The organism is Arachnia propionica (genome assembly GCF_003932785.1).
Taxonomy (GTDB): Bacteria; Actinomycetota; Actinomycetes; order Propionibacteriales; family Propionibacteriaceae; genus Arachnia; species Arachnia propionica_B.
In genome coordinates this window covers 1-57,671 of sequence record NZ_RQYT01000009.1, presented here as the reverse complement: position 1 = coordinate 57,671, position 57,671 = coordinate 1, and the positions used below count along the sequence as shown (strand labels likewise).

At 69.2% G+C, this 57,671-nt stretch carries 51 protein-coding genes and 1 tRNA gene (1 of these 52 running past the window's edge); 33 read left to right on the top strand and 19 right to left on the bottom strand.

The window, feature by feature from the left end:
• Both EII35_RS05965 and EII35_RS05960 read right to left on the bottom strand, forming a co-directional pair.
• On the bottom strand, nt 1–155 hold the 5' end (the start) of the coding sequence (locus EII35_RS05965) for an exodeoxyribonuclease V subunit gamma (RefSeq protein WP_125227547.1). Its footprint begins 2,740 nt before the window's first position; 155 of the gene's 2,895 nt are visible here — the first part of the coding sequence; its start codon is at nt 153–155; its stop codon lies beyond the left edge, outside the window.
• Between the two features lies 1 nt (nt 156).
• Complete coding sequence (locus EII35_RS05960; RefSeq protein ID WP_125227546.1) at nt 157–1,155, bottom strand: GNAT family N-acetyltransferase; 999 nt, start codon at nt 1,153–1,155, stop codon at nt 157–159.
• A 215-nt stretch (nt 1,156–1,370) separates the two neighbouring features.
• On the opposite strand from EII35_RS05960, the gene EII35_RS05955 reads away from it, so the two are divergent.
• The 3 genes from EII35_RS05955 to EII35_RS05945 are packed head-to-tail and all read left to right on the top strand — an operon-like array spanning nt 1,371 to nt 5,316.
• Nucleotides 1,371–1,829: a PH domain-containing protein gene (locus EII35_RS05955; protein WP_125227545.1), complete on the top strand. Its 459-nt coding sequence runs from the start codon at nt 1,371–1,373 to the stop codon at nt 1,827–1,829.
• Complete coding sequence (locus EII35_RS05950) at nt 1,826–3,280, top strand: PH domain-containing protein (protein WP_125227544.1); 1,455 nt, start codon at nt 1,826–1,828, stop codon at nt 3,278–3,280. The genes EII35_RS05955 and EII35_RS05950 overlap by 4 nt, the downstream gene beginning before the upstream one ends.
• Nucleotides 3,277–5,316 (top strand): ATP-dependent DNA helicase UvrD2, encoded by a 2,040-nt coding sequence (locus EII35_RS05945; protein WP_125227543.1) that lies wholly within the window; start codon nt 3,277–3,279, stop codon nt 5,314–5,316. The genes EII35_RS05950 and EII35_RS05945 overlap by 4 nt, the downstream gene beginning before the upstream one ends.
• 101 nt (nt 5,317–5,417) lie before the next feature.
• Here the strand turns inward: EII35_RS05945 and EII35_RS05940 are convergent, their stop codons facing one another.
• The gene (locus EII35_RS05940; protein ID WP_185744200.1) at nt 5,418–6,716 is read right to left on the bottom strand and encodes a zinc-dependent metalloprotease; all 1,299 of its coding nucleotides are present in this window, start codon (nt 6,714–6,716) and stop codon (nt 5,418–5,420) included.
• 127 nt (nt 6,717–6,843) lie between these two features.
• Between EII35_RS05940 and EII35_RS05935 the strand changes: the two genes are divergently transcribed.
• The 3 genes from EII35_RS05935 to EII35_RS05925 are packed head-to-tail and all read left to right on the top strand — an operon-like array spanning nt 6,844 to nt 11,262.
• Nucleotides 6,844–7,884 (top strand): YlbL family protein, encoded by a 1,041-nt coding sequence (locus EII35_RS05935; protein ID WP_260465029.1) that lies wholly within the window; start codon nt 6,844–6,846, stop codon nt 7,882–7,884.
• A complete protein-coding gene (locus tag EII35_RS05930) occupies nt 7,877–8,398 on the top strand; it encodes a PPA1309 family protein (RefSeq protein WP_125227540.1) in 522 nt (173 codons plus the stop codon). The genes EII35_RS05935 and EII35_RS05930 overlap by 8 nt, the downstream gene beginning before the upstream one ends.
• A complete protein-coding gene (locus EII35_RS05925; protein ID WP_125227539.1) occupies nt 8,395–11,262 on the top strand; it encodes a UPF0182 family membrane protein in 2,868 nt (955 codons plus the stop codon). Before EII35_RS05930 ends, EII35_RS05925 begins: the two co-directional genes overlap by 4 nt.
• A 7-nt stretch (nt 11,263–11,269) precedes the next feature.
• On the opposite strand, the gene EII35_RS05920 is transcribed toward EII35_RS05925, so the two are convergent.
• From EII35_RS05920 to EII35_RS05895, 6 genes are all read right to left on the bottom strand, one after another.
• On the bottom strand, nt 11,270–12,592 hold the full coding sequence (locus EII35_RS05920; protein ID WP_185744199.1) for a M16 family metallopeptidase: 1,323 nt from the start codon (nt 12,590–12,592) through the stop codon (nt 11,270–11,272).
• Nucleotides 12,589–13,839, bottom strand: a complete 1,251-nt coding sequence (locus EII35_RS05915) for a M16 family metallopeptidase (protein WP_125227537.1) — start codon at nt 13,837–13,839, stop codon at nt 12,589–12,591. The genes EII35_RS05920 and EII35_RS05915 overlap by 4 nt, the downstream gene beginning before the upstream one ends.
• 54 nt (nt 13,840–13,893) lie before the next feature.
• Nucleotides 13,894–14,283, bottom strand: coding sequence for a DUF3040 domain-containing protein (locus EII35_RS05910; RefSeq protein ID WP_125227536.1), 390 nt, complete (start codon nt 14,281–14,283; stop codon nt 13,894–13,896).
• 71 nt (nt 14,284–14,354) lie between these two features.
• On the bottom strand, nt 14,355–16,520 hold the full coding sequence (locus EII35_RS05905) for a transglutaminase TgpA family protein (RefSeq protein WP_125227535.1): 2,166 nt from the start codon (nt 16,518–16,520) through the stop codon (nt 14,355–14,357).
• Complete coding sequence (locus EII35_RS05900) at nt 16,517–17,716, bottom strand: DUF58 domain-containing protein (RefSeq protein WP_185744198.1); 1,200 nt, start codon at nt 17,714–17,716, stop codon at nt 16,517–16,519. Before EII35_RS05900 ends, EII35_RS05905 begins: the two co-directional genes overlap by 4 nt.
• Nucleotides 17,717–17,765: 49 nt before the next feature.
• Nucleotides 17,766–18,665 (bottom strand): AAA family ATPase, encoded by a 900-nt coding sequence (locus EII35_RS05895; RefSeq protein WP_260465033.1) that lies wholly within the window; start codon nt 18,663–18,665, stop codon nt 17,766–17,768.
• Nucleotides 18,666–18,948: 283 nt separating this feature from the next.
• Here EII35_RS05895 and mraZ point away from each other — a divergent pair, with 283 nt between their 5' ends.
• The 21 genes from mraZ to EII35_RS05790 all read left to right on the top strand — a co-directional run bounded on the left by mraZ (nt 18,949) and on the right by EII35_RS05790 (nt 40,330).
• Nucleotides 18,949–19,383 (top strand): division/cell wall cluster transcriptional repressor MraZ, encoded by a 435-nt coding sequence (gene mraZ / locus EII35_RS05890; protein WP_125227532.1) that lies wholly within the window; start codon nt 18,949–18,951, stop codon nt 19,381–19,383.
• Nucleotides 19,384–19,518: 135 nt separating this feature from the next.
• Entirely contained in the window at nt 19,519–20,472 is a 954-nt protein-coding gene (gene rsmH, locus EII35_RS05885; protein ID WP_125227531.1) for a 16S rRNA (cytosine(1402)-N(4))-methyltransferase RsmH, read from the top strand.
• Nucleotides 20,469–20,948: a cell division protein FtsL gene (gene ftsL / locus EII35_RS05880; protein WP_125227530.1), complete on the top strand. Its 480-nt coding sequence runs from the start codon at nt 20,469–20,471 to the stop codon at nt 20,946–20,948. The genes rsmH and ftsL overlap by 4 nt, the downstream gene beginning before the upstream one ends.
• 185 nt (nt 20,949–21,133) lie before the next feature.
• Nucleotides 21,134–22,930, top strand: a complete 1,797-nt coding sequence (locus EII35_RS05875; protein WP_395858229.1) for a peptidoglycan D,D-transpeptidase FtsI family protein — start codon at nt 21,134–21,136, stop codon at nt 22,928–22,930.
• Entirely contained in the window at nt 22,927–24,444 is a 1,518-nt protein-coding gene (locus EII35_RS05870; protein ID WP_125227528.1) for a UDP-N-acetylmuramoyl-L-alanyl-D-glutamate--2,6-diaminopimelate ligase, read from the top strand. Before EII35_RS05875 ends, EII35_RS05870 begins: the two co-directional genes overlap by 4 nt.
• Nucleotides 24,441–25,874, top strand: coding sequence for a UDP-N-acetylmuramoyl-tripeptide--D-alanyl-D-alanine ligase (locus EII35_RS05865; protein WP_125227527.1), 1,434 nt, complete (start codon nt 24,441–24,443; stop codon nt 25,872–25,874). The genes EII35_RS05870 and EII35_RS05865 overlap by 4 nt, the downstream gene beginning before the upstream one ends.
• Nucleotides 25,871–26,941 carry a phospho-N-acetylmuramoyl-pentapeptide-transferase gene (gene mraY / locus EII35_RS05860; protein WP_125227526.1) on the top strand — a complete coding sequence of 357 codons (1,071 nt, stop codon included), beginning with the start codon at nt 25,871–25,873 and terminating at the stop codon, nt 26,939–26,941. Before EII35_RS05865 ends, mraY begins: the two co-directional genes overlap by 4 nt.
• Nucleotides 26,938–27,864: a Mur ligase family protein gene (locus EII35_RS05855; protein ID WP_125227525.1), complete on the top strand. Its 927-nt coding sequence runs from the start codon at nt 26,938–26,940 to the stop codon at nt 27,862–27,864. The genes mraY and EII35_RS05855 overlap by 4 nt, the downstream gene beginning before the upstream one ends.
• A gap of 111 nt (nt 27,865–27,975) precedes the next feature.
• Complete coding sequence (ftsW, locus tag EII35_RS05850; protein WP_125227524.1) at nt 27,976–29,205, top strand: putative lipid II flippase FtsW; 1,230 nt, start codon at nt 27,976–27,978, stop codon at nt 29,203–29,205.
• Nucleotides 29,202–30,299 carry an undecaprenyldiphospho-muramoylpentapeptide beta-N-acetylglucosaminyltransferase gene (gene murG, locus EII35_RS05845; RefSeq protein WP_125227523.1) on the top strand — a complete coding sequence of 366 codons (1,098 nt, stop codon included), beginning with the start codon at nt 29,202–29,204 and terminating at the stop codon, nt 30,297–30,299. Before ftsW ends, murG begins: the two co-directional genes overlap by 4 nt.
• A complete protein-coding gene (gene murC / locus EII35_RS05840) occupies nt 30,296–31,747 on the top strand; it encodes a UDP-N-acetylmuramate--L-alanine ligase (RefSeq protein WP_125227522.1) in 1,452 nt (483 codons plus the stop codon). Before murG ends, murC begins: the two co-directional genes overlap by 4 nt.
• On the top strand, nt 31,744–32,466 hold the full coding sequence (locus EII35_RS05835) for a cell division protein FtsQ/DivIB (protein WP_125227521.1): 723 nt from the start codon (nt 31,744–31,746) through the stop codon (nt 32,464–32,466). Before murC ends, EII35_RS05835 begins: the two co-directional genes overlap by 4 nt.
• Nucleotides 32,467–32,594: 128 nt before the next feature.
• A complete protein-coding gene (gene ftsZ / locus EII35_RS05830; protein ID WP_125227520.1) occupies nt 32,595–33,734 on the top strand; it encodes a cell division protein FtsZ in 1,140 nt (379 codons plus the stop codon).
• A 106-nt stretch (nt 33,735–33,840) separates the two neighbouring features.
• On the top strand, nt 33,841–34,296 hold the full coding sequence (locus EII35_RS05825) for a cell division protein SepF (protein WP_125227572.1): 456 nt from the start codon (nt 33,841–33,843) through the stop codon (nt 34,294–34,296).
• 4 nt (nt 34,297–34,300) lie between these two features.
• Nucleotides 34,301–34,585 carry a YggT family protein gene (locus EII35_RS05820; protein ID WP_125227519.1) on the top strand — a complete coding sequence of 95 codons (285 nt, stop codon included), beginning with the start codon at nt 34,301–34,303 and terminating at the stop codon, nt 34,583–34,585.
• A 119-nt stretch (nt 34,586–34,704) separates the two neighbouring features.
• On the top strand, nt 34,705–35,652 hold the full coding sequence (locus EII35_RS05815; RefSeq protein WP_185744197.1) for a DivIVA domain-containing protein: 948 nt from the start codon (nt 34,705–34,707) through the stop codon (nt 35,650–35,652).
• Between the two features lie 73 nt (nt 35,653–35,725).
• The gene (locus tag EII35_RS05810) at nt 35,726–36,154 is read left to right on the top strand and encodes a TraR/DksA family transcriptional regulator (protein ID WP_125227517.1); all 429 of its coding nucleotides are present in this window, start codon (nt 35,726–35,728) and stop codon (nt 36,152–36,154) included.
• Nucleotides 36,118–36,651 carry a signal peptidase II gene (gene lspA, locus EII35_RS05805; protein WP_185744196.1) on the top strand — a complete coding sequence of 178 codons (534 nt, stop codon included), beginning with the start codon at nt 36,118–36,120 and terminating at the stop codon, nt 36,649–36,651. Before EII35_RS05810 ends, lspA begins: the two co-directional genes overlap by 37 nt.
• Nucleotides 36,648–37,568: an RluA family pseudouridine synthase gene (locus tag EII35_RS05800; RefSeq protein ID WP_125227515.1), complete on the top strand. Its 921-nt coding sequence runs from the start codon at nt 36,648–36,650 to the stop codon at nt 37,566–37,568. The genes lspA and EII35_RS05800 overlap by 4 nt, the downstream gene beginning before the upstream one ends.
• Nucleotides 37,569–37,602: 34 nt before the next feature.
• On the top strand, nt 37,603–39,033 hold the full coding sequence (gene pyk / locus EII35_RS05795; protein WP_125227514.1) for a pyruvate kinase: 1,431 nt from the start codon (nt 37,603–37,605) through the stop codon (nt 39,031–39,033).
• Nucleotides 38,966–40,330: an MFS transporter gene (locus tag EII35_RS05790; RefSeq protein ID WP_125227513.1), complete on the top strand. Its 1,365-nt coding sequence runs from the start codon at nt 38,966–38,968 to the stop codon at nt 40,328–40,330. Before pyk ends, EII35_RS05790 begins: the two co-directional genes overlap by 68 nt.
• Here the strand turns inward: EII35_RS05790 and pdxY are convergent.
• Together pdxY and EII35_RS05780 are read right to left on the bottom strand one after the other, a co-directional pair.
• Nucleotides 40,308–41,159, bottom strand: coding sequence for a pyridoxal kinase PdxY (pdxY, locus tag EII35_RS05785; protein WP_125227512.1), 852 nt, complete (start codon nt 41,157–41,159; stop codon nt 40,308–40,310). The genes EII35_RS05790 and pdxY overlap by 23 nt on opposite strands.
• Before the next feature lie 46 nt (nt 41,160–41,205).
• A tRNA-Leu gene (locus tag EII35_RS05780) sits at nt 41,206–41,288 on the bottom strand.
• Between the two features lie 170 nt (nt 41,289–41,458).
• Here EII35_RS05780 and EII35_RS05775 point away from each other — a divergent pair.
• Entirely contained in the window at nt 41,459–42,046 is a 588-nt protein-coding gene (locus EII35_RS05775; RefSeq protein WP_125227511.1) for an ANTAR domain-containing response regulator, read from the top strand.
• Here EII35_RS05775 and EII35_RS05770 read toward each other — a convergent pair.
• Nucleotides 42,021–42,437: a PaaI family thioesterase gene (locus tag EII35_RS05770; protein WP_260465028.1), complete on the bottom strand. Its 417-nt coding sequence runs from the start codon at nt 42,435–42,437 to the stop codon at nt 42,021–42,023. The genes EII35_RS05775 and EII35_RS05770 overlap by 26 nt on opposite strands.
• Before the next feature lie 32 nt (nt 42,438–42,469).
• Here EII35_RS05770 and polA point away from each other — a divergent pair, with 32 nt between their 5' ends.
• Complete coding sequence (gene polA / locus EII35_RS05765; RefSeq protein ID WP_125227510.1) at nt 42,470–45,142, top strand: DNA polymerase I; 2,673 nt, start codon at nt 42,470–42,472, stop codon at nt 45,140–45,142.
• Between the two features lie 27 nt (nt 45,143–45,169).
• Here the strand turns inward: polA and EII35_RS05760 are convergent, their stop codons facing one another.
• A complete protein-coding gene (locus tag EII35_RS05760; protein WP_125227509.1) occupies nt 45,170–45,886 on the bottom strand; it encodes a class F sortase in 717 nt (238 codons plus the stop codon).
• 212 nt (nt 45,887–46,098) lie between these two features.
• On the opposite strand from EII35_RS05760, the gene rpsA reads away from it, so the two are divergent.
• From rpsA to EII35_RS05745, 3 genes are all read left to right on the top strand, one after another.
• A complete protein-coding gene (gene rpsA, locus EII35_RS05755; protein ID WP_125227508.1) occupies nt 46,099–47,550 on the top strand; it encodes a 30S ribosomal protein S1 in 1,452 nt (483 codons plus the stop codon).
• A gap of 430 nt (nt 47,551–47,980) precedes the next feature.
• On the top strand, nt 47,981–48,448 hold the full coding sequence (locus EII35_RS05750; protein WP_125227507.1) for a hypothetical protein: 468 nt from the start codon (nt 47,981–47,983) through the stop codon (nt 48,446–48,448).
• A 32-nt stretch (nt 48,449–48,480) separates the two neighbouring features.
• Nucleotides 48,481–48,735, top strand: a complete 255-nt coding sequence (locus EII35_RS05745; protein ID WP_125227506.1) for a hypothetical protein — start codon at nt 48,481–48,483, stop codon at nt 48,733–48,735.
• Between the two features lie 47 nt (nt 48,736–48,782).
• Here EII35_RS05745 and gcvP read toward each other — a convergent pair whose 3' ends face one another.
• From gcvP to gcvT, 3 genes are read right to left on the bottom strand one after another with little or no spacing between them, the layout of a single operon-like run.
• On the bottom strand, nt 48,783–51,611 hold the full coding sequence (gene gcvP / locus EII35_RS05740) for an aminomethyl-transferring glycine dehydrogenase (RefSeq protein ID WP_125227505.1): 2,829 nt from the start codon (nt 51,609–51,611) through the stop codon (nt 48,783–48,785).
• The gene (locus EII35_RS05735; RefSeq protein WP_125227504.1) at nt 51,611–51,970 is read right to left on the bottom strand and encodes a glycine cleavage system protein H; all 360 of its coding nucleotides are present in this window, start codon (nt 51,968–51,970) and stop codon (nt 51,611–51,613) included. The genes gcvP and EII35_RS05735 overlap by 1 nt, the downstream gene beginning before the upstream one ends.
• Nucleotides 51,971–51,980: 10 nt before the next feature.
• Complete coding sequence (gene gcvT / locus EII35_RS05730; protein WP_125227503.1) at nt 51,981–53,096, bottom strand: glycine cleavage system aminomethyltransferase GcvT; 1,116 nt, start codon at nt 53,094–53,096, stop codon at nt 51,981–51,983.
• Nucleotides 53,097–53,152: 56 nt separating this feature from the next.
• Between gcvT and coaE the strand changes: the two genes are divergently transcribed.
• On the top strand, nt 53,153–53,782 hold the full coding sequence (gene coaE, locus EII35_RS05725) for a dephospho-CoA kinase (RefSeq protein ID WP_125227502.1): 630 nt from the start codon (nt 53,153–53,155) through the stop codon (nt 53,780–53,782).
• Here the strand turns inward: coaE and EII35_RS05720 are convergent.
• The 3 genes from EII35_RS05720 to EII35_RS05710 form a co-directional block, all read right to left on the bottom strand.
• On the bottom strand, nt 53,727–54,278 hold the full coding sequence (locus EII35_RS05720; RefSeq protein WP_125227501.1) for a TIGR00645 family protein: 552 nt from the start codon (nt 54,276–54,278) through the stop codon (nt 53,727–53,729). The two genes, coaE and EII35_RS05720, sit on opposite strands and share 56 nt — an antisense overlap.
• Before the next feature lie 62 nt (nt 54,279–54,340).
• The gene (gene uvrB / locus EII35_RS05715; protein ID WP_125227500.1) at nt 54,341–56,380 is read right to left on the bottom strand and encodes an excinuclease ABC subunit UvrB; all 2,040 of its coding nucleotides are present in this window, start codon (nt 56,378–56,380) and stop codon (nt 54,341–54,343) included.
• Nucleotides 56,381–56,455: 75 nt separating this feature from the next.
• Nucleotides 56,456–57,187 carry an LppU/SCO3897 family protein gene (locus EII35_RS05710; protein WP_125227499.1) on the bottom strand — a complete coding sequence of 244 codons (732 nt, stop codon included), beginning with the start codon at nt 57,185–57,187 and terminating at the stop codon, nt 56,456–56,458.
• Nucleotides 57,188–57,671 lie beyond the last annotated feature (484 nt).

Below are 57,671 nucleotides of genomic sequence, written 5' to 3'. Positions count from 1 at the left end.
GCCAACGCCTGACCTGCGAGCCGTCCGACGGCCGGGGAGGGCACGATGACCCGGGCCCGGTCGAGGACCCCCAGCCCCAGATCCCGCGCCCAGGCCGCGAGGCCGTCGATCAGGTCGTCCCATCGGGCCGCGGTGTGCCGTCGCAGCGTCGCCATCTCATCGGCCGCCGAGGCTGTCCGGACGGGCCCAGCGACTCCACAACGGCCGAAAACCCTGCCGGTGCCAGAACGGCGAGGACAGCGGCGACAAGGAGGCGTGGTCGAGCACGACGGCGGCGCACCCGGCCCCGGCGGCCCGGGACATGGCGTGGGCGACGAGCGCCCGTCCCACCCCGGAGCCCCGGGTGGCCGCGGTCACCGCGGCGAAACCGAGGTACGCCACCGGCCGGATCGACACGAGGGGCGCCGCCCACTCCGAGTCCTGCGGGGGATTGAGCGTGAGCAGCCCGACCGGCCGGTCGTCGCTCAGGGCCAGCCAGCTCCAGCCGGGACGCGACAGGGCCTCGTCGACGTAGACCCCGAGGAGGTCGCGGGGGTCGGGACGCCCCATCGTCGCCCCGAACGGCAGCTCCGCGACGTGCATCTCCTCCAGCAGGTCCAGCATCGTGTCACGATCACCCGGGCGGGCGTCGCGGACCCGGACGTGCGGGTCCGGCACGGGGATCGGCTCATCCTTGACGGTCCGCACCGCGGCGCTGGTCGTGGGGTGGAACCCGTGGGCGAGCAGCGCGGGGATGAGGGTCGTCGCCATGGCGGGGACGTTGACCCCGAGGCGGGCCTCGAGGGGCTCCCTGGCGCTCAGCCACGCCGCGAGGAGCTCGGCGAAGGCCTCGGTGGTGGGCAGGGAGGAGGAGCGGAAGGTGAGGTTCTCCACCACATCGGGGGCCCAGAGGGCGTAGGGGGCGCGCGGATCGGTGTGGCTGACCTGCCAGGAGCCGACGAGTTCTGGTCCGACGGAGACCCAGCGGTCGCCGGCGGGTACCTCGACCGGCCCGGCCAGCGGGTCCAGCTCGTGCAGCCAACGATTGTGTTCCTCGGTCAGCCGCTGCAGCTGCTCCATCCCCGGCGCGTCCATCGTGCCACCACCCTTCCAGGTCCACCGACGCGCCCAGCTTAGAGGGTACGCGGATGGGGGGATCGTGACGAGGATCGTCACGGTGGCCTCATGGCAAGGCGGACGACGAGGAGCGCACTGGATTGTGCGTTCGAGGAGGACAACGAAGTCAGGGGGTCACCGGGGCGACCGCAGTGGATTCGCCTATCCGCGCGCCCTCTCAGAGGTTGTCACAACCGCCGGTTGTCGGTGGGAGGGCATAGTGTTGAGGCGATGACCGCGCCCCAGCCACACGCTGCGTTCGGAGAGGACACAGGATGACCCAAGGTGATCTGACGAGACTTCCCGCCCCCACCCGAGCCTACTGGTTGGTGTCGAACCTCCTCTGGGGGGTCGTGACGACGGTGGCGGGCGTCGCGGCCGTCCTGTGGTTCGGTTGGTCGACGTGGTGGCTCCTCGTCCCGGCGGGCATCGTGGTCCTCACCGTCGTCCAGCTCATCCTGATCCCGCTCAGGTTCCGCAACCACGGGTACCGGGTGAACGACCGGGAGGTGTTCATCACCCAGGGCCGCCTCCTGCTCAGGACCGTCACCATCGCCACCCCGAAGATCCTCAACGCCGTGGTGACGGAGGGGCCGATCCAGCGCCGGTTCAACCTCGCCACGGTCACCGTCCACCAGGTGGTGGGCGAGCACGAGATCGGGTCCGTCCACCCCGACGAGGCGGAACGGCTGCGGGTCCTCATCCTCGAGGCGGCAGAACGGGAGGAGCGGTGAACTCCTTCCGCTGCCCAGCGCGCAGCATCCTGGCGAGTCTGTTCAAGGACGCGGGGCAGACCTTGGCTCTCGTCATCCTGCTGGCTGTCGGATCGCAGACCCCCGACAGCCTCGTCTCGAGGTTCTCCTGGGTCCTGCTCGCGCTCCTTGCCCTCCAGCTGGTCTCCCACCCCTTCAGCTGGTACTTCACCCGGTTCCGGTTCCTGCCCAACGGGGTGGAACGACGCTCCGGGGTGTTCACCCGTTCGGTGCGGACCATGGCGTGGGACGCCATGACCGCTGTCGACGTCACCCAGCACTGGGGTCAGCGACTCCTGGGGCTCCACGAGGTCCACCTCACCCAGGAGGGAGGCTCCACCGGCGGGATCACCTTCGCCGGGGTGGATGCCGCCCTCCTCGCCGAGATCCAGCAGCGGGCCGGGGGAGTCGCTGTCGAGCAGCCCGCCACCCCGGTGGCGGTCGAGGAGCCCTCCCCGGATGTTCCGGGTGGCGCAGCGCCGACAGAGCCACGCGAGGAGATCGTCCCCATCTATCGGGCGAGCGTCGCCGACCTGGTCGTCATGGCCCTGGTGCGGGGCCAGATCCTGCTCCTGGGAGCCGGCGGCCTGATCTCGCTGTGGGAGTTCGTCGACGACCTTCCCGTCCTCGACGGCTACCTCTCCGTGTTCGACGGCGTGCCGGTCTGGGGCAAAGTGACTGCGGTCCTCGTCGCGGCCCTGGCCGTCGGGCTCGTCTCCACCGTCGTGAAGTTCAACGACTTCCACGTCCGCATCGTGGGCGGGCGGTTGGTGACCACCTACGGACTCATCGAACGCAAGGACCGTCGGTTCGACCCGGCGGCCGTGCGTGGCCTCGTCGTGCACCGGAACCTCGTGGAACGGATCCTCGGTCGCGCCCGGCTCGGGGTGCTCACCCGCGATCAGGACCTCGAGACGGAGACCAACACCGTGCTGCCGACCCTGCCGATAGCCACGGTCGAGGCCATCGCCCACGAACACTTCGCCGACATCACCCCCTCGGGTTCCCTGGTGGAGCCGCGTTCCCGCGTCCTCGCCTCGCTCGGGAAGCTGCTCCTCGTCTCGCTGCCCCTCGTCGTCACGGGTGTCGTGATGTGGCTCGTCCGCCCGTCCGGATGGGGGATCGCGCTCGCCCTGGCCCTGGCCTGGGCGGTTCCCCTGCTGATCCTCGGCCGTTTCTTCACGCGCTTCCACATCGACAAGGCGAAGGACATCGTCGTGGTGCGGCGCGATCTCGTGGGGGAGAAGACCACCACGGTGCGCCTCGGATCCGTCCACGCGGTCGGGGCGAGCCACGTGGCGGGCCGCCTCGTCGGCGCCTGGTTCAGCACCTACACCGGAAGTCCCGAACGTCACTGGACTCTCCGGGCCACGGCCGAGGACGTCGAGCGGGTCCGGCGACGGCTCCTGGCCGCGGAGAGGCCGACGGCATGAACGATCCGATCCTCGACGCGCTCGACCCGGAACAGCGCCAGGTCGCGACACTGCTGGACGCCCCCCTCGCCGTGCTGGCCGGGGCCGGGACGGGAAAGACCCGGGCCATCACCCATCGCGTCGCCCACGCCGTCCGGGAGGGTCGCTATGCCGCCAACGCCACCCTCGCCGTGACCTTCACCACCCGGGCCGCGGGGGAACTCAAGACCCGACTCGCGGGGCTCGGGGTGCGTCGGGTGACCGCACGCACCATCCATGCGGCCGCCCTCAGCCAGTGCCGATACTTCTGGCCGAGGGCCTACGGCTCGGAGTTCCCCGCCGTCGCCGACAACGCCTTCGCGCTCGTGGCCAGGGCCACCAACCAGGTGCTCGGGAACTCCGAGACCGCGCTCGTGCGCGACCTCGCCGCCGAGATCGGGTGGGCGAAGTCGAGCAACGTCCCGCCCGCCCGGTACCCGGAGCTGGCGCGGGGGCGCGAGGTGGCGGGGGTGGAACCCGAGCGCGTCGCCCAGGTGATGATGGGCTACGAGAACGTGAAATCGGCGGCGGGCGTGGTGGACTTCGACGACATCCTGCTCTGCGCCGCGTCCATGATCGCGGAGCACCCGGCCGTCGCGGAGCAGATCCGCACCACCTACCGCCACTTCGTGGTCGACGAGTACCAGGACGTCTCGGCCATCCAGCACCGCCTCATCTCCCAGTGGGTCGACGGCCGCCCCGACATCTGCGTCGTCGGCGACCCCCAGCAGGCCATCCACGGTTTCGCGGGGGCGCGGGCCGATTTCCTGCTCGGCTTCGCCCGGGAGCACGACGGCGCCAGGACCGTGCGCCTCGTCCGCAACTACCGCTCCAGCGGGACCATCGTCGACCTGGCGAACCGGGTCGTTCGTCGCCACCGGGGATCGGCGGACCTGCGTGCGACGCACGGGCCCGGGACTCCACCCGAGTTCGTGGCCGAGGGGACGGAGGAGGACGAGGCGCAGGCGGTGGTCGCGTGGTTGCGGGAGCGTCGAGAGGAGGGGGTGCCGTGGGGGGAGTGCGCCGTCCTCTACCGCATCAACGCGCAGTCGCCCGTGCTCGAGGCGGCGCTCGACGCGGAACGGATCCCCTACCAGGTCAAGGGCACCGATCGGTTCTGGGAGCGTCCCGAGGTTCGCGACGTCGTCACGCGGCTGCAACGACTCGTCACCGAACGCCCCACCGCGACGCCCCGGCAACTCCTCGACCTCGTGCTCGCCGCGATCCGCTGGCAGGAGGAGGCGCCCACGGGCATGGGGGCGCAGCGGGAGCGCTGGGAATCGGTCTCGGCGCTGGTGCACATGATCCGCGACCAGGAGACCGCCGATCCCGACTGGAGCGGCCCCGAGTTCGGTGCCTGGCTCGCCGAGCACATGAGCCTCGAGACACCGCCGACGACGAGCGTGGTCACGCTCGCCACCATGCACGCCGCGAAGGGCCTGGAATGGGACGCCGTCGCCGTCGTCGGGGTGCGGGAGGGCATGGTGCCCTTCGCCCTGAGCCAGGAGGAGCCGGCGCTGTCGGAGGAGCGGCGGCTCCTGCACGTCGCCGTCACCCGGGCCCGCAAGCGGCTGCGCTTGTCCTGGCCCACCTCCCCGGCCAGGGGGCGTGGCACCCGGTCGAGGTTCCTCACCAATCTGGTGCCGGGCGCGGCCACACCCGCGACCCGGGAGGACCCGAAGCCGAGGAGAAGTCTGCGTTCGCGCACCTGCTCGGTGTGTGAGGGGCAGCTCCACGACGCGGCGGAACGCAAGCTGGGACGCCACCACGACTGTGAGGCCCCCTACGACGAGGAGCTCCTGGCGGTGCTGAAGCAGTGGCGGCTGGAGACGGCGAAGGCGGCCTCACAGCCCGCCTTCGTGGTGTTCACGGACGCCACCCTCCAGGCCATCGCCGAGGCGGTGCCGACTGACCGGGCCGGGCTGCTCAGGCTCCCGGGCATCGGGGCGGTGAAGGTGGACCGGTACGGCGATGCAGTGCTGGACGTCATCCGGGGGCATCTCTCGGCCTCGACGTGAGAGGTCCCCATCCGGTGGCTCGCCTTCCCCTGCGTGCCGGCCCGGATGAGGACCTGCACATAGTCAATCCTGTCGAGGGGGTCCCCGTCAAGGGGGAGGGATCAATCCCCCAACAGCCTGCGCAGCTCCGCGTCGAGGTCACCCTCGTCATCCGTCCGGTGATCGGGATGGACGTAGGACAGGGGATCCGCGAGGTGCTTCGCGGTCGGCAACAGATCGGGATGGCGCCAGATCGCGTCGCGGGCCTCCGGGCCGTGGGCGTGCTCCTGCGAGGCCCACAGGTTCTCGGCGTCGCGTACGAGCCTCGGGTGGAGCTCCAACCCGAGGAGATCCTTGAACACGTCCCGGATCGGGCCGCCGGAGGCCCGGCGGCGACGCACCACCTCGGCCAGCTGCGGGGCCGTCGGCATGTGCTGGGCGGCGCTCGCCACGACATGGTCCACCCAGCCCTCGATGAGGGCCAGCAGGACCTCGAGCCGCCCGAGGATCTCCAGCTGCGTGGGGGTGGAGGCTGGCTTGAAGAACGAACGCTGCACCTGTTCGCTCACGGCGACGATCTCCTCCAGGTTCATCTCCTCCATGGCGGGGTGCAGCTGCTCCGTCAGGGCCTCGAAGTCGATGTGGATCTCCCGGGCGAAGTGCGCGAGGAGGGCCTCGAGCTGCGGGGTCAGCCAGCCCACCGAGTCGAACAGGCGCTGCCGGGCCGCCTCGCGCAGCAGCAGGTGGAGCACCACGTCGCCCTCGGGGAGGTCGAGGTCGCGGGTGAACTCCGCGACGTTGATGGGGAGGATCGTCGCCTGGGAGCCGGTAGCGAGCCGGATGCCGATCTCCGAGCCGGTGAGGGTCGACGCGGCCACGGCGGCCAGCACCCTGCCGAGACGCTCCCGGTACACCAGGGAGGCGGCGGTGCGCATCATGGGGGCCAGCATGGCGCTCAGGCCCTGCAGCTCCGGATCGGTCGGGTCCCCGGCCCCGCGCTGGAGCGCCACGGCCAGGCCCTCGATGATGGGCTCGACGAGCTTGCGCCAGCCCTCGGAGGTGGCCAGGAGCCATTCGCTGCGCCGCAGCGTCAGGGGCGGCACGCCGGCCGCGCTGAACGACGTCACCGGGTCCAGCCAGGACTGGGCCAGCCGTTCCGCATCCGCGATGGCGAGTTTCTCCTGTGCCGAGTGCTCCGGGTCCGGGCCCAGCTCCCGGGTCGCGTTGATGGCGCGCGTGATGGTGGTGCGCCAGGCCGCGTCCGGGTCCTGGTCCGCAGGGGTGAAGCCGATTCCTCCGGCCGCCTGCAGGTGCTGCATCCGCCCCATCAGATCGGCCAGGTTGAGGTTGTCGGCCTCAAGGCCGAGCTGCTCCAGCATCCGGCGGAGCTGCTCGAAGTCGAAACCTCCTGGAGTGGTCATGACGCCCCTTTCACGATGACTCAGACATCCATTGAACCTCATGGCACCAAGAGATCGCGTCAGATCGTGTGCTGGCGGGCTTGGTACGCTTTCCCACACCCACAGGGCAACGAGGAAGGGGGATGGTGTGTCGCGCAATCTGGTCGCGGTGGTGTCCTCGGTGCTGTTCGTCATGTTGGCCGTCGCGATCGTGCTGACCCCCGTTCCCTTCGTCACGTGGCGTCCCGGACAGACCGTCGACGTGCTGAGCTCGACCAGCGATGGCCCCCTCATCGAGATCTCGGGGCTGCCGACGAGTTCGAGTGGCGGCACGCTGCTCATGACCACCGTCTCCACCAGCCGCGTCGACTCCAGCGTCAGCCTGCCCGAGGCCCTCATCGCCCATCTGGTCGAGGACTCCGACGCCCTGCCGCGGGATGTCGTCTACCCGGCGGGCAAGTCGAACGAGGAGGTCCAGAGCGAGGCCGTCGCGATGATGGACACCTCCCGGGTCAACGCCACGGTCGCCGCGCTGAGGGCGGCGGGTCAGGCGGTGACGGCGATGCCCATGGTCTCGGGGGTCGTGCTGTCCGGCCCCTCCCACGGGGTCCTGGAGCCGGGTGACCTCATCGAGGCGATCGACAACGAGGACGTGTCGAAGGCGGAGGCGGTGCGCGACGCCGTGCGCCGCCGCAACGTCGGCGACCCGATCGTGTTCCGGGTGATCCGCGGCGGTGAGGTCACCAACGTGACCGTCACGGCGGTCGCCGGGGCGGACGGTGCCGCGAGCGTCGGCATCACCACCAGCATCGGCTACCGGTACGCGCCGACGGTGAACTACCGCATCGACCCGGACATCGTCGGCCCGTCGGCAGGGCTCGTCTTCGCGCTCGCCGTCTACGACCGCATCAGCGACGGCGTGCTCACGGAGGGCTCGGTCGTCGCGGGAACCGGAGCGATCGACGCGGCGGGCAAGGTCTCTGCCATCGGTGGTGTCCGGGAGAAGATCAAGGGGGCGGAGAAGGCCGGGGCGAAGGTCTTCCTGCTGCCCCGGACGAACTGCGCCGACCTCGGGGGACTGCGGACGTCGTTGCGCCTCATCCCCGTCTCGACGCTGAAGGACGCCATCGCGGCGCTCCAGATGCTGGAGGAAGGCAAACCCAACGAGGAGGTTCCCACCTGTGAGTGAGAAAGACCAGAGCCGATTGCTGGCCGCCCTCGCGGAGATCGAACGTCACGTCTCCCAGCTCGGCTGGGACCAGCCAGCCCGCCTCTTCGCCCTCGTGGAGACGGGGGCGCTGCTCGAACTCGAACCACAGCTGCGGGACAGGGTCGCGCAGACCGCGCCGGACTCCCTGACCGCCATCGAACAGGACGAGTTCACCGTCGGTGACGACCTGTTCGAGCGGCTGCAGCGCATCTCCTGGCCGGACACGGTGCTGGGCTGTGCGCTCGCCATGGAACGCGCCCTGCTCCCCCCCGAGTTCGAGGGGGAGATCCCGGAGGACGACGACAAGGCCGTCGACTTCGTCAACTCCCACCCGGCGCGCACCGATGTGCGTTTCGTCGTCGGTGTCCTGCGTGACGGGACCAGGCATGGCCTGGCCCGGCTCGTGTCCAACCCCGAGGATCTGCTCGGTGCCGAGGACCTGGTCCCCGGACTGGCCGACGCGCTCCTCTCCACCCTGAGCAAGGAGGCATGATGGCTGCTGAGGCCCTGGAGGCCCCCCGCCGCAGTCCCCTCATCATCACGGTCGGGATCCTGGGCGTGCTGGCCCTCGTCGCCGCACTGGCTGCCCGCTTCTGGACCGACTTCCTGTGGTTCCGCAGCGTCTCCGCGACCACGGTCTTCGTCACCCAGCTGACGGCCCGGGTCGGGCTGTTCGTCGTGTTCGGCCTGCTCATGGGGGCGGCGGTCTTCGCGTCGATGACCCTGGCCTACCGGCTCCGGCCACCGATCAGACGCAGCAACCTGGACTCCGAGTTCCTCATCCAGCTCCGGGACAACCTGGATCGTCGCTCCCGGATCATGATGCTCGTGCCGGCGCTGGTCGGCGTGGCCCTCGGCGGGGCGTTCGCCTCCGGGCAGGACCAGACGTTCCTCGCCTGGATCCGTGCAACGGAGTTCGGGTCGAAGGACGCGGTGTTCGGACTGGACGCCTCCTTCTACGTCTTCCACCTGCCCTGGTGGCGCTTCGTCATCTCGTTCCTCACCCTCGTCGTCGTCGCGGCGCTCGTGGGGGCGCTCATGGTGCACTTCCTGACCGGGTCCATCAACGCGGCCGCCTTCCGCGGCTCCGGGAACCTTCGGGCGGGCAAACCCGCCCAGCAGCAGGTCTCCGTGCTGCTGGGGGTCGCCCTGCTGCTCTACGGCATCTCGATGTTCCTCGACCGGTACGGCTTCCTCACCACGCAGAACAGCCTGTTCACGGGCGTCAACTACACCGACGCCACCGCGCGGATCCCGGCCAGCCTCATCATCGCCTGCATCGCCATCATCTGCGCCCTGCTCTGCTTCTACAACGCGGTCAAGGTGCGCTGGAGCATCCCCGGGGTCTCCGTCGGTCTGCTCGTGGTGTCGTCGCTCATCGTCTCCTCGGTCTACCCGTGGGTGATCCACAGCTTCGTGGTCAAGCCCAACGAGCCCGATCTGGAACGGCCCTGGATCGCCAACAACATCGCCGCCACCCGGGACGCCTTCGGCATCGACGACGTCGAGATCACCGACTACGAGGCGGTCACGACGGTGAGCGCGGGCCAGCTGCGTCAGGACGCGGAGTCCCTGCCCGCCATCCGTCTGATGGATCCGGCCGTCATCGCGCAGACCTTCGAACAGCTGCAGCAGGTCCGGGGCTACTACCGGTTCCCGACCACCCTCGACGTCGACCGCTACGCCATCGAGGGGCGGGAGACGGATGCCGTGGTCGCTGCCCGTGAACTGGATCTCGACGTGGTCGAGGCCGGCAACACGTGGAACAACAAGCACACCGTCTACACCCACGGGTACGGGATGGTGGCCGCCTACGGCAACCGGCGTGAGTCCAACGGCGAGCCGACCTTCTTCTCCGGCGGCATCCCCACCGAGGGGCTGCTGGGCATCGACCAGCCCCGGATCTACTTCGGGGAGGAGTCCACCCACTGGGTGATCGCCGGTGCCCCGGAGTCGATGGACCCCGTCGAGCTCGACACCCCCGGCGGTGGCGAGGGACACACCGAGACGAAGTACACCTACACCGGAGCCGGTGGGGTCCCCATCGGGAACTTCATCAACAAGGCGGCGTTCGCGATCCGCTTCGGGGACGTCAACCTGTTGCTGTCCGAGCGTGTCAACTCCGACTCCCGGTTGCTCCACGACCGGGTCCCCGTCGAACGGGTGCGCCAGGTCGCCCCGTTCCTCACCGTCGACTCCGACCCCTACCCGAGCGCGGTCAACGGTCGGATCGTGTGGATCATCGACGCCTACACCACGAGTGCGGACTTCCCGAACTCCTCACGGGTTGACTGGACCAGCGTGATCCGGGACACCCGCACGACCGGCAACCAGCTGGTGCGGGGCACCCAGGTCAACTACGTGCGCAACTCCGTCAAGGCGACCGTTGACGCCTACGACGGCACCGTCACGCTCTACGGCTGGGACGAGGAGGACCCGATCCTCAAGACCTGGTCGAAGGTGTACCCGGGACTCATCACCCCGAAGTCCGAGATCTCACCGGAGCTCATGGCCCACCTGCGGTACCCGCAGGACCTGTTCAAGGTCCAGCGCCAGGTGATGGGGCTCTACCACACGACGAACCCCTACACCTTCTTCCAGCAGTCGGACATCTGGGAGGTCCCGTCGGACCCCGTCCACGGTGGGCAGCAGGGCACCAAGGAGCCCCCGTACTTCCTCACCATCAAGTGGCCGGGCGACGACCAGGCCTACTACTCCAACACCACGGTCTTCGTCCCGAGGGGGCGCGAGAACCTGTCGGTGTACCTGGCCGTCAACGCCGACGCGACGAGCCCCGACTACGGGAAGCTGCGGGCGCTCAAGCTGTCGGATGCCAAGCAGATCCCCGGACCGGGGCAGACCTACAACGCCATCTCCACGAATGAGACGGTCGCGGACCGGCTGCTCCCGTTCAACCGGCAGGGCAATGCCAGGGCGATCTACGGCAACCTGCTGACCCTGCCCGTGGGCGGCGGGCTCATGTACGTGCAGCCCATCTACACGCAGACGAGTGAGACCAGCGGCGGCTATCCCGCCCTGCGGTTCGTCGTGGTCCGGTTCGGCGAGCACGTCGGAATCGGCGACACCCTCCAGGCCGCCCTCGACCAGGTGTTCCAGGGCGACGCGGGCGCCGCGACGGGTGAGCAGCCCGTCGAGGGTCAGACCCCGAGCCAGGGCACCGTCCCATCGGCCCAGCCGCCGGCGGAACGGGCCAAGGAACTGGTCAAGGAGGCCGTCGACAAGCACGCCGCCGCGGATGAGGCACTGCGGGCGGGTGACCTCGCCGGGTACCAGCGGCTGAACCAGGAGGCCAAGCAGAAGGCCGAGGAGGCGCTCACCCTGCTCGAGCAGGAGTAGGAGTCCCTCAGGGGGTGGCGGGCATCACCTCGTGGGCGATGCCCGCCCGCTCCAGGTCCCGGCTGAGCTGCTCGGCCGGCCCGACGAGCACCACGGTCAGCCGTTCCGGGCTGATGAGGCGCCGCCAGGTCTCCGAGGCCTCGGCGGCCGATGTGGTGGCGTAGCGGGCGTTCACCTCGTTGACGAAACGCGGGTGCTCCTCGGCGGCTGCCAGGACCGCGCTCTGGTGGGCGATGTCACCGGCCGTCTCGTAGCTGAGCGGAGCCACCTGGACGAGGAAACGGGCGCAGTCCGCCACCTCCTCGGCGGTGAGGTCCTCCGGAAGGGCCAGGTGTTGGTGCAGCAGGCTGATGCACTCCGCGGCGCTCTCGTTGGCCACGGCCGCGGCGACGGTGAACCAGCCGCCGTGCCGGCGGGGCGCCACGCCGCCGGAGACGCCGTAGGTGAAGCCGCGACGTTCACGCAGCTCCAGGTTGAGTCGGGAGGAGAACGCCCCCGCCATGGCGTGCCCGCCGAGTTTCAGCGCCGGCCACGAGGGATCGTGGCGGCCGGGCGTGAACTGGGCCGCGCGGATGACGGTCTGTGCGGCCCCCGGATGGTCCACGACCACGCAGCCTCCCCGGTCCCGTGCGCTCGGTTCCGGTGTCTCGGTCGGGACGCCGGGGTGCCACCGCTCGAAGGGGGAGAGCAGGGAGGTGTCGTCGAGGTCCTCCAGATCGCCCGCGACGACCAGCGTGGCTCCCGCGGGGTGCCAGTGGCGGGCATGCCAGGCGACCACGTCGTCGGGTCGGATCGCGGCGAGGGTGTCGGCGGTCCCCGTGAGTTCGCGTCCCTCCCGGCACTCCGGCCCGAACAGGGCGGCGCGGAGCTGCTGCGGTGCGCGACCTGCGGGCGCTGCCATGCGCTGTCGCCACGCCGCATCCAGGGCCTCGACGTGATGGGCGACGGCATCGTCGTCGTAGGCGGGCTCCATCACCACCTCCGCGAACAGCCGCAGTGCGGTGGGCAGCCGCCGTGCCGGGACGCTGAGCGACAGGTGCGTGTGGTGCCAGCCGGTGGACCCGCCGAGTGCCGCCCCCTGCAACTCGAGCTGCTCGATGACGTCCGGGTGGGATCGGGTCGCCTCGTCCGCGGCGTGCAGGGCGACGGCGGCGACCCCCTCCAGGCGGCGGTCCTCCATTGCGACGGGCGCCGGGAGCACGAGTTCGGCGGCGACGAGTCGTTGCCCCGGCAGGTGGATGCGCCACAGGCGCAGACCGTTGTCCAGCCGGGTCTCGTGGGGCAGGGGGAACTGCCAGGGGGACGGGTCGGTGACGGCGGGTCGGCTCACTTCGACTCCTCGGGAAGGTAGTGGAGCAGACCGGCGCCGGTTCTGGCCGCGACGGCCTCGGCGATGTCCTGCTCGCGGATGGCGGACACCTCGTCGAGATGGGAGTTCATCCGTTCGGGGTCCCCGTGGGTCAGCCAGGCGTCGGCCGCGACGGCGGCCCGCCCCGCCACGGTGGCGAGTTCCTCGAGCCAGTCCCGCTCGGCCCTGGCCCTGGCCCTGTCGAGCTCCTGGGCGTCGGGACCGTTGAAGGAGACCAGCTCCTCCTCGAGGGCCGCCGTGACTTCGTCCGGGTCCTTGCCCTCGGCGGGGCGTGCCTGAATCACGGCGAGGGAGGCGCCGCGCAGGTTCGAGAGCAGGAAGGTGTGGGTCTCCTGCGCGACGGCGCGTTCCTTGACCAGGCGGCGATGGAGTCGGGACGCCTGACCGTCCCCGAGGATGCCCAGCCCGAGGTCGAGTGCGAGGTGTGACGGCTCGTCGGCGCGGGGGCCGAGCCACGAGGTGAACACCAGCGGGTGCGGCACCTGCCCCCGGACCACCCGCCGGGTCGGGCGTGGCTCGGGGTCCGGCAGCGCACCGCGTTCCGGCACGGCCACGTCCTCGATGTCGCCGAAGTGCCGCTCCACCAGGTCCACGGCCGCCCGGGTGGTGACGCCACCGCAGATGACGAGTTTCGCGTTCGACGGGCGGTACCAGCGCTCATGGAACGCCGTCACATCCGCGAGATCGGCCTCGGCCAGATGCGCCATCGAGCCGATCGGGAGGTGACCGTAGGGGTGTGACGCGGGGAAGTGCTGGGCCACGAGCAGTTCCAGCAGGTCGCCGTAGGGGCGGTTGTCGTAGCGCTGGGCCTTCTCCTGGGCGACGACGTCGCGTTGCGCGTCGAGGTTGGTCCGGGAGATGTCGAGGCTGCGCATCCGGTCCGCCTCCAGCCACAGGGCCAGCTCCAGCGCCCCCGGTGGGACGGTCTCGTGGTAGACGGTGCGGTCCGAGGAGGTGTAGGCGTTGATGGAGCCGCCCAGCGACTCGATCGTCGCCATGTGTTCCCCCGGGGCGACCTGCGCGGATCCCTGGAACATGAGGTGTTCGAAGAGGTGGGCGAAGCCGGTGGCGTGGGGATCCTCGTCGACGGAGCCGACGACGAAGCTGAGGTTGATCGCGACGGCGGGGGAGCGGGGATCCGGCATCACCGCCAGCTCGAGACCATTGTCCAGCCGGTGTCGGTCGATGACCTGGTGGGGATCGCCCATCGTGCCTCCTTCGTGTCGCGGGTCAACTGTATCGGCCCACGACACCGGGGAGGTTCAGCGATCCTCGCCCTGCTGGCGGCGGCGCCACCTCTCCTCGAGCTTCTCCATGAAATCGCTGGTCGACTGCGGCTTCACCGGGCGAGGTGCGTGACCGTGATCGGCGGGGACACCGTCCTCCGAGATCCTCGTCCAGGCGCTGAGGCCCACGATCGCGGAGGCCAGCATGAGCACGAAGCCGATCACCGAGACGGCCGGGTGTATCTGGATCCCGACCACGAGGGCTGTCAGACCCGCGACGAACCCGAGGACCGCCAGGGTCGCCCGGCGCTTCTGAACCTTGTACTGAGGAACGCCGCGGAGGGTGTCGGCCAGTTGGGGATCCTCCTCCATGAGGGAGGCCTCCAGCTGCTCGAGACGTCGCTGTTCCTGCTCGGACAGAGCCATCCACACCCTCCTTCGTGCCGGGACCGGTCAATCCCTGGGAACTCCATTGTAGGCGGCGATCCCGCCGCCCATCACCTCCGTCGCGGGCGGATGAGCGAGCGGGGTAGCAGGCGTGCCGACCAGCGTTGGGTCGGCGGCAGTCCGCCCAGGATCAGGCGCCGTGCCCGACGCGTTGCGCTCGGCAGTTCGCCCGGGTCCGGGGCCTGTTGTGCGTAGAGGGTGCGTTCCACGAGATCGGCGACCAGCCTCAGGTCCGTCGCCGCCTCCCTCCCGAGGCCCGCGGCCATGGTGGCCGCCGCTGCCCCGGGCGATCCGGGCTCCCAGGGGAGTCCGGCATCGGTGAAGGTGTCCCGCAACTCCCGCCACGCGGCGGAGGCCAGGTCCGCCCCGGCGCGGGAGGGTCGGAGCCGCCACCAGCCGCGGGCCCACCTGATGACCGCCGGGAGGACGGCGAGGACGAGGAGCCCGAGGAGGCCGACCACCGGCCAGAACCACGGGCTGCCCGAGCTCCCGTCGGCGGGCCCCGGCTGGTCGTCGCTGGCACCCGGCTGCCCGGAGGGGCTGGGCTCCGGGCTCGCCTCGGCCGTGGGGGTTGGCTCCGGTGAGGGACTCGGGGTCGCCTCCGGCGTGGTGGGGGCGGCGGATTCGGTGGACGGGGGCGGTGCGGGCTGGTTGCCCTCCCCGCTGCTGCCGCCGCCGTAGGACTTGGTTGGCTCGAAGGGTACCCACCCCAGGCCCTCGAAGTACAGCTCGGGCCAGGCGTGCATGTTGTCCGTCGTCACCCGGAAACCGTTGCCGTCAGCGGTTCCCCCGGTGAATCCGACCGCGACCCGGGCCGGGATGCCGGACATGCGCGAGAGGAGGGCCATGCTGATCGAGAAATGGATGCAGTACCCCGCTCGCTCGTTGAGGAGGAAATCGGCCAGGGCGCTGGTGCTGGATGAACCGGGGGCCTCGAGCGTGTAGGTGAATTGATCGGACTGGAAGAACTCCACCAGGGCGAGGGCCTTCTGGCCGTCCGTCTCCGCGCCCTTGGTGATCTCGGCGAGCAGGTCGGCGACTCGGGCGGGGACGTCCTGGGGAACCTCGAGGCTGCGTTCCCCGTCGGGGCTCTTCCCCGCCTTCGCGGCGGCGATGGTCGCGGCGTCGTGCTGGGGGATCACCGAGGTCACCGTGTAGTCCAGCCGCTGGCTCTGTCGCGCCCCTTCCTGCCCGGTCGCGACGACGGCGAGCGTGTCCGGGTCCCAGCCCCACTTCCCGTCAGCCCGGAACTGCTCGGGCGAGAACGGGACCGGCAGGTACTGGGAGGGAAAGGCCATGGAGATCGAGAGGTCGACCTTCGTTCCGGGGAAGTCGTAGGCCCCGGCCAGGTCCCCGGAACGCAGCCGCATCGAGTCGAGCTGCGCACCGTTGGTCGTGATCCTCGTCATCGCGGTGGTGCGCAGATAGTGGGGTGCGCCGTCACTGGAGGTGTAGCGCAGCACGTCCACGGGGTCCGGACGATGCAGGTTCTCCTCCAGATCAACGGTGGGGTCCCCCAGTTCGATGGGGGCCTCGTTGAGATTCGAGCGCCAGGGCTGCTTCTCACCCATGGGGAGGAAGGTTGCCACGGCGACGGCGAGGGCCACGGCGAGCCCGGCGGAGACGGCCCCCACCAGCCAACGGGACCCCTCGAATCCGGGGGACACGGGGCGTGGGGCGGCGAGGAGCACAGCCACGTAGCCTGCTGCGACGCCGAGGAACAGATCGAGGGCAACCTCCTCGGGCTGCACGACGGCGGCGATCCCGAAGGGCAGGGCGAGCGAGGCGATGGCCCACCCGGGCTGCTCCAATGCCTCGGCGAAGGTCGTGGTGAGGATCCAGCTCGTGGCGGCGAGCATGAGCAGCAGCCACGTGATCCCGGGTGCGATGGGTATGGGCAGCGTCGCCTCGGCGAGGGCTCGGGCACCGTCCCCCGTCAGGCCGGCCCACGCGTGGGTGGGGGCATGTCCCGGCGCCAACGCCAGGCCACGCCATGCCAGCACGGCGACGCAGGCGAGGGAGGTGAGGAGCACCGAGAGCACCCGCCCCAGGCCGACGAGGGCGAGGACGCTGCCCAGCAGCCCGGGAACCAGGAGGAGGAGCACGGTGTCCAGGGTCACCACCGGTCCCTCGACCAGCGGGTCGATGGGGAACAGGGACACCAGCACGGCGAGTGAGATGGTCAGGGGCAGCAGAAACGAGCGGGTCGTTCTCACAGGGCCTCCCTCCTTGCCATGAGCAGTTGCCACGCCTGAGGCACCTTGGTGGTGGGGCCGTAGGGGGCGAGGTTCCAACCGGTGCTCGACAACAGGCGACAGGCCTCGTCGTGGGCGGCGGCCCGATCGGGGGGCAGGGAGAACGCCTCAGCGTCGGGCACGAGGGCGTCGCACTGGGCCAACCCGATCGTTGCCGCAACGAGCGCGGCGGCGTCCCGTGCGGTGAGGACCCCGAGGCAGGCCACGACCGACTGGGCGATGCTCAGGGCGTCGGGGTCGGCCAGGCAGTCCTCGAGGGAGGAGCGGCCGGAGGCCGACACATCGGTCATGGCCGCCATCAGACGTTCCCGCCCCGAGGAGCCCTCGCCGCGCAGCGGACGGAAGACCGTGCCGTCGGCACCCACGACGGCGACGCGCAGCCGTTCGGCGAGCAACGCGTTGGCCACGGAGGTGCCGAAGGAGATGCCCCATTCGAGGCTCGAGTCGCGACCCGAGCCGAGGTGGGCCTGATCCCGGGTGTCGATCAGCACCGTCAAGGCCGGGTCCCATGGTTGTTCCTCCAGCCTGACCATGAGCTCGCCCCGTTTGGCGGTCATCCGCCAGTGAACACGACGCAGACCGTCGCCGTGCTGGTACTCCCGGACCAGGACGTCGTCCATCCCGGCCTGCCCCACCCGTTGCGGCGTGGCCTCACCCGAGGAGCCGACCGACCGGCCGGACCGGGGTAGTGAGATCGGCCAGACCTCGGGGGTCACCCGGAGCCACGCGGGGTCGCCGGGGATCCGCCGCTGCCGCCACGCCGTGTTCAGGGGGTCGTGGTTGCGGGCCGTGAGGGGGCCGAGGGGGAAGTGTCCCCGCATCAGGGTGGGCACGTCGTAGCCGGCGACCTGACGCCAGACGGTGATCCCTTTCAACAGTTCGAACCGGGCATCGGGACCGAGTGTTCTTGGTGTACCGTCCCGGAAACTCAGGTTCGAGAAGCTGAAACGTCGCGAATTCGACACGGCGAGGCGGGCCCGTGCCGGTTCGCCGATCGCCACCGAGCTCGGGACGACGGAACGCTCGAGGGTCAGGCGGGGCGACAGGAGGAACACGGCGAGCAGACCGCACAGCGGAATGGCGGCGAGGAACACCCCCACCCAGGCGAGGTCGGGTTCGCCGATGTAGCTGGCCGCGGCTGCGATGGCTGCCCCCACGATGAGGAGCGTCCACCCCCTTGCCGTCAAGCCGGAGCGGAAGCCCATGTCAGCTCCGGTGAGGGCGGGGGACGGAGTCGGCGATCTGGCGGATGACGGTCTCGTTGCTCTGCCGGGCCACCTGGGCGTCCACGGTGAGCAGGACCCGGTGGGCGAGTACCGGAACGGCGAGTTGCTGGACGTCCTCCGGCACCACGTAGTCGCGTCGGGCCAGGGCAGCGGCGACGCGGGAGGCGCGCATGAGATGGACGCAGGCGCGGGGGCTCGCCCCGAGACGTAGCTCCGGATGGTTCCGGGTGGCCTCGATGAGACGCACGATGTAGTCGTTGACCACGGGTGCGAGGTACACGTCCTCCATCGCGCGGATCGCGTCGCGCACCTGGGCGATCGAGGCGACGGGGGTCACGGAGCCGAGGCTGTCCCCGGCGGCCGCGGCCTGGAGCATCGCCACCTCCGAGTCGTGCGGCGGGTAGCCCATCTCGATCCTCGCCATGAAGCGGTCCCGTTGGGCCTCCGGGAGGGGGTAGGTGCCCTCCATCTCGATGGGGTTCTGGGTGGCGACGACCATGAACGGCTCCGTGAGGCGGTAGGTGCGCCCGTCGGCGGACACCTGCCCCTCCGCCATCGCCTCGAGCAGTGCCGACTGGGTCTTCGGCGATGCGCGGTTGATCTCGTCCCCCAGTACGACGTTGGCGAAGATGCCGCCCGGCTTGAACTCGAACTCCCGGGTCGCCTGGTTGAACACCGACACGCCCGTCACGTCGCTCGGGAGCAGATCGGGCGTGAACTGGATGCGGGTGACGTGGCCGTCCACGGCTCGCCCCAGTGCCTTCGCGAGGACCGTCTTGCCCACCCCGGGCACGTCCTCGAGAAGGAGGTGCCCCTTCGCGAGCAGCGCGATGACCGCCATACGGATCTGTTCCGGCTTGCCGACGATCACCTGACCCATGGCCCGTTCGATGCGGTGCGCGAGGTCCGCCGCCTCGCCTGGAGTCATGGCTGTGGTTGGTGGCTGGGTCATGCCTCTCCTCGCAGATCCGGGACGTCTCAACGCCAATGAAGCCTATGAGGTCACGTCAAGAGGCGCGAATCGCATGCGTTCCTGACCGCGTGAAACCGCCGGGAGATCCTCGGGGACACACCGCGTGTGGAGTGTCAGTGGAGCGAAGTGGGGTATTGTGGGGGCCAGTGGAGCAAAGTGGAGGGGATTTTGCGGGAAGGGGGTGACCTGGATGTTCCTTGGGACCCACACGCCCAAGCTGGACGAGAAGGGTCGCCTGATCCTGCCCGCGAAGTTCCGAGAGGCCCTGGAGGAGGGCCTCGTGGTCACACGCACGCAGGAGCGGGCGCTGGCCATCTACCCGAAGGACACGTTCGAGGCCCTCATGGCCCCGGTCAGTGCCGCACCCTCCACGTTGAAGCAGGTCCGCGACTACCAGCGCATGCTGACGGCGGGGGCCAGCTTCGAGGTTCCGGACAAGCAGGGGCGCATCACGATCCCACCGATCCTGCGCGCCTATGCCGGTCTGGACCGCGACGTCGTGGTGATCGGCGCGATGAACCGCGCTGAGATCTGGGACGCCACTGTCTGGGCCGAGTACCAGGCGGAGCAGGAATCCGGCTTCGCGGAACTCGACGCAGAACTGCTGTCCCATCTGGGGCAGTGACCCGACCCGTGACGGAGGTCCGTCACCGGGGCCGACCCTGGCCTTACTTCCCCGAGGCCAGGTGCGATTCCGGTGAAGGAACCCCTGTCACGGGTGGGAGCTTGGGGAAACGAGTCGGAAGGGAGGGCCGCAACGATGTTCACGGATGTGCACGACCCCGTCATGGTGACGCGGATCGTCGAGTTGCTGGCCCCCGCCCTGAGTCGTCCGGGATCGGTCTACGTGGACTGCACCCTCGGGCTGGCCGGCCACGCCCGCGCCGTGCTCGAGGCGGCACCTCAGGCCAGGCTCGTCGGCATCGACAGGGACCCTGACGCCCTGGAGGTGGCCCGGGAGCGCCTGGGGGATCTCGCCGAACGTGCCGTCCTCGTGCGGGCGGTCCACGACGAGATCGAGGAGGTCCTCGCCGGGCTGGGCATCGCTGGAGCGGATGCCGTCCTCGCGGACCTCGGGCTGAGCTCCCTCCAGATCGATCGGGCGGAGCGTGGCTTCGCCTACCGCGTCGACTCGCCGCTCGACATGCGCATGGATCCGGACGGCGGGGTGACGGCCGCTGACATCCTCAACTCGTGGAGCGCCGCCGACATCGCACGGATCCTCCGGCGCTACGGGGAGGAACGCTTCGCCGACCGCATCGCGACGGCCATCGTCGCGGAACGTGACCGGCAGCCGTTCACCACCTCGGCCCGCCTCGTCGACGTGATCGCGGCGGCCATCCCCGCAGCTGCCCGGCACAGCGGAGGGCATCCGGCCAAGCGGACCTTCCAGGCGCTGCGCATCGAGGTCAACGACGAGATGCGGGGGCTGGCGCGGTTCCTGCCCGCGGCGATCGGATCGCTTCGGGTGCAGGGCCGGATCGCGGTACTGGCCTACCACTCCCTGGAGGACCGCCAGGTCAAGCAGGCCCTCGCCGATCTGGCCAGCGACCGGGCACCCCGCGACATGCCGGTGGTGCCGGAACACCTTCGGCCGGAACTCCAGCTCCTCACCCGGGGAGCCGAGAGGCCCGGCCAGGAGGAGATCGAGAACAACCCACGCGCGGCGTCGGCCCGACTCCGCGCAGCCCAACGGATCAAGGAGGCAGCGTGAGCACCACCATCCTCGACCGGGACGTCGTCATCGAGCCGACCCCGGTCCCTCGCGGCCGCCTGCGTATCGCCGCGGCCCCGTCCAGCGTGTCCACTTTCGGTTTCCTGCTCATCCTGGCAGGCCTCGTGGTGGTGGGCATGGCCGCGGTCATGATCATCACCACCCAGGTGGGCGCCCAGTCGCGTGAACTCTCGGCCCTGCGGAAGGAGGCCACCGCGTTGTCCTACGAGGAGGCGGAGCTCACCAGCGAGCTCCAGCAGGTGGCGAGCCCCGGGTCCCTGGCGCTGCGCGCCGCGCAGCTCGGGATGGTGCCCAACCCGTTCCCGGCCTTCGTCGACCTGTCGACGGGGACACTCCTCGGGGAGCCCCGGCCCGTGAAGGGCGACGAGGCGCCGTACATCACGCGCAACGTGCCCGCCGATCCGCTGCCCACGGCGCCCGACGCCGGGGCCGAGAACACGACGGGGGAGGCATGAGCGCCGGGAAGGGGCGGGAGACGCCCCGTCGTCGCCCATCGGGTGGTCCGCGCCCCGGGGAGGCCCGCGGGGCCTCGTCCCGGGGGACCCGACCCGCTCCGCGTCGTGACACCGCGCGTGGCACCTCCAGGACCTCACCGGCACGCAACCGTGGCCGTCGCTACCGGAAGGGCGTCCACCTGCCCGTGGGGCGGTCCCGGTTCCGGATCCGCGTGTTCATGCTGGCCCTGACCGTGATGCTCATGGGCTGTGTGGTGCGGGCCGTCCAGCTCCAGGCCTTCGACTCGCAGGCCTTCGCCGCCGAGGCGGCCGCGAAGATGCAGAACACCCGTGACCTCCTGCCCGAGCGGGGCTACCTCGTCGACCGCAATGGGGTCGTCCTCGCCGGGGCCGAGGCCGCGATGAGGGTGACCGTCGACCCCGACCAGGTGCAGACCAACGGCGCCGACAAGCGCTACGCGATGAGCGAGAAGAAGCAGCAGGAGGCCGAGGCGGCCCCGGCCGCCGTGGCCAAGATCCTCGCCACCCACCTCGGTGGCTCCGAAGAGGAGTACCTCGAGATCCTGCTCAAGGAGAACTCGCGGTACGAGGTCGTGGCGCGCAAGGTCCCCGCCGCGACGTGGATGCGCATCGAGGCCGACATGCGCAAGGGCATCGACGGCGACGGCAAGCGCCGCTGGTACGGGCTCTACGCGGAACCCGATCCGATCCGGACCTACCCCAGCCGCACGCTGGCCAGCAACGTCATCGGCTTCGTCAACGGCGAGGGCACGGGGATGACGGGTCTCGAGGGGTCCCTCGACCAGGAGCTGGCGGGAACCGTCGGTTCCGAGGTCTACGACCGCTCCACGTACGGACGCATCCCGCTCGGCACCAACGTGCTGACCCCACCCGTCAACGGCAACTCCTACACGCTGACCCTCGATGCCGACCTCCAGTGGTTCGCGGAGCAGCGGTTGGCGGAGAGCATCCGGCAGTCGGGCGCCGCCACGGGCGTCGCGCTCGTGATGAACGTCAACAACGGGGAGATCCTGGCGCTGGCGAACGCGCCGAGCTTCGACTCCTCCAAGCCGGGCGACGCCGACGTCAGCGACCTTGGCAACCGTGCCGTCAGCGCCGCCTACGAGCCGGGCTCGACGCAGAAGGTCCTCACCATGGCGGCCCTCGCGGATTCCGGACTCGTCACGCCCGACACCCAGCTCACGGTGCCGAGCCGGATCGCCTCGGGCGGCGGGTACGTGTCGGACTCCTTCGAGCACGGCACCATCCAGCTGACGGCCCGGGGGGTCGTCGCCCAGTCCTCCAACATCGGCACGATCCAGCTGGCCCGTCAGCTCGACAAGGACAAGCTGCACTCGTACCTCACCGAGTTCGGTCTCGGCTCGAAGCCGGGATCCGGGTTGCCCGCCGAGACGGCCGGGCAGCTGCCCGCACCGGACATGGCGGACTACACGAGGGACCAGATCTCCTTCGGGCAGGGGCTCTCCGTGTCCGCGGTGCAGATGGCGGGCGCCCTGTCCGCGGCGGTCAACGGTGGGGTCTACCACCAGCCGCACGTGCTGCGGTCCGCGTCGCAGGCCGACGGCACCCCCATCGCCCTCGCCGAGCCGACCTCACGTCGGGTGATCTCGAAGGAGGCCTCGTCGATGGTGGTGGAGATGATGGAGTCCGTCATCACCGGCGTGGGTGACGGGGAACGGGCCATCCCCGGGTACCGCACGGCGGGGAAGTCGGGCACGGCGCAGCGTTACGACGCGAACTGCCGCTGCTACAACGGCTACACGGCGTCGTTCGTCGGTGTCGCCCCGGCGGAGAACCCGCAGATCCTCGTCTACGTGGTGCTGGACCGCCCGACCAACGGCAACCTCGGCAGCCAGCTGGCCCTGCCGGTGGTGAACAGCATCCTCCAGATGTCGCTGCCGCGGTACAACGTCCTGCCGTCGACCACGCCGGCCCGCAACGAGCCGCTGACCTGGGAATGAGTACGTTGCGACCCCGTCACGTGCTCGGGACGCCTCTTGCGGAGGTCGTCGCCGGGCTCGGGCTCGTCGGCCCGAGTGTGCCGACCCCGGTCTCCGGGGTGCGGATCGACTCGCGGCTGGTCCGGCCGGGCGAGATCTACGTCGCGTTGCCGGGCGCCCGCACCCACGGTGCGCGCTTCGCCCGGCAGGCCGTGGCCTCGGGCGCGGCGGCGATCCTCACCGACGCCGAGGGCCGGGACATGGTCGGGGAGATCGACGTCCCGGTCCTGGTGAGCGGGCGACTGCGCGCGGACGCGGCCGAGATCAGCGCCCGGGTGTTCGGGCGCCCCGGGGACCGGCTCCGGCTGTTCGGGGTGACCGGGACCAACGGGAAGACCACCACCGTGGCCCTGCTCGAGTCCATCCTGCGTGCCCGGGGTGACCGGGTGGGCACGGTGGGCACCCTCGGGTTCCGGCTGGACGGGGACACCCTGGAGGCGGAGCGGGCGACGGTCACGACCCCCGACGCCCCGGACCTGCAGGGCCTCCTCGCCCGCTATCTGGAGGCCGGCGTGGACAGCGTCGCGCTCGAGGTCTCCAGTCACGCCATGGCCCTGGCCAGGGTCGATTCCCTCACCTTCGACGTGGCGGCCTTCCTCAACCTGGGGCGCGACCATCTCGACTTCCACGCGAGCCTCGAGGAGTACTTCGAGGCCAAGGCGTCCCTGTTCAGCCCGGAGCGGGTGCGGCAGGCGGTCGTCTGGGTCGACGACGAGCGGGGCGTCGAGGTGGCCCGTCGGTGCCGGGGGCACGGCCTGCCCGTCCACACCGTCGGCACGACCCGGGACGCCGACCATCGCCTCAGCGCCTTCGAGCCCGTCCATCCCCTGGGCGGGCGTGCGGTGCTCGACACCCCGGCGGGTCGGTTCCCGCTGGAACTCGCCATGCCGGGCTGGCACAACATGATCGACGCGGCCATCGCCTTCACCATGGCGCACCGCGCCGCCATCGACCCGGAGGTCATCCTCGAGGGACTGCGCCACGCGCAGGTCCCGGGACGGATGCAGGTGCTGGACCTCCCCGACGGCGCCCCCACCGTCGTCGTCGACTTCGCGCACACCCCGCAGGCCGTGTCCGCGACCCTGGAGGCCCTCCAGGGATTCCCGCGGGTCGTGACGGTGCTCGGGTGCGGCGGGGACCGGGACAAGGTCAAACGCCCACTCATGGGGCGGGCCGCGGCGGAGCTGAGCGACGTCCTCGTCGTCACGGATGACAACCCCCGGACCGAGCCCCCCGACGAGATCCGCGCACAGATGTTGAGCGGTTCCCATGGCCTCAGGGCTCGTGTCCACGAGGTGGACGACCGGCGCCGCGCCATCGAGTTCGCCCTTACCACGGCCGGTGACGGTAGTGTGGTTGCCATCCTCGGAAAGGGACACGAACGTGGCCAGGAGATCCAGGGCCGGGTTCACCCCTTCGACGATGCACTGGTGGCTCAGGATGTCTGGCGCCAGACGGAAGGACGTGATCGATGAGGGCCAGGCGGCTCAGCGAACTGGTCGAGCTCATGCAGCCGGCTCCCGTTGAGGTCTTCGGCGATGATGTCGAGGTCGGGCCGGACGTCATCCTGGACAGCCGGCACGTGACCCCCGGCTCCCTGTTCGTCGCGATTCCGGGTGAGCGGGTGGATGGCCACGACTTCGCGCCGACCGCGGTGCAGTCGGGCGCCGCCGCGATCCTGGCGACGCGGGTCACGGATGCCCCGGTGCCGCACCTCCTCGTCGAGGACACCGTCAAGGGCCTGTCCTGGTTGGCCAGGGGCGTGGTGCGTGAGGCCCGGGCAGCGGGCATGGTCAGCCTGGGCGTGACCGGCTCCTCCGGGAAGACCTCGACGAAGGACCTGCTCGCCCAGCTGCTCGAGGGGCTCGGGGGGACCGTGGCCCCCGTGGGCAGCCAGAACAACGAGATCGGCGTTCCCGTGACGGCCTGCCGGGTGGGGCCCACCACGCGTTTCCTCGTCTCGGAGATGGGGGCGCGGGGCATCGGTCACATCGACTGGCTCACGTCCCTGGTCGGGCTCGACGTGGGGGTGGTGCTCAACATCGGCACCGCCCACGTGGGGGAGTTCGGCGGCATCGAGCAGACGGCCGCCGCCAAGTCCGAGATCATCGCCGCCCTCGCCCCCGAGGGCTGGGCCGTTCTCAACGGCGAAGATCCCGCGTGCCGCGGCATGGCGAGTCGGACGAGGGCGCGTCTCGTCTGGTTCGGGGAGGGGGACCTTCCCGACGGTGCGATGCAGGTCGGCGCCCGGGACGTGCGTTGCGGCCCCACCTCGCAGGCCTCCTTCACCCTGCGCGTGACCCGCGAGGGGCGCACCGAGGAGGCCCCCGTCGATCTCCAGGTCATCGGTCGGCACCAGGTGAGCAACGCGCTCGCCGCCGCCGCCGCGGCGGTGTGCGTCGGGATGCCCGTCGCCCTCGCGGCCGAGAGGCTCTCCGCCGCCCAGCCCCGTTCCAGCTGGCGGATGGAGCTGCTGCGGCTCGCCGAGGACCGCCTGGTCCTCAACGACGCCTACAACGCCAACCCCGACTCGATGGCAGCGGCGCTCCGGACGGCCAGCGAGCTGGTCGCGGTGCAGCGGCAACGCCACCCCGGGGCCAGGCTCATCGCGGTCCTCGGGGACATGCTGGAGCTCGGCCCCCTGTCGGACACCCTGCACGCGGCCGTCGGTGAGCTGGCCGCGGACCTTCGCGTGGACGAGATCCTGGCGGTGGGGGAGCACGCCGAGGCGGTCGTGACGGCGGCCTCCGCGGCCGGGGTCGCCGCCCGGTGCAGCAGCCGTGAGGAGGCCTGCGCCCTGACACTCGCCCCCGGTGACGTGCTGCTGGTCAAGGGATCCCGGGGGATCGGCCTGGAGCGGGTCGCCGCCGAGGTCGCCGCTGCGGTGGGGGAGGAGAAGCCATGAAGACGATCCTGCTCGCGGGTGGGTTGGCGCTGCTCATCAGCCTCCTGGTCACCCCGAGGTTCATCACGTTCCTCATCCGACGGCAGTACGGCCAGTTCATCCGCGACGACGGCCCCCAGGAGCACCTGACCAAGCGCGGCACCCCCACGATGGGTGGGGTCGTCATCGTCGGCGCCGTCGTGGTGGGGTACTTCCTCGCCCATCTCATCCTGTGGCAACCGGTGACGGTCTCCGGGCTGCTGCTGATCGGGGTGACCGCGGCGATGGGCTTCCTCGGCTTCCTCGACGACTGGGCCAAGATCTCGAAGGAGCGCTCGTTGGGTCTCACGGCCCGGGGCAAGCTCGTCGGCCAGTTCCTCATCGGCGGCACCTTCGCGGTGCTGGCCCTCAACTTCCCGGATGAACGCGGTCTGCGCCCAGCCTCCCAGTTCATCTCCTTCCTGCGGGACATCCCGTGGCTGCACCTGCCTTTCTTCCTCGCGGTGCTGTGGATCGTCTTCCTGCTCATGGCCTGGCCGAACGCCACGAACCTCACCGATGGTCTGGACGGGTTGCTGGCGGGCAGCGCCACGCTCGTCTTCGCTGCCCTCACCCTGGTCAACATCTGGCAGTTCAACCAGTGGTGTGGTCGCAGCTCCAGCTCCGGTCCCCTCTGCTACGAGGTCCGGGACCCCTACGACCTCGCCGTGGTCGCCTTCGCGATGGCGGGCGCGTGCTTCGGCTTCCTGTGGTGGAACGCCAAACCCGCGAAGATCTTCATGGGGGACACCGGCTCGATGGCGATCGGTGCGGCGCTGGCCGGGATGTCGATCCTCACCCGCACCGAACTCCTGCTCGTCGTCATGGGCTTCCTCTTCGTCATGGAGGCCGGTTCGGTCGCCCTGCAGGTCGGCTACTTCAAGCTCACGAAGGGTAAGCGCATCTTCAAGATGTCGCCCATCCACCACCATTTCGAGCTGTTGGGCTGGGCCGAGGTGACGGTGGTCATCCGGTTCTGGATCATCTGTGGTCTGTGCGTCGCCAGCGCCGTCGGCATCTTCTACACCGAATGGGTGGCGGGGCAGTGAGTGCGCGCCTCGACGGCAGGCGCGCGGTCGTCGCCGGTCTCGGGCGCTCCGGGCTGGCAGCCGCCGATGCGCTTGTCCTGCTCGGTGCGGAGGTCACGGTCCTCGACGACGACCCGAACCTCACGGAACCGGCCGCCATGCTGGGCACCCTCGACGTCGACGTGCGACTGGGGGAGGGGGCCACCGCCGCCCTGCCGGAGGGGACGGACGTGCTGGTGCTCTCCACCGGCTGGGACCGTTCCGCCCCCCTGGCCGTGCGGGCGGCGGAACTCGGGGTGCCGGTGTGGAGTGAGGTGGAGCTTGCCTGGCGACTTCAGCAGGAGCGCCCTCTTGTCCCGTGGCTCGGGGTCACCGGCTCGCCGGAGCGGGTCGAGGTGGTGCGGCTGGTCGGCGCCATGCTCCGTGCCGCCGGGATGCGGGTGGCCGAGGCCGGTTCGCGCGGTCGTCCCGTGGTCGAGGCGGTGCTTGACGACGCCCCGTCGGACGTCCTCGTGGTGGAACTCTCCGCCGACCAACTGCAGGGGGTGGAGACCCTCGCCCTCCACTCCGCCGCGGTGCTCGATGCCGGGGAGCGTGCCGACGACCTGGCGACGGTCTACGAGCGGGTCACGAACTTCTGCGTCTACAACGTGGAGGACCCCGCCACGGAACGGATGGTCGAGGAGGCCGAGGTCACGGAGGGGGCGCGCGCCGTCGGGTTCACCACCGGCATCCCCGCCGTCTCGATGGTTGGCGTGGTCGATGACCTCATCGTCGACCGGGCCTTCGTCGCCCAGCGGCAACGATCCGCCCTGGAACTCGCGAAGGTCGACGACGCGGCGGGCCGGGTCGGGATCGTCTGCGCGGCGGCGGCACTGGCCCGCGGGGTCGGGACTCCCGCGCAGGCCATCCGCTCGGGACTGCTCGGCTCGACCACGGATTGACCGACACGCGGCCGATCTCCGCCCCAATCGCCCCCGTAGCCACGACCATGGAGGAAGGATGGCACGCGGGCGCCGGCCGTCCGTCTTCCCCTTCCGCGTCCGAGGAGTGAGATGTCCAGCACGACCGTGGCCGCGCGCCCGGCGGACTCCTTCGTCAGGAGTTTCGCCCGATCGCCCATGGCCGATCATCACCTCATCATCTTCTCCACCGTGATCCTGACGGCCATCGGGACGATGATGGTGCTCTCCTCGAGTGCCGTGATCGCCCTGGCGCAGGGGGAGTCGCCGTACTACTTCGTGATCCGGCAGTTGATCTTCCTCGTGGTGGCCCTCGTGCTCCTGGTGCCGCTCAGCCGGATGAGTCCCGACCTCCTGAGGCGGCTGGGCAACGTCGGCTGGCTCGTCGCCTGCGTGGGCCTCATCCTCGTCCAGACCCCGCTGGGATTCGAGATCTACGGCAACCGGAACTGGATCCGGATCGGGACCCTGCTCACCATCCAGCCCTCGGAGTTCGCGAAGCTCGGGCTCGTCGTGTGGGGGGCCTCCGTCTACCACCGCAACCGGACGAAGCTCCACAACCCGTGGGACCTGTTCGTCCCCTTCGCCCCGGGAGCGTTGACGCTGCTCGTGCTGATCCTGGCGGGCAAGGACCTTGGGACGGGGCTCGTCTTCGGTGCCATCATCTTCTGTCTCGTCTTCTTCGTCGGTGCCCCACTGAGGTTCCTCGCCCCGGCCGTGCTGGCGGTCATCGGCATCGTGGTCGTGCTCGTGATGGGATCCCCCAACCGGATGGCCCGGTTCATGATCTTCTTCGACCCCCAGAGCAACACGGACCTCGCCTCCCAGCCGATGGCGGCCCTCTACGCGCTGGCCTCCGGCGGCTGGTGGGGCCTGGGGCTGGGCGCCAGCAAGCAGAAGTGGGGTGGGCTCAAGGAGGGGGCCCACACCGACTTCGTCTTCGCCGTGCTGGGGGAGGAGCTGGGGCTGTTCGGGGTGCTGCTCGTGCTGGGGCTGTTCGCTCTTCTCGCGCGCAGCGGTTTCCAGGTGGCCCTCCAATCCGACAGGATGTTCAATCGTCTCGTGGCGGCGGGAATCACCAGCTGGTTCCTGCTGCAAGCCCTCGTCAACATCATGGTGGTCATGAATCTGCTCCCCGTGCTCGGTGTCCCGCTCCCCTTCATCTCCTCCGGGGGCTCCGCTCTCATGGCCAATCTCATGGCCATCGGCGTCCTGCTCGCCTGTGCCCGGAACACACCCCGGGCACGTGCCTATCTGGCGAGTCGCAAACGCGCATCCGGTCCGCGCATGACCAGCGTCCTGGCCGCGGGGTCGGACTCGTGAGCCGGGTCGTCCTCGCCGGCGGTGGGACCGCCGGGCACACCTCCCCCCTCATCGCGACGGCGCAGGCCCTGCAGGAGCTCGACCCGGGGGTCGAGATCACCTGCATCGGCACGGCCAAGGGGCTCGAGACCCGCGTCATCCCGCAGGCCGGGTTGACGCTGGAACTCATCCGGCCGGTGCCGATGCCCCGGAAACTCAACCTGGACCTGGTGAAGCTGCCCTGGAACCTGCTGCAGTCCGTGCGCGAGGCCCGGGCGATCCTGCGGCGCACCCGGGCGCAGGTCCTCGTCGGTTTCGGCGGTTACGTCTCGATTCCCGCGTACCTGGCCGCCCGGACCCTCCGGGTGCCGGTGTGCGTCCACGAGGCGAACCGGGTGGTCGGGATCGCGAACAAGGTGGCTGCGCGTTTCGCGAGTTTCACCGGGTACACCTTCCCCGAGACCGAGATCCGTGGCGGTGTGCGGATCGGGATGCCCATGAACCGTTCCATCACGGCACCGACGCTCACCCGTGAGGAGGCCAGCGCCCGGTTCGGGCTCGACCCGAGCCGCCCCACCCTGCTGGTCAGCGGCGGCTCGCAGGGGGCCAGGGCGATCAACGAGGCGCTGCGGGAGGCGGTGCCGGAACTGCTCTCCCGGGGGATCCAGATCCTCCACGTCCTCGGCGGCAAGAACTTCACCGACGCGGACGTCGTCATCGAGGACCCCTCGGGTGGGCGCTACGTCCCCGTCGCCTACGTCGACGCGATGATCGAGGCCTACCGGGCGGCCGACCTCATGGTGGGTCGGGCCGGTGCGGGCACCGTCATGGAGACCGCGGTCCTCGGGCTGCCCGTCGTGTTCATCCCCCTGCCGTGGGGCAACGGTGAGCAGGCGCGGAACGCGGCCGGGCTGGTCGCCGACGGTGCCGGCGTCATGCTCCCTGAAGCGGAGCTCACCCCCGCTAGACTCGTCGAGGTGATCGTCCCCAGGATCACCGATCCCGACGAACTCGCCCGCATGGGTGACCTGGCCCGCCCGCACTCGCCGGCTGACGCCGCCGACGTCCTCGCGCGCCAGGCACTCCAGTCCATTCGTAGAGAAGAGGAAAAGTGACCCTCCTGAACCCGATCGAGGTCATCCCCGCCACCGAGGTGGGCCCCGTTCACTTCATCGCGATCGGTGGCTCGGGGATGAGCGGCATCGCCCACCTCTACGCGGACCTGGGGGTCCCCACGAGTGGCTCCGATCGTTCCGACTCGTCCACGCTCGCGTCGCTGCGTCGCGCGGGGATCACGTGTCACGTCGGCCATGACGCCGCCCAGCTCGGTGACGCGCGGACGGTGGTGATCTCGTCCGCGATCCGCGAGGACAACCCCGAACTCATGGAGGCCCGACGCCGGGGGCTTCGGGTGTGGCACCGCTCCGCCGCCCTGGCCGCGCTCATGGTCGGCAAGCGTGGCGTGTCCGTCGCGGGTACCCACGGCAAGACCACGACCACGGCGATGACGGCGATCATGCTCAGCGAGGCCGGGGCGGACCCGAGCTACGTCATCGGGGGCCCCCTGTCCACCACGGGGGCGAGCTCCGCCATCGGTCAGGGTGAGGCCTTCGTCGTCGAGGCCGACGAGTCGGACGGCTCCTTCCTGCAGTACCCGACCGAGATCGCGGTCATCACCAACATCGAGGCGGATCACCTGGTCAACTGGGGCACCCCCGAGGCCTATGCCCGCGGGTTCAGGGACTTCGCCACGCAATCCTGCGTGAAGTGGGTCGTCATCAACGTCGACGATCCGGGCTCCCGTGCCCTCGCGGACGAGCTCGCGGCCGAGGGGCGTCAGGTCATCCGTTACGGCGAGGCCGACGACGCCGACGTCCGGATCACCGATGTCCGCCCGGCGGGCAACGGGGTGACCGCCACCCTCACCCACGGGGACGACTCCGGCCCGATCACGCTGCAGGTCCCCGGCAACCACAACCTCGCCAACGCGTCTGCCGCCTACGCGGTCGGCAGGATCCTCGGGCTCGGCCACGACGCCGCCGTGGAGGCGCTGGGGCGGTTCGAGGGGACGCTGCGACGGTTCCAGCTCATCACGGACACCGCCGGGATCAGGGTCTACGACGACTACGCCCACCACCCGACGGAGATCCGGGCCGCGCTCACGGCCGCACGCCGTGCCACGGAGGCGGGCAACGAGGCCACCGGTCTGCCCGGACGGCTCATCGCGTGCTTCCAGCCCCATCTCTACTCCCGGACGGTCGACTTCGCCGACGAGTTCGGCGAGGTCATGACGCTGGCCGACATCGCGGTCATCAATGACGTCTGCGGGGCCCGTGAGGATCCGATCCCGGGCGTGACCGGCGAGCTGGTGGTCGAGGCGGCGAAGCGGCACGGCGCCCGCGAGGTGGTCTACGTCGTGGAGAAGTACGACCTTCCCGACGCCCTCAACGAGATCGCACGACCCGGTGACCTCATCATCACCCTCGGGTGCGGTGATGTGACGATCGTCGGCCCGTTGCTGGCGCCGCTCCTCGCGCAGCGGCCGGAGGCCGAGGCCAGGTGAGTGCCACCCCGGGCGAGTTCGCCTCCGCCCGCCAGGCCAGGCGTCGCCGGCGACGGCTCACGAGGTCGATCGTGGTGGGCCTCGTCGTCCTGGTGCTGCTCCTGGCGGGCACGGCGACCTGGCTGCTCGGGTTCTCGTCGGTCTTCGCGACGAAGGAGGTCACCGTCTCAGGAACCTCGCTGCTCACCGAGGAACAGGTCCTCGAGACCGCCGGGGTGGAGCTGGGGCGTCCGCTGGCCACCCAGGACCTCAGCGCGGTGCGGGACCGTGTCGCGGCCATGCCCGCGGTGCGCTCGGTCGAAGTGGGGCGGCGGTTCCCCCACGCGGTGGACATCACCGTGACGGAGCGCCAGCTGGCCTACGCGTGGACCGACGGCGACGTCCTGCGATGGGTGGATGAGGAGGGGGTGGTCTTCCACGAGGGTGGCGAGGTGCCGCCCGGCTCCGTCATCGCCCAGGTCGAGGGCGAGCCCGACCAGCGTCTCCTGGGGGATGTCGCGACGGTCATCGCCACCGCCGCCCCGGTGCTGGGGGAGCGCATCACCCTGGTGCGGGCCCAGGCCGTGGACCAGATCGAGATCAGACTCGACGACGGTGACACCGTCGTCTGGGGCAGCGCGGACCAGTCCGAGGTCAAGGGCCAGGTCCTGTCGGTGCTCCTGCAGGTCGAGGCCACCGTCTACGACGTGTCCGCGCCCGGCGCACCCACAACGCGCTGACGACGCCCGGAGCCCAAACCCTCAACCTTGGGTTGAGGTGATTTCGGCTCCAATCGGCATGGTTGTTGGAACAAGGAGGAAACGCCGCCTAGCCTACTTTCGACTACTAAGTGAGGAATGGCGGTCCCATGGCAAGCGCATCTCAGAATTACCTGGCAGTGATCAAGGTCGTCGGTGTCGGCGGCGGCGGCGTCAATGCCGTCAACCGGATGATTGAGGCTGGGCTGCGCGGGGTGGAGTTCATCGCCGTGAACACCGACGCCCAGGCGCTGCTGATGTCGGATGCCGACGTGAAGCTCGACATCGGTCGCGAGTCGACCCGCGGGCTGGGCGCGGGAGCCGACCCGTCCAAGGGACGCCAGGCCGCGGAGGAGCACGCGGAGGAGATCGAGGACGCCCTCAAGGGTGCCGACATGATCTTCGTGACCGCGGGCGAGGGCGGCGGCACGGGCACGGGGGCCGCGCCCATCGTCGCCAAGATCGCGCGATCCCTCGGCGCCCTCACCATCGGTGTGGTCACCCGCCCGTTCTCCTTCGAGGGGCGGCGCCGCGCCACCCAGGCGGACTCGGGTATCGAGCAGCTCCGCGAGGAGGTCGACACCCTCATCGTCATCCCCAACGACAAACTGCTGCAGATGACCGATCACCAGGTCGCCATCCTGGACGCGTTCAAGCAGGCCGATCAGGTGCTCATGCAGGGCGTCTCCGGCATCACGGACCTCATCACCACGCCCGGCCTCATCAACCTCGACTTCGCGGATGTGAAGTCCATCATGAGCCAGGCGGGCTCGGCCCTCATGGGCATCGGGTCCGCCCGTGGTGAGGATCGGGCGAGGGCGGCGGCCGAGATGGCCATCAGCTCGCCGCTCCTTGAGGCCAGCATCGACGGGGCGCACGGGGTCCTGCTGTCGATCGCGGGTGGCTCCGATCTGGGCCTGTTCGAGGTCTCGGCCGCGGCCCAGCTCATCGAGGAGGCCGCCCACGACGAGGCGAACATCATCTTCGGCACCGTCATCGACGACGCCCTCGGGGACGAGGTCCGCGTCACGGTCATCGCGGCCGGATTCGACGGCGGCACGCCCCAGACGCGGCTGCCCAGGGTGGAGCACACCCGCAGCCAACGGAGCCCCGCCCCTCCGGTCGTCCCGCCCGTCCGGACGGCCCCGCCGCACGCGGCGCCGATGCCTTCGGTGCGCGTGGAACCCCAGCCCCGTCCCGCCCCCGTCGTGGACGACGACGAGCTGGACGTGCCCGACTTCATGAAGTGACGGCGTGTCGGGCCGGGCAAAGCCCGGACCCGTCGGCGCTTGCGGGTAGGCTCGTCCTCACACACGAGGAGGGTGACAAGTGGGCGTTCGAAAGATTGCCGAGTGGATGGGAATCGTCGAGGACGGTCGTTACAACGACGCCAGGGACGAGCTCTCCGAGGAGTACGTGGCCGAGGAGTACGAGGAGTACGAACCCTCCGAGGTGAAGCCTGCTCCGCGCTCGACCCACCGTCGTCCCGAACCCGTGGTCCAGGAAGTTGCCAGTGCCCCGGAGGTGGCCGACATCAGCCGTATCGTCAACGTCCGTCCGCGCAGCTACAACGAGGCGCGCGCCATCGGGGAGAACTTCCGCGACGGCATCCCCGTCATCATGAACCTGTCCGACATGGAGCCCGGTGAGGACAAGCGGCTCGTGGACTTCGCCGCCGGGCTGATCTTCGGGCTGAGGGGCAACATCGAGCGGGTCTCCAGCCAGGTGTTCCTGCTGTGCCCGCACAACCTCGTGGTGGGCCCCGAGGACAAGGAACGTCTCGCCACCGGCGGGTTCTTCAACCAGAGCTGAGCCTGTGATCTCGCTCATCCTGATCTGGCTGCTGAGGGTCTACCTGCTCGTCCTGTTGGGACGGGTGCTGCTCTCCTGGGTTCCCCTCTTGGCACCGCAGTGGACCCCGCGCGGTCCGGTGCTCGTCCTGGTCGAGGGCATCTACTTCGTGACGGATCCGCCGATCCGCCTCCTCCAGCGTCACATCAAGCCGGTGCGGCTGGGAGGGGTGTCCCTCGATCTCGCGGTTCTCGTCCTCTTCTTGGCGGTTCAAGGGTTGATCTGGCTCGTGGTGCTCCTCCCGGTGTGATTTCCCGCCGATTCCCCCTTGAACTCACGTTGGACGTACGCGAACATTAGAGTAACCTGAACGCCAACCCCAATGTTTCTCAGCATTGGGTCTGAGTTTCTACGAACTGGGAGATGAGAATGAGCCTGACCCTGGAAGAGGTTCGACGAGTCCGATTCCGGATGGCACGGCGGGGGGCCACCGGTTACGAAGTGGGGGATGTCGACACCTTCATCGACAAGGTGGAGGAGTCCTTCGCCCAGTTCGAGAACGAGCGTGAGGTCCTGCGCCGCGAGGCGGAGGCGGCCCGCAACTCGAGTGTCGCCCCGGGGTTCGACGATCGGACGATCGCCGTCAAGGACCAGGAGATCGAGTCGCTGCGCGCCGAGGTCGACCGCCTGCGCGCCGAGGTGACCAACGCCCAGAACCAGACCCAGGTCATGACACCGCTGCCGGTCTCCGACGACGGCCGGGTGCAGCAGCTGTCCCAGGACAACCAGCGCCTGCGTTCCGAGAACGACCGGCTCCGTCGCGAGCTGGACGAGGCGCGCACCGCGCAGGTGAGCCAGATCTCCGGCAAGGCCGAGACCCTCACCGTCGCGACGCGCGAGGAGGCCACCCCGGCCGTCGTGAGGCTCGTCTCGCTGGCCACCGAGCAGGCCGAGAAGCTCGTGGAGGAGGCCAACACGGAGGCCCAGCGCAAGCTCGACGAGGCCAAGCGTCAGGCCTCCGAGATCACCATCGACGCGCGGACCAAGGCCGACCGGGTGGAGTCGGAGGCCCGCGTGAACGCCGAGCAGATGGCTCGTGAGGCCCGGGAGCGGGCGGAGCGCGTCAACGGCGAGGCCGACCGTCGTCGTGCCGAGCTCTTCGCCGAGCTGGAGCGCGAGCAGGCCATCCTCACCCGCAAGGTGGCGGCCCTGCGCGGCTTCGAGGCCACGTACCGTGACAACCTCCGCAACTACGTCGGACGTCACCTCGAGGGTCTCGACCGCGACCTGCCCGAGCCGCTCGACGTCCCGGAGCTGGCCGAGCGTTCCCGCACCCCGCGTCTCGACGCGCTGGCGAACCAGGATCTCCGGGCCTGAGCGTCAACCGTGGAACACTGTCCGGTGGAGGTGTAGTCTCCACCGGACAGTCTTTCTGAATTCAAGGATCATCATGGCAACCACGACAGCTGAGGAGCCGGAGGCTCCGAAGTCGCTGCCCATCCGGGACGGCGAATCGCCCTGGACCGACGAGGAGATCAGGGAACAGCGTGAGGACCTGGTCGACGAGTTGGAACGCCTTGAGAAGAAGGTCGCTGCCTCGGATCAGGAGCTGAGCGACCTGCTGCTGCACGGCAACGACGGCGCCGGGCGGGATCCCGCCGACGTCGGTTCGTCGAACTTCGAGCGGGACCAGGAGCTCTCCCTGGCGCAGAACGCCCGGGAGATGGCGGATCAGGCGCGGCTGGCCCTGCACCTCTTCGACGAGGGCAACTACGGGCTGTGCGAGATCTGCGGGGAGCCGATCGGCAAGGGCCGGTTGCAGGCCTTCCCGAGGGCCACCCTGTGCGTCACCTGCAAGCAGAGGGAGGAACGACGCTGACCCGCCGCCCCCTCGTCCTGCTGGCTGTGGGTGTCTGGCTGGTGGGGTTGGGGATCGATCAGGCGACGAAGGTCCAGGTGCTGCACTCCCTCACCCCGGGAGTGCCCCACGAGGTCGTGGGCACGGTGCTGCGTTTCACCCTGGTGTTCAACCCCGGGGCGGCGTTCGGACTGGGCACGTCCTTCACGGTCGCGTTGAGCATCTTCGCCATGGCCGCGATGATCGCCTGCCTCGTCGTGGGGCTGCCCCGGGTTCGCACCGTCTTCCACGCGCTGCTGCTCGGCCTGCTCATGGCGGGCATCTCGGGCAACCTCCACGATCGACTGCTGCGTCCCCCCGGCGTGCTGCAGGGACACGTGGTCGACTTCATCCAGCTGCCCCATTTCGCGATCTTCAACATCGCCGACATCTGCATCACGGTCGCGGCGGGCCTGCTCATCCTCTCCTCGTTGCGGGCACCGGCCGCCAAGGAGGAGGAGGCCGAGGAGGCCCGATGAGTGTCCTGCTCGTGCCTGACCCCCTGGACGGCGAGCGAGTCGACGTCGCCCTGGCCCGGATGTCGGGGTACAGCCGGTCCAGGGTGGGCGAGCTCATCGCGGCCGGGGGAGTGCTCCTCGACGGCCGGCCAGTCGCCAAGGCCTCCCAGGGGGTGACGGCGGGCGCGCTCCTGGAACTCGTCGCGGAACCCCGACCCGACCACGTCGTCGTGCAGCCGCGGCTCGCCGACGGGCTCACCGTCATCCATCAGGACCGTGACATCGTCGTGGTGGACAAGCCTCCCGGGGTCGCCGCCCATCCCAGCCTGGGGTGGGACGGTCCCTCGGTGACGGAGCACCTCGCCGCAGCCGGGATCTCGGTGGCGACGTCGGGGGCTCCCGAACGCCAGGGCGTGGTGTCCCGACTGGATGTCGGCACCTCCGGCCTCATGGTCCTCGCCCGGTCGGAGCGGGCCTACTCGGTGCTCAAGCAGGCGTTCCGGGACAAGGCGGTCGAGAAGACCTACCAGGCGCTGGTGCAGGGACACCCCGATCCGTTCGTCGGCACGATCGACGCCCCCATCGGCAGGCATCCCGGACACGAGTGGAAGATGGCCATCGTGGAGGGGGGCAGGCACAGCATCACCCATTACACGGCCCTGGAGGCCCACCGTGCCGCCACCCTCCTCGAGATCGACCTGGAGACGGGGCGCACCCACCAGATCCGGGTGCACATGGCGGCCATCGGACACCCCTGCTGCGGCGACCCGCTGTACGGGTGCGACCCGCAGTTGGCGGCCCGGCTGGGGCTGGAACGGCAATGGCTCCACGCGGTCCAGCTCGGATTCCAGCACCCGGTCGAGGGGGATTGGGTCACCTTCGAGTCGCCGCTGCCCGACGACCTTGCGAACGCATTGCGTGTCGTGCGCCACGACTAGGCGTGCCCCAGCATCTTCGCGATAGGCTGTAGCCGTGCGTAGAGCTAAGATCGTTTGTACCCTGGGTCCGTCCGCGAACACCACCGACCGGTTGGTCGAACTCATCAACGCGGGCATGAACGTCGCCCGCCTCAACATGAGCCACGGCGACTACGACGAGCACGAGGGTCGCCTCAACGCCGTCCGTGAGGCCGCGTTGATCACCGGGCGCACGGTCGCCGTCCTGGCCGACCTCCAGGGCCCCAAGATCCGTCTCGGCAAGTTCGCCGGGGACCAGAAGTACTTCCTGGAACGCGGCGACCGCTTCACGATCACCATCGAGGACATCCTTGGGGACAAGGAGCGTTGCTCCACGACCTTCAAGGGCCTGCCGGGGGACGTCAAGCCCGGCGACCACATCCTCATCGACGACGGCAAGGTCGGTCTGCGTGCCGTCCAGGTGAGCGACACCGATGTTGTGTGCGAGGTCATGGTGGCCGGGACGGTGTCGAACAACAAGGGCATCAACCTGCCGGGTGTGGCGGTCTCCGTGCCCGCCATGAGCGAGAAGGACGAGCGTGACCTGCGCTGGGCGCTCACCAAGGACATCGACATGGTGGCCCTGTCCTTCGTTCGCACCGGCGACGACATCAAGCGGGTCCACGAGATCATGGACGAGGTGGGGCGTCGCCTGCCCGTCATCGCGAAGCTGGAGAAGCCGCAGGCGATCTCGAACCTCCAGGACATCATCGACGCCTTCGACGCCTTCATGGTGGCCCGTGGCGACCTCGGCGTGGAGCTCCCGCTGGAGGAGGTGCCGCTGGTTCAGAAGAAGATCATCCGCGCCGCCCGCAAGTGGGCCAAGCCGGTCATCGTCGCCACCCAGATGCTGGAGTCGATGATCTCCGCCCCGCGCCCGACCCGCGCGGAGGCCTCGGACGTCGCCAACGCCATTCTCGATGGTGCCGATGCGGTCATGCTCTCCGGTGAGACCTCGGTCGGTGACTACCCGGTCATCACGGTGCAGACCATGGCCCGGATCGTGGAGAACACGGAACGGGAGGGGCATGCCGAGATCAATGCGATCGAGTGGGACCCCCACACCACTGGTGGTGTCCTGGCCAAGGCCGCCGTCGAGGTGGCCCAGCGGGTGGGTGCCCGCTACCTGGTGGCGTTCACCAAGTCGGGTGACACGGCCCGCCGTCTCTCCAGGCTGCGTCCCTCCATTCCGCTGCTCGTCTTCTCCCCCGAGAAGACCACCCAGCAGAACATGACCCTCACCTGGGGTGTGGAGACCCACATCACGCCGAACTTCACCGTGCAGGAGCAGATGGTTGACACCGTCGACTCGTACCTGCGGGAGCGAGGCATGATCGAGGTCGGCGAACGCATCGTCATCCTGTCGGGATCCCCGATGGGTGTTCCCGGCAAGACCAACAACCTGCGGGTCCACAAGGTCAAGGTCAAGGGCGAGATCGATCTCTGATCCTGAACACGGCGACGGGGGAGGTCCTGCGGGGCCTCCCCCGTCGGTCGCGTCCCCCAGTCTGTGGCGGGACCGCAACTTCCTGACGTTCTGGGGCGGGCAGGCGCTGAACCAGTTCGGTTCCCAGATCACCCCTGTGGCGATGTCCACCCTGGCGATCCTGACCCTGGGGGCCACCGAGGCCGAGGTGGGCTACCTGCGGGCGACGTCCGTCCTCGCGTTCCTGCTCATCGGCCTGCCCGCCGGGGCCTGGATCGACGGGCTGCGCAAGCGTCGCGTCATGCTCGCCGCCGACGGTGTCAGCGCGCTGCTGCTGGTCCTCGTCCCCGTCCTGTTCTTCCTCGGCCGGCTCGAACTGCCCCACCTCTACGTCATCTCGTTCCTGCTGGGCGTCGGCTCGGTGTTCTTCGACGTCTCCTACCAGAGCTACGTGCCCGCCCTCGTGGGTCCCCTGCGGATCCCTGAGGCGAACGCCAGGCTTGAGGCCAGCCAGCAGCTGTCACGGATCGTGGGGCCGGCCGTCGCTGGCTGGCTCGTCGCGCTCCTGGCGGCTCCGCTGGCGCTCCTGGCGACCGTCACCGGGATCTGTGGCTCATTCGTGGCCCTGCTGCGCACCAGGGACGGCGAGCGTCCCACGCCCAAGGGGCATCGTCCGCCGGTTGGGGCCGCCATCCGGGAGGGACTGGCGTGGGTCTTCGGGGACGATCGGCTCCGGCGGATCGTGGCCACGTCGTGCCTGTTCAACCTCGGCCAGACGATGGTGGGGACGCCGTTGGCGGTCCTCATCCTCCGGCATCTCGGTTTCGGGCCCGAGGTCATGGGCCTGCTGTTCGGCCTGGGCGGGGTCGGCGGTCTCGTCGGGGCGATCGCCAGCAGACGGATGTCACGGCGCATCGGCGAGGGCCGGATGATCGTCATCGGCGTGACGGGGGCGGCGCTGCTGCTCGTGCTGCAACCGCTGGCGGCCGTGGTCGGTGGGCGGGCCGCTCTGGCGATCATGGCCGTCCACAGCGTCCTGGGCAGCGTCTTCATGCTGCAGTACAACATCGCCCAGGTGAGTTACCGCCAGCGCATCACCCCCGCGGGTCTGCTGGGACGTACCAACGCGAGTGTGCGTTTCGTGGTGTGGGGGGTCGTGCCGCTCGCGGCCTTCCTGGGTGGCACGCTGGCGGGCTGGCTGGGGATCGCCCCGACCATGGCCATCGGGGTCGCCCTGTGCCTGGTCGGGGTCCTTCCCGTCGCCACCGGTCCCTTCTGGCGGGGACGGGAGGCCTTCAGCGGATCCGTTCCGCCCTGAACTGCAATGCAGGGGCCGCGAAGGAGTCCTGAGCAGCGATGAGCTGCAACTCCCGGGTTCCCGCCGCCAGAGTCCGTTCCAGCATCCCGAACACGCTCGAGGTCGTCCGCTCCAGGGCCTCGGACAGCGAACCCGTACCGAGCAGGTGCGCAGTGAACAGGGCCGCGGTGACGTCGCCGGAGCCGTTGTACTTCATGGGCAGTCGAGGTGTGGTGATGAGCCAGGCCTCGTCGGCGCGGGCCGCGATCATCGAGAGCCTCTCCTCACCGTTCTCGGGGAGTTCGACGGAGGTGACGAGCACCGTGGATGGGCCGATGCTGAACGCCTTGTCCACCGCGTCGAGGGTGGAGTCGAGGTCCCGGGGGGTGGTGTCGGTGACGAAGCCCAGCTCGAACTGGTTCGGCGTGATGAGGTCGGCCCGACCCACGACCCGGTCGCGGATGAGGTTCTGCACCTCCGGGGCGACGAAACAGCCCGAACGCGCGTTGCCGAGCACCGGGTCGCAGGCGTAGATCGCGTCGGGGCTGTGACGCTTCACGGCGGCGACGGCGTCCAGGATGGCGTCGCCGATGTCGTTGCCGCCCTGGTAGCCGGACAGCACGGCGTCGACACCGGCCAGGCCGCCGCGCTCCTCGATTCCCGTGACGATGTCGCGGATGTCGCTCCCGCGCAGCATCGGACCACGCCAGGCGCCGTAGCCGGTGTGGTTCGAGAAACAGACCGTGTACACCGGCATGACCTCGACGCCGATGCGTTGCAGGGGGAACACCGCGGCGGAGTTGCCCACATGGCCATAGCTCACCGAGGACTGGATGGAGAGAAATCGCATGGTTGACATAGTGCCACCAATGGGAGGCGCCATGGACCCCCCCTCGTACCCGGCAGGGGACTTGAACCCCTACGACCGTGTGGTCAGTTGATTTTGAGTCAACCGCGTCTACCATTCCGCCAGCCGGGCAACGGGGCTCATTGTGCCACAGGACGAGGTGCCGGTGCACCCAAACCTTTGGCCGAAAGGGGGGTATGCGTCGGCGCGTCGGGGTCTGGCCTCGTCACGCGCGCTAGGATTCTCCCGAAGATTCCCCATCGTGACCTGATGGTACCCGGAGCGGAGATTGGAGCTTGGACATGGGCCAGACCCGGCCGACCAAGGTGCTCGTCGCAGAGGACGAGGCGCTGATTCGCCTCGACCTGGTCGAGCTCCTCACCGACGAGGGATTCGAGGTGATCGGACAGGCAGCGGACGGCGAGGAGGCTGTGAAGCTGGCGCGTGAGCTCGAACCCGATCTCATCATCATGGACGTGAAGATGCCCAAACTCGACGGCATCACCGCGGCCGAGACCATCGCGGAGGAGCGCATCGCGCCCATCGTGATGTTGACGGCCTTCAGTCAACGGGACCTCGTGGAGCGTGCCCGCGACGCCGGGGCGATGGCCTACGTCGTCAAGCCGTTCGACGCGTCCGACGTGGTGCCCGCCATCGAGATCGCCATGGGGCGGTTCGCCGAGATCAAGGCGATCGAGGAGGAACTGGCCAACCTGGAGGACCGGTTCGAGTCCCGCAAGATCATCGACCAGGCCAAGGGCATGCTGCAGGAAGGGCTGGGGCTCTCCGAGCCGGAGGCCTTCCGGTGGATCCAGAAGACGGCCATGGACCTGCGCAAGTCGATGCGTGAGGTCGCGGAGGGCGTCATCTCGCACAAGAAGAAGGGCTGAGCCCGTCCCGTCGGGGCAGCAGCCTGAGGGTCATCCGGCCGAGCGCGACGGTGTGGTCGTGCTCGTCGGTGACCACCACGGTGTAGACCGCCGAACCGGTGCCGATCCGCACCGCGGTCGCGACCCCCGTCACCGTACCGGAGCGGACGGCGGCGAGATGGGTCACGTTGAGGTCCACCCCGACGGGTTGCCGGTCCGGCTGGGCGGCGCACCAGGCGCCGATCGAGGCGAGGCCCTCGACCATGGCCGCCGTCGCTCCGCCGTGGAGAAGCCCGGCCGGTTGCCGATTCCCCTCGACCGGCATCACGCCCACCACGCGGTGCGCATCGGCCTCCAAGACCTGGAGGTCCAGCCGCTCGTGCAACTCAGCCGCGGGTGTCGGGATCGTCATGGCGGTCAGTCTCGCACAGTAGATTGGGGCCTGTGAACCGACTGCTGCTCATCGACGGACATTCCATGGCCTATCGGGCGTTCTTCGGGCTGCCCCCGGAGAACTTCACCACCTCGACGGGGCAGCACACGAACGCGGTCCACGGGTTCGTCTCGATGCTCATCGGCCTGCTCACCGCCGAGCAACCCACCCACGTGGCGGTCGCCTTCGACGTCGGCAGGGAGTCGTTCCGCAACGAGTCCTACCCGGAGTACAAGGCCACCCGGAGCGCCTCCCCGGTCGAGTTCCGCGGGCAGGTGGAGCTCATCAAGGAGGTGCTCGACGGGCTGCGCATCGTCCACGTGGAGTTGCCCGGCTACGAGGCCGACGACATCATCGCGACCCTCGCCACCCGGGCCGGGGGGGAGGGCTACCAGGTCCTCATCTCGTCGGGGGATCGCGACGCGCTGCAGCTCGTGACCGATGCCGTGACCGTGCTGTACCCGCGCAAGGGGGTCAGCGACCTGATGAGGATGACCCCCGCCGCCGTCGAGGAGAAGTACGGGGTGCCGCCGCAGCGGTACCCGGAACTCGCGGCCCTGGTCGGTGAGACGAGCGACAACCTGCCCGGGGTGCCGGGGGTGGGGCCGAAGACCGCCGCGAAGTGGATCACCACCTACGACGGGCTGGACAACATCCTGGCCCGCGCCGAGCAGGTGCCCGGCAAGGCGGGGGAGTCGCTGCGGACCCACCTCGAGGACGTCCGGCGCAACCGGAGGCTCAACCACCTGGTGCGGGACCTCGAACTGCCGGTGGGGCTCGACGCGATGGCCCGGCAGGACTGGGACCGGGAGGCCATCACGCAGCTGTTCGCCGCCCTCGAGTTCCGCAAGCTGAGGGATCGGCTGGCCGAGCTGTACGGCGGTGCGGCCGGCGCGGACGGGGAGAGCTCCGGGCAACCGGCCTTCTCGATGGAGGGGAGCGAACTCGGTCCCGGGGAGGTCCGGGCCTGGCTCGACGAGCACACCGATGCCGCCACGGCGATCGCCTTCGTGGGGTCGTGGGGGTCGGGGACCGGGGATCTCCAGGGTCTCGCCCTGGCCGCGGGGGAGTCGGCCGCGGCGTGGGTGGACTGCGCCGGGCTGAGCCCCGACGACGAGCAGGCCCTCGCCGCGTGGCTCGCCGACGAGCAGCGCCAGAAGATCGTCCATGACGGCAAGGGGCCGCTGCTGGCCCTGCGGGCGCGGGGCTGGGAGCTGGCCGGGGTGACCATGGACGTCGCTCTCGCGGCCTATCTCCTGCGCCCCGATGTCAGGGGCCAGGAGCTGGCGGACCTGGTGCAACGCCACCTGGGGCGGGAACTGGTCGCCGAGGCCGCTCAGCCGCAGCAGTCCCTCTTCGACGAGGACGACGGTGCCGTCGCGCGGGAGGCCATGCTCCGCGCCAGGGCCATCCTCGAACTGGCGGCGGAGCTGGGGCCGGAGCTGGACACGCAGCCGGCGGGTGAGCTGATGCGCACCCTGGAGCTTCCCCTCCAGGTGAGCCTGGCGCGCTGCGAGCGGCACGGCATCGCCGTCGACGAGGAGGTGCTGACGGGGCTGCGTCGGGAGTTCGACGACGCGGTCTCGGCGGCACAGCAGGCCGCGTTCGACGCCATCGGTCACGAGGTGAACCTCGGCTCCCCGAAGCAGCTCCAGACGGTGCTGTTCGAGGAGCTGGACATGCCGAGGACCAAGCGGACCAAGACGGGATGGACCACCGACGCGGAGGCGCTGGAGTCGCTGTACGCCAGGACCGAGCACCCGTTCCTGGCCGCGCTGCTGGCCCACCGGGACCGGATCAAGCTGCGTCAGACCGTCGACACCCTGCTCAGTGCGATCGGCGACGACGGGCGCATCCACACCACCTACGCCCAGACCATCGCGGCCACGGGACGGCTGTCCTCCCTGGATCCGAACCTGCAGAACATCCCGATCCGGACCGAACTCGGCCGCAGGATCCGGACGGCCTTCGTCCCGGGCCAGGGTTTCGAGTCCCTCATGAGCGCCGACTACTCGCAGATCGAGATGCGGCTCATGGCGCATTGCAGCGGGGACGAGGACCTCATCGCGGCCTTCGCCTCGGGCCGGGACTTCCACGCCGAGATGGCGGCGACGGTGTTCCGGGTCGAGCCGGGGGCCGTCACCCCGGAGATGCGCGCCCGGATCAAGGCCATGAACTACGGGCTGGCCTACGGCCTGTCCGCCTACGGCCTGTCCGCCCAGCTGGGTATCTCCACGGCGGAGGCGAAGACCCTCATGGACGACTACTTCTCCCGAGTGGGTGGTGTGAAGCGCTACCTCGCCGATGTCGTCGCCCAGGCCAGCCGGGTCGGCTACACCGAGACCCTGCTGGGACGTCGTCGTCTCCTGCCCGACCTGGACTCCACGAACCGGCAACGCCGTGAGATGGCGGAGCGGGCCGCACTCAACTCCCCGATCCAGGGATCCGCGGCCGACATCATCAAGCTCGCGATGCTGGGGGTGGAGCGTGCTCTCGCCACCGCGGATCTCAGGAGCCGGATGCTGCTGCAGGTCCACGACGAGCTCGTCCTGGAGATCGCCCCCGGGGAACGCGATGCCGTGGAGGATCTGGTGCGCAATGAAATGGGCACCGCCATGGATCTGGCGGTGCCCTTGGCGGTGTCCGTCGGGGTGGGGGACTCCTGGTTCACCGCCGCCCACTGAGGGCGGCGTGGCCCGGATCGCCCTGCGTCAGGCGGTCACCGGCTTGAAGCGGAAGAAGATGCGGGAGTCCCACTCATCGGTGTCCTTGTTGTGGTCCCAGCAGATGACGATGGCCAGGCTGGGATCACCCTCGAGGCGGACCAGGACATCCGAGTCGGGGTCGAAATCGGAGACCATGATCTTCTCGTCGGCGACGTACTCGTAGCAGCCCATGCGGCCTGCCGCGTCCCAGAGCTTGAGGACGTCGCCGGGCTGCAGCGCGCTCTTCCCGTCGGCGTAGAGCTGGTTCCCGACGGCGCCACCGTTCTGGTAGGTGTGGATCGACATCACGACCTGGCCCAGGGCGGAGCCGGGGGCGGGGCCACCGTTCCACCACGAGGCGGACTGGGGCTGGTTCTTCGGCGGTGCGGCGATGAAGTTGTCCTCGTCGAGACCGAGGGACAGGACGTCGGCCTCCACCCCCAGCCGTTCGATGGTGTAGCGGACCGGAATGAACCCGAGCTCATCCAGCGGCGAGCACTCGGTGGCGGCGGGGGACGACTCCGCGGGGGCATCCGGGGTGGTCGAGTCCGGGGAGGCTCCGTCGCTGGCCGTCGGGCTGGCGCTGGCCGACGGGGCGGGGGAGGTTGAGGACGAGTTGTTCTGGAAGATGAACAGGAGGGCGAGCGCGACGGCCAGCGCCACCGCGACGAGCGCCACTCCGATCTGGACCTTGCGGTTCTTGAGGGCTTCGGCGAGATTCACGCGACCTAGGGTAGTAGTAGACGCCCGGTGGACAAACCTCGCTTGCTCTTGGTGAACGTTTGGACGATGTTTGACCGCCCGCGGGTGCGGAATATAGGGTGGTTGGCAACTGTGGCCTGCCTGCCCTTGGACCGAGGAGGGCTGGCGCGTCCGAGCCCCGCGGGATCGGACAGGGCGCAGGGTCCCACGTTCCATTGTGAAAGCCCTACTACATGTCCTCCTCCTCCACTGAGGCTTCGACCGTCGTGGTCGACGATTTCGGCACTCCGGAAGCCTTCCTGGCCGCCGTTGACGCCACCATCAAGTACTTCAATGACGGCGACATCGTCTCCGGTACCGTCGTCAAGGTCGATCGGGACGAGGTCCTGCTCGACATCGGTTACAAGACCGAAGGCGTCATCCCCTCCAAGGAACTCTCCATCAAGCACGACGTCGATCCGTTCGACGTGGTCCAGGTCGGCGACGAGATCGAGGCCCTGGTCCAGCAGAAGGAGGACAAGGAGGGTCGCCTCATCCTGTCCAAGAAGCGCGCCCAGTACGAGCGCGCCTGGGGCACGATCGAGAAGATCAAGGAAGAGGACGGCGTGGTCTCCGGCTCCGTCATCGAGGTCGTCAAGGGTGGCCTCATCGTCGACATCGGTCTGCGTGGCTTCCTGCCCGCATCCCTCGTCGAGATGCGTCGCGTTCGTGACCTCCAGCCCTACGTCGGGATGGAGCTCGAGGCGAAGATCATCGAGCTGGACAAGAACCGCAACAACGTGGTCCTGTCCCGCCGCGCCTGGCTTGAGCAGACCCAGTCCGAGGTCCGCCAGACCTTCCTCAACCAGCTGCAGAAGGGCCAGATCCGCAAGGGTGTCGTCTCCTCCATCGTCAACTTCGGCGCCTTCGTCGATCTCGGCGGTGTCGACGGCCTGGTCCACGTCTCCGAGCTGTCCTGGAAGCACATCGACCACCCGAACGAGGTCGTCGAGGTCGGCACCCCGGTCACCGTCGAGGTCCTCGAGGTCGACATGGATCGCGAGCGCGTGTCCCTGTCGCTGAAGGCGACCCAGGAGGATCCGTGGCAGACCTTCGCGCGGCTGCACCAGATCGGTCAGATCGTGCCCGGCAAGGTCACCAAGCTGGTGCCGTTCGGTGCGTTCGTCCGGGTGGGCGACGGCATCGAGGGTCTGGTCCACGTCTCCGAGCTTGCCGAGCGTCACGTCGAGATCCCCGAGCAGGTGGTCTCCGTCGGCGACGACGTCATGGTCAAGGTCATCGACATCGACCTCGAGCGTCGCCGCGTCTCCCTGTCGCTCAAGCAGGCGAACGAGGGTCTGGACGTCGCCGCCGACGAGTTCGACGCCTCCCTCTACGGCATGGCTGACAGCTACGACGAGCAGGGCAACTACATCTACCCCGAGGGCTTCGATCCGGAGACCAACGAGTGGAAGCCCGGCTACGAGGAGCAGCAGGCCGCTTGGGAGCAGCAGTACGCCGAGGCGCAGGCGCGCTGGGAGGCCCACAAGCGTCAGGTGGCCGAGGCCGCCGAGGCCGAGCGTCAGGCTGCGACGGAGGCCGGCACCGGCTACGCTTCCACCTCCGTCGAGCCGACTGAGGGCTCCTTGGCCTCCGACGAGGCCCTGCAGGCGCTGCGCGACAAGCTGACCGGCGGCAACAGCTGATCCGACACAGCAATCACACTCCTCTGAGGCCCTGTTCCCTGGTGGGACAGGGCCTCAGAGAGTTCCAAGAGACAAACCCCTGCTGGGGGGTGTTCACTCCCGAAGGCCATGGTCCGCCGGGCGAACGTCCGCCTCCGCGCAGAGATGGTGCCGTCTGCTCTGCTAACTTTAAGCTAATTTTCTCTTCGGAGGTTGCCGAGGTGGTGGGGCGCTGTTACCGTGGATTCAAACCCCTATCTTGGAGGGGTAGTCACATGGAGGTGATTTTGCGATGCGTTCCCGAGTTGTTACTCTCCTCGTTTCAGTCACCATGGCCCTGGGGGGTGGTGCGACCGCGTCAGCGTTGTCTAACCCGACCGACCATGATTCGGAAGAGGCACGAAGGACAGCCATGGTGCAAGTGAGTCAAAGGGGAAGCCATGTGGCGTCAGTGGTCAAGAAGGTCGGTGACGAAGCGATAGCTGACGGCATCGAGCGCCTCGATCGTGCACCGGCTTTTCGAGATCTACTACAGCAGCTGAGTCCAGATGGCAAGTTGCTGAGCTATTACGCGGCAACACTCACTGAGGCTGACATTGAGGATTTGGTGCGAAACACCGAGGGGAAACACTTCGAGTTGACGGAGGTTGATGGCCAGGTTCAACTCGCTCTCGTTGAAGGAGAGGGTGAGCCGGTGGTTGAGCGAGTTTCCTTGTCAACGGGTTACGGCAGTTTGGGGGCCATGCCGCTGAAGCGCCTCCCTCGTTACGGATATGATTGCTGGCAAGCCTATGTGGCGGCCTATGCATTTGCGCTGGGAACAGGTATGGTTTGCTGGCCCGCCGGGTTGTGGGCTTTGGCTTGTAGCGCAGGTTCATCAGTTCTCTTTCCCATTAACTGGAATGATGCGTGCAGGTGAGTAGGGACGTGGATTCAGTGAGGAAACAGAGAATGGTATGGCCCGAGACCTTTGGGCGGCGGTTCATGTTCGCCACGGCCGTCTATCAGCCCGCGGCCTTCATCTCCTCCCTGCTGGTCGGCTGGTTCAAGCAGTTGCCACTCGCGGTGACCATGCTCGAGGTCTGGTTGTTGGCTTTCATCATTGCCTTGGTCATCTCCCTCGCGCAGGCTGCTGCCGCCCGGCCAGGTGTCTCGGTCTGGAAGCCGCTGCTACCAGTCTCAGAGGAAGAGTTCCGCCGCAGTTGATGGACGACGACAGGGCTCCCACATGATGTGGGAGCCCTGTCGTGTTCTCAGCTTGGCGTGCCCTCCCAGGGTGGGCAGGAGCACATGAGGTTGCGATCCCCCCAGGCGTTGTCGACCCGGCCCACCGGGGGCCAGTACTTGTCCACCCGGAAGGCGCCCGCAGGGAAGCAGCCCTGCTCGCGGGAGTAGGGGCGGTCCCACTCGGCGACGAGGTCCTCGACGGTGTGCGGGGCCCGGCGCAGGGGTGATTCCTCCGCCAAGACCGCCCCGGAGACGACCTCCTCGGCCTCGCGGGCGATGTCGAGCATCGCGGCGACGAAGCGGTCGAGCTCGGCGAGGGTCTCCGACTCGGTCGGTTCGATCATGAGGGTGCCCGGCACCGGGAAGCTCATGGTGGGGGCGTGGAAACCGTGGTCGATGAGCCGCTTGGCGATGTCGTCGACGCTCACCCCGTGCTTGGCGAAGCCACGGGTGTCGACGATGCACTCGTGGGCCACGCGGCCGTGCTGACCGGTGAACAGGATCGGATAGGCCTCGGACAACCTGCTGGCGAGGTAGTTGGCGCTCAGGATCGCCACCTTCGTCGCCTGGGTGAGTCCCGAACCTCCCATGAGCCGGATGTAGGCCCACGAGATGAGCAGGATCGAGGCCGAACCCAGGGGTGCCGCGGAGACGGCGCCGGGCTCTCCGGTGCGGGGATCGCTCGGCAGATGCGGGCGCAGGTGTTCCTTGACCCCGATCGGCCCCATGCCCGGGCCGCCGCCACCGTGCGGGATGGCGAAGGTCTTGTGCAGGTTGAGGTGACTGACGTCGCCGCCCAGGTCACCGGGGCGGGCGAGACCGACCAGCGCGTTCATGTTGGCACCGTCGATGTAGACCTGGCCGCCGTGGGCGTGGGTGATCTCGCACACCCGGGTCACGGTGTCCTCGAAAACCCCGTGCGTGGAGGGGTAGGTGATCATGACCGCGGCCAGGCGGTCCCCGGCCTCGGCGGCCTTCGCCTCGAAGTCCGCCACGTCGATGTCACCGTTGTCCAGCGCCGCGACGGCCACCACCTTCATCCCCGCCATCGCCGCGGACGCCGGATTGGTGCCATGCGCGGAGGTGGGGATGAGGCAGATGTCGCGTTGCTCACCGTTGGCCCGGTGGTAGGCGGCGATCGTCATGAGTCCGGCGTACTCGCCCTGGGCCCCGCTGTTGGGCTGCATGGAGAAGGCGTCATAGCCGGTGATCCGGCACAGCTTCTCCTCGAGATCCTCGACGAGTTGCTGGTAGCCGACGGCCTGCGATGCGGGGGCGAACGGGTGCAGGCTGGCGAACTCGGGCCACGTGATGGGCAGCATCTCCACGGCCGCGTTGAGTTTCATCGTGCAGGAGCCGAGCGGGATCATCGCCCGGTCCAGCGCCAGGTCCCGGTCGGAGAGGCGGCGCATGTAGCGCATCATCTCCGACTCGGCCCGGTTCATGTGGAAGACCGGGTGGGTGAGGTACTCCGACGTGCGCAGCAGTTCCTCCGGGATGGCGGGGGTGGTCGCCAGCTCGGTGACCGGCTCGATGCCGAACGCGTCCAGCACGAGGGACAGCGTCTCCAGGGTGGTGGTCTCGTCCACGCTGATCCCCACCCGGTCCCGGCCCACCCGACGCAGGTTGATGCCCCGCTGCTCGGCGGCGGCGAGGATGCCGGCCTGCCCCACCCCCACGGTCACGGTGAGGGTGTCGAAGAAGTGGTCGGGGGACACGACCGCCCCGCCGGCGCGCAGGGCCTCGGCCAGGGTCACGGCCATGAGGTGGACCCGCTGCCCGATGGCCCTCAGCCCCTGGGGGCCGTGGAAGACGGCGTAGAAGGAGGCCATGACGGCCAGTAGCGCCTGCGCGGTGCAGACGTTGGAGGTGGCCTTCTCCCGACGGATGTGCTGCTCGCGGGTCTGCAGAGCGAGCCGATAGGCCCGGTTGCCCGCGGAATCCTTCGAGACACCGACGATACGGCCCGGCATGGAACGCTTCAGCGCGTCCCGGCAGGCGAGGAAGGCCGCGTGTGGGCCGCCGAATCCCATGGGGACCCCGAAGCGCTGCGCGGAACCGATCGCGATGTCGGCCCCCATGGCCCCCGGCTCCTTGATGAGGGTGAGGGCCAGCAGATCGGTGGCGACGATGACGAGGGCGCCCGCGTCGTGCAGGGCCCGGCACCGCTCCGTGTGGTCCCGCAGGTGGCCATGGGTCCCGGGATGGGGGAGGAGCGCCCCGAACAGGTCGGTGGGATCCAGGTCCTCGACGTCGCCGACGATGAGGTCGATCCCCAGCGGCCGGGCCCGGGTGGCGAGCACGCTCAGCACCTGGGGGTGCAGGTCGGCCGCCGCGAAGAACCGGCTGCGGCGGCGTTTCCCGGCGGCGTGGGCCATGTTCATGGCCTCGGCGGCCGCCGTCGCCTCGTCCAGCAGGGAGGCGTTCGCCACCTCGAGCCCGGTCAGGTCACTGACCATGGTCTGGAAGTTCAGCAACGCCTCCAGCCTGCCCTGGGCGATCTCCGGCTGGTACGGGGTGTAGGCGGTGTACCAGGCCGGGTTCTCCAAGATGTTGCGCTGGATGGCCGGGGGAGTGATGGTGCCGTGATACCCCTGCCCGATCATCGAGGTGCGGACCTGGTTGCCGGAGGCGATCCGGCGCAGTTCCTCGATGGCGGCCCCCTCCGTCAACGGGGCCCAGTCGAGGGGGTCCTGCTGGCGGAGCCGGGCGGGGACGCACTGATCGATCAGCTCGTCGAGGCTGGAGACGCCAAGAGCCTCCAGCATGGTCGCCATCTCGGCGGGGCTCGGGCCGATGTGGCGCCGGTTGGCGAAGTCGTCGGGATCGTAACCGGTGGGCTGCCAGGCGGTCATCAGCCGATCAGCGCCTCGTAGGCCTGGGCGTCCAGGTACTCGTCCAGCACGGCCGGGTCCGTGACGGTCATGGTGAAGAACCACGATCCCTCGGGATCGGCGATCACCGACTCCGGGTCGTCGGTCACCGCCTGATTGACGGCCGTCACCACCCCGTCGGCGGGGGCGTTGATGCCGAAGGTGGCCTTCGTGGAGTCGAGCACCACCAGTTCCTCACCCCGGGTCACCTCGACGTCGAGCTCGGGGAGTTCGATGTAGACGATGTCCTGGAGTTCCTTGGTGGCGTGGGGGGTGAGGCCGACGGTGACCTCGTTGCCCTCGATCCGCAGCCACTCGTGTTCCTTCGTGTACTTCAGCATCTTTGCCTCCTCAACGTTTGTAGGAATGGGGGACGAAGGGTGGTTCGGTGACGGTCACGGGAACGCGACGGCCCCGCACCTCGGCCTGGAGCACCTCGCCGGGGGAGGGGGCGCCCGGCAGCATCGCCATGGCGATGGGGCCGCCGACGGTGGGGCCGAAGCCGCCGGAGGTGATCGTCGCGACGGGTTGGGTCGCGTCCGGCCCGGCGAAGATCGGGGTGCCCTCCCGCAGCACGGCGCGGCCCTCGGGACGCAGCCCCATCCGGAGCCGGGACGGCCCGGCCTCGAGCTCGGGCAGGATCACCTCAGCCCCGGGGAACCCGCCCTCCCGGGAGCCGCCCCGTCGACGAACCTTCGGGATCGCCCAACCGAGCCCCGCTTGGGCGGGGGTGATCTCGGGGGTCAGGTCGTGGCCGTAGAGTGGCATCCCCGCCTCCAGTCGGAGCGAGTCCCGCGCGCCGAGCCCGGCGGGGGCGACCTGGTCCATGGCGAGCAGGGCGCGGGCCAAGGGCTCGGCCCAGGCGTTGGGCACCGAGATCTCGAAACCGTCCTCGCCGGTGTACCCGGAACGGCTGATCCACAGCTCGACGTCCCGCCACGGCAGGATGCGGGAATCCATGAACACCAGCTCCGCCACCTCCGGGACGAGGGCGGCGAGGGCCTCCTCGGCGCGGGGACCCTGCAGGGCCAGCAACGCCCGGTCGGTCACGTGCTCCACGCTCACCCCGGCCAGGGTGCGGAGCAGCGCGAGGTCATGCTCGGTGCGGGCGGCGTTGACCACGAGGTACAGGTGCTCGCCGTGGTGGGAGAACATGAAGTCGTCCAGCACCCCGCCGGCGGGGTCGGTGAACAGCCCGTAGCGTTGCCGCCACGGTTTCAGACCCAGCACGCTGGCGGGCGTGAGTCGTTCCAGGGCGGTGGCCGCGTCGCCGAGATCGCCGGAGTCGGCACGGAGCAGCACCTGCCCCATGTGGCTGACATCGAACAGTGAGGCCGACTCGCGCGTGTGCAGGTGTTCGGGAATGACGCCGGCGAAACTGACCGGCAGCTCCCATCCAGCGAAGTCCACGAGACGGGCACCGAGCTCGGTGTGCAGGTCGTTCAGAGCCGTCGTGGCTGGTGACATGAGGACCCCTTCCTCCGATCCGTTGTTCAGCCTAGCGCTGACGCTACCCTGAGAAGGTGCGAATCGGGTTGACAGGTGGAATCGCCTCCGGCAAGTCGACGGTGGCCCGCGAACTGGAGCGCCTCGGGGCCCACATCATCGACGCCGATGTGCTGGCGCGCGACGTCGTCGCCCTCGGGACCCCGGGACTCCGCGAGGTCGTGGCCCGTTTCGGAGTGGGGGTCCTTGCCCCCGACGGCACCCTCGACCGGGCAGCCCTGGGCAGAATCGTCTTCTCCGACGACCGGGCGCGCGCCGACCTCAACGCCATCATTCATCCCCGGGTGAGGGAGCGGGCGCGGGAACTCGAGAGGTCGGCCCCGCCGGGGGCCATCGTCGTGCACGTCATCCCCCTGCTCGTCGAGACCGGGCAGGTGGACAGCTTCGACGAGGTCGTCGTCGTCGACACCACCGTCGAGCAGCAGATCGCGCGGCTCATGCGCCGCAACGGCTACGAGCGGGACGAGGCGATGCGGCGGATCGCCTCGCAGGCGAAGCGCGAGGAGCGGCTGCGCGCCGCCACCCGCGTCATCGACAGCTCAGGGCCCGTACCCGCGACGATGGCGCAGGTACGGGCCCTGTGGCAGGAGCTCAGTGGTTCCGGGACTTCTGGTCGATCCAGGACAGACCCATCGCCGACAGGATGAAGGCCATGTGGATGAGGGTCTGCATGAGGAGCAGCCAGGTGGCCTCGCCGCCCATCTTGTCGTAGTAGGACTTCGCCTCGACGAAGGTCTTGAGCAGGTGCACCGACGAGATGCCGATGATCGCCATGGCCAGCTTGACCTTGAGCACGTTGCTGTTGACGTGGCTGAGCCATTCCGGCTGGTCGGGGTGATCCTGCAGGTTGACCCGGGACACGAAGGTCTCATAGCCGCCAACGATGACCATGATGAGCAGGTTCGCAACCATCACCACGTCGACCAGCCCCAGCACCGCCAACATCATGTTCGCCTCGGTGAGGCTGTTGACGTGGGAGGCCATGTGCCACAGTTCCTTCATGAACGTGTACACGTAGAGCAGCTGGGCGCCGACCAGCCCCAGGTACAGGGGGGCCTGCAGCCAGCGGGAGGCGAACAGCAGTGCGGCCAGGGTGCTGGAGAACTGGCGGGGGGCCAGTTCGGGGGAGTTGGTCTCGCTCATCGGATCCTCTCGGCAACGGGCACGGGCCGGGACAGCATACCGGCTCCCGTCCCCGGGAAGAACTACTTGTTGGCCTCGATCATCTGCCGGAGCTCCTTCTTCAGCTCGGCGATCTCGTCACGGTGCCGGGCCGCCATCTCGAACTGCAGCTCCGCGGCCGCCTGATGCATCTGGGCGGTGAGGTCCTCGATGAGCTGGGTGAGCTCCTGCTCGGGAAGATTCCCGGCCCGCCGGGATTCCCTTCCCTCGAGGAGTCCAGCGGTGTCGGCGTCCTCGCGGTCCAGCATGTCGGTGATGTCGGCGATCCGTTTCCGTAGTGGCTGCGGGTCGATGCCGTGGGCGGTGTTCCAGGCCACCTGCCGCTCGCGGCGACGGTTCGTCTCGTCGATGGCCGCCGCCATCGACGGGGTGATCCGGTCCGCGTACATGTGCACCTGGCCGGAGACGTTCCGGGCGGCGCGGCCGATGGTCTGGATGAGGGACCGTTCGGAACGCAGGAAGCCCTCCTTGTCCGCGTCGAGGATCGCGACGAGGGACACCTCGGGCAGGTCGAGTCCCTCCCGGAGCAGGTTGATCCCGACCAGGACGTCGTACTCGCCCAGCCGGAGTTCCCGCAGCAATTCCACGCGTCGGATGGTGTCGATGTCGGAGTGGAGGTACCGGGTCCGGATGCCCGCCGACATGAGGTGGTCGGTGAGGTCCTCCGCCATCTTCTTCGTCAGGGTGGTGACCAGCACCCGTTCGTCGCGCTCGGCGCGGATCCGGATCTCGGCGAGGAGGTCGTCGATCTGGCCCCTGGTGGGTTTCAGGATGATCTCCGGGTCGACGAGGCCGGTGGGTCGGATGATCTGCTCGACGAAGCCCCGGCTGCGTTCCAGCTCGTAGGGTCCCGGCGTGGCCGACAGGTACACGGTCTGGCCGATCCGCTCGACGAACTCGTCGAACTTCAGGGGCCGGTTGTCGAGGGCCGAGGGGAGACGGAAGCCGTGCTCCACGAGGGTGCGTTTGCGGGAGGCGTCGCCCTCGTACATGCCACCGATCTGCGGGATGGTGACGTGGGACTCGTCCACGACGAGGAGGAAGTCCTCCGGGAAGTAGTCCAGCAGGCAGGCCGGGGCCGATCCCGCGGGGCGACCGTCGATGTGGCGGGAGTAGTTCTCGATACCGGAGCAGGTGCCGATCTGCCGCATCATCTCGATGTCGTAGCTGGTGCGCATCCGCAGCCGCTGGGCCTCCAACAGCTTCCCCTGGGCCTCGAGGTCGGCCAAACGGGTGACGAGTTCCTCCTCGATCCCGGCGATGGCGCGTTCCATCCGCTCACTTCCGGCGGAGTAGTGCGTGGCCGGGAAGACGTAGATCTCCTTCTCGTCGCGGACGACCTCGCCGGTGAGGGGGACGAGGGTGGTGATCCGTTCGATCTCATCCCCGAAGAACTCGACGCGCACCGCGTTCTCCTCGTACATCGGGTAGATCTCCAGGGTGTCACCGCGCACCCGGAACGTGCCGCGGTCATTCGACAGGTCGTTGCGGTTGTACTGGATGTCGACGAGGTGACGCAGCAGGGTGGAGCGGTCGTGCTCCTGGCCGACGCGCAGCGTGATCCGCTGGTCGAGGTACTCGGCCGGGGTGCCCAGGCCGTAGATGGCGGAGACGGTGGCCACGACGATGCAGTCGCGGCGGGTCAGCAGGGAGCTGGTGGCGGAGTGTCGGAGCCGTTCCACCTCCTCGTTGAGGGAGGAGTCCTTCTCGATGTAGGTGTCCGTCTGCGGGACGTAGGCCTCCGGCTGGTAGTAGTCGTAGTAGGAGACGAAGTACTCGACGGCGTTGTCGGGGAAGAACTGCCGCAGCTCGTTGGCGAACTGGGCCGCCAGGGTCTTGTTGGGTTGCATCACGAGGACGGGACGCTGCAACCGTTCCGCCAGCCAGGCGATCGTGGCGGTCTTGCCGGTGCCGGTGGCGCCCAGCAGCACGACGTCCTGCTCCCCGGCGCGGAGACGACGTTCCAGTTCCGCGATCGCTGTCGGCTGGTCGCCGGAGGGCTCGAAGTCGGCGTGAACCTCGAGGGGGGCGACCTGACGGCGCAGTTCATCAAGGGGTCTCATCGGCTCTCACCCTACTCCGCCGGGAACGACAATGGTCGGGACCGATTGCTCGGCCCCGACCATCGAAGAGATCTGTCAGGCGACCTCTTCGAGGCAGTAGGTCAGGTTCACGCTCGGCATGTTGTGGGTCTGCTCGGGCACCTCACAGACGGCAGACGCGTCCTCGATGACCTTGTTGACCTTGATCTCACCGGTTGCGCAGGAACCCACGGAGAACCCGTTGACTGTCGTTGGCTCCTCGACGTAGCACTTGCCCTCCTTGAACAGTGGCACCAGGCAGGCGAACTTCTGGTCTGCGGGCCGAGCCCTACGGCCCTTCTGACCGAAGGTGATGCCTGTGTAAGTGTCCGCGGCGCAGGCGTTCTGGGAGGACTCGACGGACGTGACCTTCCAGGAGAAGTCTTCCTTGCCGCACTCCACCGTCTTGGGCTCGACGTTGTCGTTGTCCTTGCCCTCGATGATGATGCAGTTGCCCGCCTTCAAGCTTTGAGTGGTCTGGAAGTGCTTCCAGATCCCGAAGGCGGAAGCACCCACGACGACGAGGCCGACGACGAGGCTGATGATGCCGCGGACGCCTCCGAAGGCGGGTCCCTTGGCGGCGGCTGCCTGCTGCTCGAGGTACTCCTGGTGGGCCTCCTCCTGCGCTTCCTGGGCGGCCTGCTGAGCGGCCTGCTGCTGCCACGCGGCGTGCTGCTGCCATGCGGCTGCCTGCTGCTGCTGAGCCCACGCAGCGGCCTGCTGCGGATCCGTCGGGATCTGGTTGGGATCGAACGGCTGCCCGGGCTGGGGGGTGGGGGGCTGGGTCATGGACAATCCTTCACTTTTGGGGACACCAGATGTTACTCACACCTCCCACCCTGTTGTCCAGAGCAGTTCGGACCCAGGGGCTGGTGGGGACGAGGTGGCAGGGCGATGCGTCATGGGAATCCAGGTCGCTCCTCGTCCGTTGGTCGAGCCGGACCGCGAGCATCGCGAGCCGTCCGTGTAGGACCACCGCAACCACATCCTGAAGCCCGAGGGCACCCTCCCTCCGGTGGTCGAGCCGAGGCCGAAGGCCTCGTGTCGAGACCTCCGCGACGGTTCCTGCGAATCCTCACCGGGTCTCGACTATCGGGCGCGCCGCGCCCTCAGCTCGACCAGCGGGGAAAGGGAACCTTCGACCCCGCGACGGGAGTCAACTGGCGGTCGCCGTCGCAGGAGTTCGCCGCGCTGCTTCGCCGCTGGTCGAGCCGGACCGCGAGCCTCGCGAGCCGTCCGTGTCGAGACCTCCGCAACCCTCCCAGCGAACCCT

What these genes read in the sequence shown, in the direction of transcription:
- EII35_RS05955 (WP_125227545.1), top strand. Translation starts at nt 1,371, where the DNA reads ATGACCCAAGGTGATCTGACGAGACTTCCCGCCCCCACCCGAGCCTAC.
- EII35_RS05945 (WP_125227543.1), top strand. Translation starts at nt 3,277, where the DNA reads ATGAACGATCCGATCCTCGACGCGCTCGACCCGGAACAGCGCCAGGTC.
- EII35_RS05940 (WP_185744200.1), bottom strand. Translation starts at nt 6,716, where the DNA reads ATGACCACTCCAGGAGGTTTCGACTTCGAGCAGCTCCGCCGGATGCTG.
- EII35_RS05925 (WP_125227539.1), top strand. Translation starts at nt 8,395, where the DNA reads ATGATGGCTGCTGAGGCCCTGGAGGCCCCCCGCCGCAGTCCCCTCATC.
- EII35_RS05915 (WP_125227537.1), bottom strand. Translation starts at nt 13,839, where the DNA reads ATGGGCGATCCCCACCAGGTCATCGACCGACACCGGCTGGACAATGGT.
- EII35_RS05910 (WP_125227536.1), bottom strand. Translation starts at nt 14,283, where the DNA reads ATGGCTCTGTCCGAGCAGGAACAGCGACGTCTCGAGCAGCTGGAGGCC.
- EII35_RS05895 (WP_260465033.1), bottom strand. Translation starts at nt 18,665, where the DNA reads ATGGGTCAGGTGATCGTCGGCAAGCCGGAACAGATCCGTATGGCGGTC.
- mraZ (WP_125227532.1), top strand. Translation starts at nt 18,949, where the DNA reads ATGTTCCTTGGGACCCACACGCCCAAGCTGGACGAGAAGGGTCGCCTG.
- rsmH (WP_125227531.1), top strand. Translation starts at nt 19,519, where the DNA reads ATGTTCACGGATGTGCACGACCCCGTCATGGTGACGCGGATCGTCGAG.
- EII35_RS05870 (WP_125227528.1), top strand. Translation starts at nt 22,927, where the DNA reads ATGAGTACGTTGCGACCCCGTCACGTGCTCGGGACGCCTCTTGCGGAG.
- EII35_RS05865 (WP_125227527.1), top strand. Translation starts at nt 24,441, where the DNA reads ATGAGGGCCAGGCGGCTCAGCGAACTGGTCGAGCTCATGCAGCCGGCT.
- mraY (WP_125227526.1), top strand. Translation starts at nt 25,871, where the DNA reads ATGAAGACGATCCTGCTCGCGGGTGGGTTGGCGCTGCTCATCAGCCTC.
- ftsW (WP_125227524.1), top strand. Translation starts at nt 27,976, where the DNA reads ATGTCCAGCACGACCGTGGCCGCGCGCCCGGCGGACTCCTTCGTCAGG.
- ftsZ (WP_125227520.1), top strand. Translation starts at nt 32,595, where the DNA reads ATGGCAAGCGCATCTCAGAATTACCTGGCAGTGATCAAGGTCGTCGGT.
- EII35_RS05825 (WP_125227572.1), top strand. Translation starts at nt 33,841, where the DNA reads ATGGGAATCGTCGAGGACGGTCGTTACAACGACGCCAGGGACGAGCTC.
- EII35_RS05815 (WP_185744197.1), top strand. Translation starts at nt 34,705, where the DNA reads ATGAGCCTGACCCTGGAAGAGGTTCGACGAGTCCGATTCCGGATGGCA.
- EII35_RS05810 (WP_125227517.1), top strand. Translation starts at nt 35,726, where the DNA reads ATGGCAACCACGACAGCTGAGGAGCCGGAGGCTCCGAAGTCGCTGCCC.
- EII35_RS05800 (WP_125227515.1), top strand. Translation starts at nt 36,648, where the DNA reads ATGAGTGTCCTGCTCGTGCCTGACCCCCTGGACGGCGAGCGAGTCGAC.
- pdxY (WP_125227512.1), bottom strand. Translation starts at nt 41,159, where the DNA reads ATGCGATTTCTCTCCATCCAGTCCTCGGTGAGCTATGGCCATGTGGGC.
- EII35_RS05775 (WP_125227511.1), top strand. Translation starts at nt 41,459, where the DNA reads ATGGGCCAGACCCGGCCGACCAAGGTGCTCGTCGCAGAGGACGAGGCG.
- EII35_RS05770 (WP_260465028.1), bottom strand. Translation starts at nt 42,437, where the DNA reads ATGACGATCCCGACACCCGCGGCTGAGTTGCACGAGCGGCTGGACCTC.
- rpsA (WP_125227508.1), top strand. Translation starts at nt 46,099, where the DNA reads ATGTCCTCCTCCTCCACTGAGGCTTCGACCGTCGTGGTCGACGATTTC.
- EII35_RS05745 (WP_125227506.1), top strand. Translation starts at nt 48,481, where the DNA reads ATGGTATGGCCCGAGACCTTTGGGCGGCGGTTCATGTTCGCCACGGCC.
- gcvP (WP_125227505.1), bottom strand. Translation starts at nt 51,611, where the DNA reads ATGACCGCCTGGCAGCCCACCGGTTACGATCCCGACGACTTCGCCAAC.
- EII35_RS05735 (WP_125227504.1), bottom strand. Translation starts at nt 51,970, where the DNA reads ATGCTGAAGTACACGAAGGAACACGAGTGGCTGCGGATCGAGGGCAAC.
- gcvT (WP_125227503.1), bottom strand. Translation starts at nt 53,096, where the DNA reads ATGTCACCAGCCACGACGGCTCTGAACGACCTGCACACCGAGCTCGGT.
- EII35_RS05720 (WP_125227501.1), bottom strand. Translation starts at nt 54,278, where the DNA reads ATGAGCGAGACCAACTCCCCCGAACTGGCCCCCCGCCAGTTCTCCAGC.
- uvrB (WP_125227500.1), bottom strand. Translation starts at nt 56,380, where the DNA reads ATGAGACCCCTTGATGAACTGCGCCGTCAGGTCGCCCCCCTCGAGGTT.
- EII35_RS05710 (WP_125227499.1), bottom strand. Translation starts at nt 57,187, where the DNA reads ATGACCCAGCCCCCCACCCCCCAGCCCGGGCAGCCGTTCGATCCCAAC.